Here is a 56681-nt window from a genome sequence, read left to right as displayed (position 1 = left end):
CGGGACAACCGCATCGTCCAACTGGACACCGACCCGGCCGCCGCCCTCCCCGGCGGAGACCTGGGCACCCTGCGCGGCGACGAGCCCCACCCGATGGGCATCGCCTGACATACCTCCGATGTCTGAGCGGCACGGGGGCTCAAAGGAAGATCCTTCCGCACGCACCCCACACCCGGGAATGAATCACCACAGGCCCCCGGTTATCGTCATGCTGACGAAATTTGCTGTGTAAGCGGTTGAATCACCACATGTGTCCGGCAGCAGGAGCCGGGCCGAGAAGAGGTGGCCTGTGAGCTCCCCAGCCATCCCGACACGTCTGACCGCCTCTGACCCCGGATGGACCGTCTCCGCCGACCTTGTGGTCGTCGGTTCGGGCGTCGCGGGGCTGAGCGTCGCTCTGCGCTACGCGGAGCTGGACCCGGCCGCCTCGGTCATGGTGGTCACCAAGGACGTCCTGGCGGCCGGTTCGACGCGCTGGGCGCAGGGCGGGATCGCCGCGGTGCTCGACCCGGGCGACTCGCCCGGGGAGCACCTGACGGACACGCTCACCGCCGGCGTCGGCCTGTGCGACGTGCCGGCCGTACGGGCCCTGGTGACCGAGGGGCCGGGCGCGCTGCGGCGGCTGATGGAACGCGGGGCAAGGTTCGACCGTGACGCGCGCGGTGAGTTGCAGCTCACCAGGGAGGGCGGCCACCGGCGCGACCGCATCGTGCACGCGGGCGGCGACGCGACGGGCGCGGAGGTGCAGCGGGCCCTGATCGAGGCCGTCGCCGCCACCCGGATCGACGTCATCGAGCACGCCCTCGTCCTGGACCTGCTCACCGACGCCGACGGTCATGCCTGCGGGCTCACCCTGCACGTGATGGGCGAGGGCGCGCGGGACGGCGTCGGCGCGGTACGCGCGAACGCGGTGGTTCTGGCCACCGGCGGCATGGGCCAGGTGTACGCGGCCACCACCAACCCGGCCGTCTCCACCGGGGACGGCGCGGCGCTCGCGCTGCGCGCCGGAGCCGTGGTCAGGGATCTGGAGTTCGTGCAGTTCCATCCCACCGTGCTGTGGCTGGGCGAGGACGCGACCGGCCAGCAGCCGCTGGTCTCCGAGGCGGTCAGGGGCGAGGGCGCGTTCCTGGTGGACAAGACCGGCGAAAGGTTCATGCGGGACGCCCATGAACTCGCCGACCTCGCGCCGCGCGACGTCGTCGCCAAGGCGATCATGCGGCGGATGCGCGAGACCGGCACCGACCACGTCCACCTGGACGGCAGGCACTTCGGCGCCGACAAGTGGCGCACCCGCTTCCCGACCATCCACGCGGTCTGCCTGGAGCACGGCATCGACCCGGTGACGCAGCTCGTCCCGGTCGTCCCGGCCGCCCACTACGCCAGCGGCGGGGTACGCGCCGACCTGTACGGGCGCACCAGCGTCCCCGGCCTGTACGCGTGCGGCGAGGTCGCCTGCACCGGCGTCCACGGCGCCAACCGGCTGGCCTCCAACTCGCTGCTGGAAGGGCTGGTCTTCGCCGACCGCATCGCGGGCGACGTCCACGCCCGGCGCCCCCGTCCCGGGCCTCCTGTGCCCCGTGCGGGCACCGTGACCGGCCTGGTGGACCCGAGGGCCCGAGCGCGGGTGCAGGGCCACATGAGCCGCGGGGCGAGCGTTCTGCGCAGCCGCGACAGCCTCGCCGAGGCGGCCCGCGCGCTGCGGGACGCCCGCTGGACCCCGGTGGCGGTCGAGCCGCGCACGGAGTCCTGGGAGGCGACGAACCTGCTGACGGTGGCCTCCGCGCTGGTGGCCGCCGCCGCGCTGCGCGAGGAGACCCGCGGCTCGCACTGGCGCGAGGACCATCCGGACCGCGACGACACCCGGTGGCTGGGACATCTGGACGCCACCCTGTCCGAAGAGGGGATCATCATGACCTACCGCGCCCGCACGACGCTCCCGCAGCACGTCGAGGCCGATCTCGCCGGCGCGGGCCTGGACCCGGCCGCCGTGGTCGCCCTGTACGACACCGCGCTGGCCGAAGACCTGTCCGAGGTGGGCGACGTGACCAGCCTGGCGACCATCGCGGCCGGTCAGCGGGCCGCCGCCGACGTGGTGGCCCGCGCCGACGGCGTGGTCAGCGGCCTGGCCGTGGCCGAGGGGCTGTTCGCGCACGCGTCCGGCGGGCGGCTGACCGCCGAACGGCACGTCAAGGACGGCGAGCGGGTGTCCAGGGGCGAGGTCCTGATGACCGTCACCGGCCCGGCCCGCGACCTGCTGACCGCCGAGCGGACCGCGCTCAACATCCTGACCCACCTGTCCGGCGTGGCCACCATGACCGCCCGCTGGGTCCGCGCGGTGGAGGGTACGGCCGCGCGCATCAGGGACAGCCGCAAGACCCTCCCCGGCCTCCGCGCGCTGGAGAAGTACGCCGTACGCTGCGGCGGTGGAGTCAATCATCGGATGTCCTTGTCGGCCGCGGCGTTGATCAAGGACAATCACGTGGTCGCCGCGGGTGGTGTCGCCGAGGCGTTCAGGGCGGTGCGCGAGGCGTACCCGGACCTGCCGATCGAGGTGGAGGTGGACCGCATCGACCAGATCGAACCGGTCCTCGCCGAAGGCGCCGAGGAGATCCTGCTCGACAACTTCAGCGTCGAGGACACCGCGGCGGCCGTGACATTGGTGAAAAATCGGGCACGGTTGGAGGCCAGTGGCGGATTGACCTTGGAATCGGCCCGCGATGTGGCGGAGACTGGCGTCGATTACCTTTCCGTGGGGGCTCTCACGCACTCGGCCCCCGCGCTCGACATCGCACTGGATCTGCGGGGGGCTTGATGCTGCTCACGATCGACGTCGGCAACACTCATACGGTGCTCGGGCTCTTCTCGGGGGAGGACCTGATCGAGCACTGGCGGATCGCCACCGATGCCCGCCGCACCGCCGACGAGATCGCCGTGGTCCTGCAAGGACTGCTGGGGCAGTCGCCGCTGCTCGCCAACGCCGACGTCAACGGCATCGCGATCTGCTCGACCGTCCCCTCGGTGCTGAACGAGATGCGCGAGATGTGCCGCCGCTACTACGGCGACGTCAACAACGTGGTCGTGGAGCCCGGAGTGCGGACCGGCGTGCCGGTCCGCATGGACAACCCCAAGGAGGTCGGCAGCGACCGCATCGTGAACGCGCTGGCCGCCATCCACCTGTACGGCGGGCCGTGCGTCATCGTCGACTTCGGCACCGCCACCTCCTTCGACGCGGTGTCCTCGCGCGGTGAGTACGTCGGCGCGGTGACCGCGCCGGGCATCGAGATCTCGGTAGACGCACTGGCCGCGGCCGGTGCGCAACTGCACAAGGTCGAGCTGGTCCGGCCGCGGGCGGTGATCGCCAAGAACACCGTCGAGGCCCTGCAGTCCGGCATCATCTATGGCTTCGCCGGCCAGGTGGACGGCATCGTCGAGCGGATGGCCGCCGAGCTGAGCGACGATCCCGACGAGGTCACGGTGGTGGCGACCGGCGGGCACGCGTCGCTGGTCTCGGGCGAGGCTCGGTCGGTGGACGTGCATGAGCCCTGGCTGACGCTGATCGGGCTGCGGCTCGTGTACGAGCGCAACACCCAGTAGCAACCGCGCAGAGCGACGAAACCGCGTCGCGGGTCTCGGTAACCTTTGACTGTGACCGATGACGTTACCCCGACCCCGGACCTGCCCGAGCAGATGCGCGTCCGCCGGGAGAAGCTCGACCGCCTGCGCGCCGAAGGCATCGAGCCCTACCCGGTCAACTTCCCGCGCACCGCGACCAACGCCGAGCTCAAGGCCAAACACGAGGGGCTGGGGGCCGACGTCGCGACCGGCGAGCGGGTGGCCGTCGCGGGCAGGGTCATGCTCAGCCGCGTCGGCGGCAAGCTGTGCTTCGCCACGCTGCGCGACGGCAGCGGCGACCTCCAGGTGATGATCTCGCTCGACAAGGTCGGCGAGGAGTCCCTGGCGGCGTGGAAGCGCGACGTCGACCTCGGCGACCATGTGGGCGTGGAGGGCGAGGTGATCACCTCGCGGCGCGGCGAGCTTTCCGTGCTGGCCGACCGCTGGCAGATCACCTCCAAGTGCCTGCGCCCGCTGCCGGAGAAGCACGTCGGGCTCACCGATCCCGAGGCGCGGGTCCGTCAGCGCTACGTCGACCTGATCGTCAACGACGACGCCCGCCGGATGGCGCGGCTGCGCAGCGACACCGTGCGCGCGGTACGCGACTTCTGGCACGACGAGGGCTATCTCGAAGTCGAGACGCCGATGCTCCAGCCCATCCACGGCGGCGCGACGGCCCGGCCGTTCAAGACGCACATCAACGCCTACGGCATGGACCTCTACCTGCGCATCGCGATCGAGCTGTACCTCAAGCGGCTGGTCGTCGGCGGCATCGAGAAGGTCTTCGAGATCAACCGCAACTTCCGCAACGAGGGCGCCGACTCCACGCACAACCCCGAGTTCAGCATGCTGGAGGCGTACGGCACCTATCTCGACTACAACGACATGGCCGACCTCACCCAGCGGATGTACCAGCGGGCGGTGGTGGCCGCGCTGGGCACGACCGTGGTCCGGCGCGACGACGCGGAGATCGACCTCGGCGGCGAGCGCTGGCCGCGGGTCACCCTCTACGGCGCGGTGAGCGAGGCGCTGGGCGAGGAGGTCGTCCCGGAGACGCCGCTGGAGCAGGTACGCAAGCTCGCCGACCGGCGGGAGATCCACTGGGACCCGAAGTGGGGCCAGGGCAAGCTGGTCCAGGAGATCTTCGAGGCGCTGGTCGAGCACACGCTCGTGCAGCCGACCTTCGTCATGGACTACCCGGTGGAGACCTCGCCGCTCACCCGCCAGCACCGCGAAAACCCGCTGCTCACCGAGAAGTGGGACCTCATCGGCTTCGGCACCGAGCTGGGCACCGCCTACTCCGAGCTGATCGACCCGGTGGAGCAGCGGGGCAGGCTCGTCGAGCAGTCGCTGCTCGCGGCCGGCGGCGACCCGGAGGCCATGCAACTTGACGAAGACTTCCTGACCTCACTGGAATATGCAATGCCGCCGACCGGTGGCGTGGGCGTCGGGATCGACCGGATGATCATGGCGTTCACCGGTCGCAACATCCGCGAGACGATCCTCTTCCCGCTGGTCAAGCCCACCTCGTAAGGCGCTTCAGAGGGCCGCGGCGCCCGCCCAGGTGGGGGGCGGGAAGAACCGCCGCAGCGCCTCGGCGAACAGACCCGGCGGCACCGACGCCGGGTTCAGCCTGCGTTGCAGGATCAGCCCCTCCAACTGGGTGATCACCAGCGCCGCGTCGTCCTCGGCGCACTGGGCCGTGCCCGGCCGCCGGCCGGGCATGAGCCCGGCTATCGCCGTCTGACCGGCGGCCCGGCGTTCGGCCAGACGCGCCATGAGTTCGGGTCGTGTCATTGCGTGACGGCGAAACTCCGATTCCAGGGCCCAGCGGCACGAGTCGTTGTCCGCGAGCGTGGCCAGATAGTCACCCAATGCGGCGAAGTCCGGATCGCCGGTACATTGCCGGATGATTTCCTCGATGTCGCGAAGATGACCTGCGGCATGAAGGTCGAACAACGTGAGGAAAAGTTCATCCTTTCCGGAGAAATGAGAGTAGAGCGCACCGATCGTGTAACCGGCCTGGGCGGCGATCTCGTCCACCGAGGCGCCGGCGTACCCGTGCTCTGCGAAGACCTGGGCGGCCGCGGCCAGTAGCAGCTCACGAGTGCGGGCCTTGGCCGCCGCCCGGGTCAACCGTAAAGGCGGTCCCATATCGTGAGTACTCCACATAGCGAGCGCTATGTCAATAGCGTGGGCTACTCATATGACGGTCGCCGCTTGACGACCTTTCTCAATCCCGTTTACCGTTCACGACGACGACGAGAGACAGACCACACTCACGCCGGGCATCGTCGAGTTCCGTGGTTGGCTGAAGGGGGCTCCGATGGCTTATCCAAGAGTGGATTTCCTTCACGACGATGACACTACGGAGGTGCATGGGATCGGACTCAGCGACGACGACCTGCTCCTGCTCGCCGAGCTGGCGAAAGGGGTCACGGTTGACCGCGTGGGCCGCCGGCTCGATGTGAGCGGCCGCACGGTGCGGCGCCGCCTGCGCGGCATCTGCGACCGCATCGGCGTGGCCACCGCCATCGAGGCGGTCGCCTGGGCGGCACGTCGTCAACTCATCTGATCTGGCGGCGCCGCCGGTCCCGCACTGACCGGACGTCACCGCCTGCTCTTCCCGGCCGGACCCCGCACAGTCGGCCGGAAACACCGCACACGGCCGAAAACGGCCGACCGGGCCCGTACCCGACGTCAGACCCGGCGCAGACCCTCACCCGCGCCTCCGCACGACACGGCACTCGGGCCGCCCTGTAAGACCCGCGGAGGAGCGCGTCAGTCGGCGATCCGCACGGCCCCGGCATACGGCCGGTTGCCGATGGGTGCGATGTGGATGACGTCACCCGTCTGGGGGGCGTGCACCATCATCCCGCCACCGATGTAGATGCCCACGTGATGCAGGTCGCTGTAGAAGAACACGAGGTCGCCCGGGCGTAGCTCCTCCCGGGGAATATGGGCGCCGGCCGTCCACTGGTCGCCGGTGTAGTGCGGCAGGCTGATCCCCACCTTCTGGTATGCCCACATCACCAGGCCGGAGCAGTCGAAGCCGTTGGGGCCCTCGGCGCCCCAGACGTACGGCTTGAGCTGCTGGGTGAGCGCGTACCGTGCGGCCTGCGCCGCCTTGCCGTCACCGGGGATGGGCACCTCGACCTTGACCCGGCTGCCCGCCGAGCTGCCGGAGCGCCGCATGGCCTCCTTGAACAGGTCGCTCTCGGCCTGCTTGACCAGCTTGCTGATCTTGTCGCGCTTGCCCTCGATCTCATCGACCAGCTCGGTGACCTCGGCCGTCCGGGCCTTGGCGCTCTCCCGGGCCCGCTCCGCGGTCTGCATGGCCTTGGTGACCTGGGCGACCTGCTCGCCCTGCTGCTGTTCGAGCGCGTAGGTGGTGGCGGCGCGGTCGAGGAAGGCGTCGGCGTCGCCGGTCGCGCCCAGGGCCATGGCGGGGCCCAGGCCGCCGCTCATGTACGCGTTCTGGGCCAGGAGCTGGGCCTTCTGGCGCTTGCCCGCGAGGTCGGACTCACTGGTCGCCAGCGTCTTCTTGGCCAGGTCCGCGGCCCGCTTGGCCTGCGCCAGCTTGACCCGCTCGCCGTTGTACCGCTCGGTCAGCGTGCCGATCTCCTCGTGCAGCTTCTCGACCTGAGCCGACAGCTCCTTCAGCGAGGGTTTGGGGTCGGCGGTCGCCGCCATCAGCGGCGTGCCGATGCTCAGCGCCAGGAACGCGGCCGTGACGACCGCGAGGCGGGCCAGGCCGGTACGCCTACCCGGGCTCCCCGTGCCCTCAGAAGCCGTTTCCGCGCGTTCTCGGGGCCCCCTGCGCCGTGGCCCGCCGCTGCCCGAACCGGAACGAACACTGCCACCCGCATGCTTTCCGCCACGGCTGCGCGTGCGCGTCACCGACCAGCTCCTCTCATCGACGCCTACCGGGTTAGCTGACGGGTTCGGGCCGGAGGAGCCCTACCGGGCCGCCGTACGGCCGGCTCGGATTCACCCCAGGGGCGTGGTGGGTCCCCGGTTCCCCGTAGGGGATTCGGCGGTCAGCGATGGCTGACATCGGCCTGGACATTAGTGCACATGTGGTTCGCGCTCAACCAGAACCACGAAGTCTGTAGAGCTTTCACAACCGAAGTATCACGAGGAGATCACGACTTCTGATGATCATATTTGCTGATTTGTCTGGGTCTGTGGGTGTTTGGGCAGGTCCGCGCGGCTTGTGTCGGGCGGCCGGGCCGTACGGCGGAACATGTCGAAGCATCATGAATCTCACCGTGACCGGCATGTCGCTCATCGTGTCTCGTTACGATCGGGGACTGAGTTACGGGGGAGCCGTAAAGGGAAGGGGGAAGCACGTACGCTGGACCTCCATGGAGCAGGTCACGGAGGGGCCCGGCGGGCCTGTCACGCGTGGCGAGGGGCACGAGAGGGCACGCGGTGAGGTCATCGTCCGGCGGGCGAGAACCGCTGACGTGCGCGCGATTCGCCGGCTGGTCGACATCTACTCAGGTGCGGGGCTGCGGCTGCTGAAGAAGGCCACGGTGACCCTGTACGAAGACGTACAGGAGTTCTGGGTGGCCGAACTGAACGGCAGAGTGGTGGGGTGCGGGGCCCTGCACGTGCTCTGGGAAGACCTGGCGGAGATCCGCACGGTGGCGGTCGATCCCGCGTTCAAGGGGTACGGCATCGGTCGCCGCCTGGTGTCCGCGCTCATCGCCACGGCCCGCGACCTCGGCCTTGAACGCGTCTTCTGTCTGACCTTTGAAGTGAACTTCTTCGCGAAACACGGATTCCGCCCCATCAACGGCACACCGGTGGCCCCCGAGGTCTACGCGGAGCTGCTGGACTCGTACGACGAGGGTGTGGCGGAGTTTCTCGATCTTGAACATGTCAAGCCCAACACACTGGGCAACACGCGAATGCTCCTGCACCTTGAGGCGGACCCCAGGGGCTGACCGTGGGGAAAGGTGACTGTTGATCCCTATATCGATACGTTGTGCAGCAGCCAATGCATGTGCGCCTGACGACGCCGCATGCGCAGTCGAAGCGAGGTGACGCGGTGAGCACGGGACAACCGCCGTATCCGCAGGACGACCCCGAGCGCAACAACGCGGCGCGATCGTCGGGGAACCCTGATTACGGCCACTACCAGCAGGGTCAGGGCGGGCCTTCCGACCCTGACGCGACCATGGTGAGCGGCTACCGGGCCGACCCCGGATCCAACCCGCAGCAGCCCCAGTACGGCCAGCAGTACGGCCAGGACTATGGCCAGCAGCCCGGATACGGGCAGCAGCAGTACGGCCAGCAGGGCTACGAACAACAGCAGCAGTACGGTCAGCAACAGGGCTACCCGCAGCAGCAGGGCTACGGCGGGCAACAGCAGTACGAGCAGCAGCAGTACGCTCAGCAGCAGCCGGACTACGGCCAGCAACAGGGCTATGGCCAGCAGCAGCAGTACGGCCGGCAGGGCTACGAGCAGCAGCAGTACAACCAGCAACAGGGCTACCCGCAGCAACAGGGTTACGGACAGCAGGCTCAGTACGGGCAGCAACAGGGTCACCCGCAGTCCGGTTACGACCAGGGTCACGCCCAGCAGTACGGTCAGCAGGCCTACGGCCAGCAGGGGTACGAGCAGCAGCAGTACGCTCAGCAGCAGGGCTACCCGCAGCAGCAGGCCTACGGCCAGCAGCCGTGGGGCGCGCCCGGCTACGGGGCGCCGACGGCCCCGCTGGCCGAGTGGTGGCAGCGGCTCGTGGCGAGGCTGATCGACGGCGCGATCTTCGGCGTCGTGAACTTCATCCTCAGCTTGATCCTGAGCGGCCTCCTGGTCACCTCCTACAACCCGACGACGGGAGAGTTCGGCGGCGGCTTCCTGCTGGCGGGCATCATGACCTCGGTCATCGGGGGGCTCCTCTACGTCGTCTACGAGGTCGTCATGACCCGCATGCGCGGTCAGACGGTCGGCAAGATGGCCATGGGCATCCGGGTGGTGCCCGTGTCCGGCGCCACCGGCTCCGGCGGCCTGGACTCGACGACCGCCCTCAAGCGGGCCGGCTCCCTGTGGGGGCCGTACGTTCTCTACGGCGTCCCCTTCCTGGGCTACCTGCTGGGCCTGGGCGTCCTGGTGAACGTCCTGTGGCAGTTCTGGGACAAGCCGCTGCAGCAGACCCTCAGCGACAAGTTCGCCATGACCATGGTCGTCAAGGCCAGGTAGGCATCAAGAGCGAGAAGTTCGGTGTCCGGGCCGGTCAGTGGCCGGCCGGGCCGCCCGTAGGGCCGGTGGATCCCCACCGGCCCTATTTCGTGTTCAGTGAAGTGTCCAGATGAAGACGGACTTGACCCGCAAAATTGGGGCAGAAACGGGACAGGCCATCATCGGCGCGGGCGTGCCCGCGCGTGCCGCCGTCGCGAACAAGCGGTCCCGGATTGGGGCCGCGGACAGGTGACCATATGCGTGCCGGCAGGGGATCGCACAAGTGAGCGGGGACAGAAGAGCGGACAACAGGACGGACATGACGGCCATGCCGTCAGAGGACGACTCCGCCCGTAGTGCTTCTGTCGCGCATGATCCGCATGATCCATCGGCGGTTCCCGCCGAATGGTGGGAGCGGATGGCCGCGCGCATCATCGACGCCGTCCCGTTCGTGGTGCTCTATTACATTCTCTTCGTGGTGTTCTCGGCCCTCTTCGGCCCGGCGGACGTCATCGCCGCGGCGGCCGTGGATGGGGCCCGGGCGCATACCTCGCTTCCCCGTCTGATCGCCTGGTTGATCTCCGGAGCCGCCTTTGCGGTCTATGACGTTGTGCTGCATTCCCGGTACGGCCGGACTCTCGGCAAGCACGTGTTGCGGATCAGGCTGATCCCGGCGGGCGGCGGTGTTCTGACAACGGCCGCGCTGGCGAAACGCGCGGCCATGCTCCCCGGCCCGATGGCGGCGATGGACATTGCCGTGCTCAATCTCCTGGCCGGGGTCTTCCTGTTCGTCGTGGGGCTGTTCATCCTGGTGGACAAGCCCTCCCAGCAGGGGCTGCACGACAAGGTCGCGGGCACGATGGTGGTCAGAAGGCCACGCTGACCGGGTTTGCGGCCGATCATAGTGATCATCTGCGCATGCCGCCTGATTTTTCACAGACGTTTTACAGACTCCATCGGGTAAGCGGGCTGGAGAGACAGCCATTAAGCTGTGGTAGGGAGGAGGGCCGGAGGTAGTCGCCCCTGTGGCCTACACCGGCGGACGGCCGCGCTAAGGTCGTGCTCAGGAGCCCCCTTGGAGGCCCGGTCCGGCCGGTAGCGTGGCAGACCGGCACGCCCGGGAGAAAAGCGGGCGTACCCAATCTGACCAGGACCCCGACGTGAGGACGAATGATGGATGTATTGTCCGCCTTGTTACCGCCGGTCGTCGTGGGCGCGGCGTTCATCTACGGCATCGTGAAGCTCGTGCGTTCCGAAGCGGCAGCAAGGCGTGCAAACCAGCACGATGAGGCCCGCGAGCCTAACTGATCCTCTCACGCCCGGCCTCGGTCGCAAACCTCTTACCGAGTCGAATTGTGTCCGCGATCGGACGGGTATATGTTTGGCATCGAATGAAACAATGCCCAGCGAAAGGAAAGCCCTAGATGGCCAAGCAGATCCAGGAGATTCTCATCGACGACCTCGACGGGGGGGAGGCCAATGAGACGGTCGCCTTCGCGATTGACGGCACGTCGTATGAGATTGACCTCAGCGACCTGAACGCCAAGAAGCTGAGGGACGCGCTGTCGCCTTTCGTGCAGAGTGCGCGCAGGGCGGCCGCGGTGACCGGCCGCCGCCGCGGAGGCCGGGGCAGCCAGCGCGCGATGACGCGTGAGAAGAGCTCGGAGATCCGGGCCTGGGCCAAGGCCCATGGTCTTCCGGTCAGCGAGCGCGGGCGGATCGCCTCTTCGGTGGTGGAGCAGTACGAAGCCGCCCACTAGAGGCGGTGCGGAGCTGCACTAGAGACGGCATGCCACGGCGACGTGCGTCGCCGTGCGCGGACGCGCCGGATCTCTGTCGGAGCGTGCGCTTATGACGGTCGCCTAAGGACCCCGGCGGCCGCCATAAGCGCATGATCATCGGAGTCGCCCGAAACAGTCGTTCGCTTGGGGCGTATCGGGAACACCTCACCCCCGGTCAGTAGTTTCATAGAGGGTGAACGCCCTGCTCTTGGGGAACCGTCTTCCCTGGGGCACCTCTTTCGGCAACAGGGCGAGGTTCGCCGAGCCAGGGCTACCATGCGGGATGACGAGCCCGGATCTCCCGGGCACGCCTGACCGCTCTGTGAGGAGCGACGAGATGTTCGAGAGGTTCACCGACCGCGCGAGGCGGGTTGTCGTGCTGGCCCAAGAAGAGGCCAGGATGCTCAACCATAACTACATCGGCACTGAGCACATCCTTCTTGGCCTGATCCACGAGGGTGAGGGCGTCGCGGCCAAGGCTCTGGAGAGCCTGGGCATCAGCCTTGAGGGCGTGCGCCAGCAGGTCGAGGAGATCATCGGCCAGGGCCAGTCGGCGCCGTCGGGGCACATTCCGTTCACCCCGCGCGCCAAGAAGGTCCTTGAGCTGTCGCTCCGTGAGGCTTTGCAACTGGGCCACAACTACATCGGCACCGAGCACATCCTGCTCGGGCTGATCCGCGAGGGCGAGGGTGTCGCCGCGCAGGTGCTGGTCAAGCTGGGCGCCGACCTCAACAGGGTGCGCCAGCAGGTGATCCAGTTGCTGCACGGCTACCAGGGCAAGGAGCCGGCCGCGGCCGGCGGCCCGCAGGAGGCCGCGCCCTCGACCTCGTTGGTGCTCGACCAGTTCGGCCGCAACCTGACCCAGGCCGCCCGCGAGGGCAAGCTCGACCCGGTCATCGGGCGCGAGAAGGAGATCGAGCGGGTCATGCAGGTGCTGTCCCGCCGCACCAAGAACAACCCGGTCCTGGTGGGCGAGCCCGGCGTGGGCAAGACCGCCGTGGTCGAGGGGCTGTCCCAGAAGATCGTCAAGGGCGAGGTGCCCGAGACGCTGAAGGACAAGCAGCTCTACACCCTCGACCTGGGCGCCCTGGTGGCCGGGTCACGTTACCGCGGTGACTTCGAGGAGCGCCTGAAGAAGGTGCTCAAGGAGATCCGCACCCGCGGTGACATCATCCTGTTCATCGACGAGCTGCACACCCTGGTCGGCGCGGGCGCCGCGGAGGGCGCGATCGACGCCGCCAGCATCCTCAAGCCGATGCTGGCCCGCGGCGAGCTGCAGACCATCGGTGCCACCACGCTCGACGAGTACCGCAAGCACCTGGAGAAGGACGCGGCGCTGGAGCGCCGGTTCCAGCCGATCCAGGTGGCCGAGCCCAGCCTCAGCCACACGATCGAGATCCTGAAGGGCCTGCGCGACCGCTACGAGGCGCACCACCGCGTGTCGATCACCGACAGCGCGCTCGTGGCCGCCGCCCAGCTCGCCGACCGGTACATCAGCGACCGGTTCCTGCCGGACAAGGCGATCGACCTGATCGACGAGGCGGGTTCGCGGATGCGCATCCGGCGGATGACCGCGCCGCCGGACCTGCGGGAGTACGACGAGAAGATCGCCAACGTGCGGCGCGACAAGGAGTCCGCGATCGACGCGCAGGACTTCGAGAAGGCCGCCGCGCTGCGCGACCAGGAAAAGCAGCTCCAGCTCAAGCGTGAGCGCCGGGAGAAGGAGTGGAAGGCCGGCGACATGGACGTCGTGGCCGAGGTCACCGAGGAGCTGATCGCCGAGGTTCTGGCGACGGCCACCGGCATCCCGGTGTTCAAGCTCACCGAGGAGGAGTCCCAGCGGCTGCTGCGGATGGAAGATGAGCTGCACAAGCGGATCATCGGCCAGGACGATGCGATCAAGGGCCTGTCGCGGTCGATCCGGCGTACCCGCGCCGGGTTGAAGGACCCGCGGCGTCCGGGTGGGTCGTTCATCTTCGCCGGTCCGTCCGGTGTGGGGAAGACCGAGTTGTCCAAGGCGCTGGCGGAGTTCCTGTTCGGCGACGAGGACGCGCTGATCATGCTGGACATGTCGGAGTTCATGGAGAAGCACACGGTCTCGCGGCTGTTCGGCTCTCCTCCCGGCTATGTCGGGTATGAGGAGGGTGGCCAGCTCACCGAGAAGGTGCGGCGCAAGCCGTTCTCGGTGGTGTTGTTCGATGAGATCGAGAAGGCGCATCCGGACATCTTCAACTCGTTGTTGCAGATTCTGGAGGACGGCCGGCTGACCGACGCGCAGGGCCGGGTGGTCGACTTTAAGAACACGGTGATCATCATGACCACCAACCTGGGCACGCGGGACATCTCCAAGGGCATCGGGGTCGGGTTCGCGCGTAACAACGACGCGGAGAGCAACTACGACCGGATGAAGTCGAAGGTGCAGGAGGAGCTGAAGCAGCACTTCCGGCCGGAGTTCCTGAACCGGGTGGATGACACGGTGGTGTTCCACCAGCTCACCCCGAAGGAGATCATCCAGATCGTCGACCTGATGCTCGACCAGGTCGCCGATCGCCTGAAGGACCGCGACATGGGTCTGGAGCTGACCCAGGAGGCCAAGCAGTTGCTGGCCGACCGGGGCTACGACCCGGTGATGGGCGCCCGGCCGCTGCGGCGGACCATCCAGCGCGAGCTGGAGGACACCCTGTCGGAGAAGATCCTGTACGGCGAGCTGCGCCCCGGCCAGATCGTCAAGATCGCCATCGAGGGCGAGGGCGAGAACGCCATGTTCACCTTCATCGGTGAGCAGGCGCCGGCGTCGCTGGTCCCCGACTCGGCTGCGTCGATCGTCGAGGCCGGACAGCGCTGAGCTGCCGGTGGATCGACCGATCGAGACCCCGCGTGGCGGATGCCACGCGGGGTCTCGCATTTGCAGGACATCTTTTGCCGGGCCCCCGGTATCTCGCCACCAGATGTAGTACTACACTGCGTAGAGCGAATACGGCCAAGTCTGCTCCCAGTGGCTCACAAGTGGCCACCCGTAGTGTGGCGTCGGCCCCCGGGGGTCACCCGTGCGACGTAGTCCGCAATGGGCTCCAGGGGTGACGCGAAACCCGCTTTCCGGGGGCATGCTCGGGCAGACCAGCCGAATTCGGCAGGGAAGGGGATTCCCGCCCGGCCCCACAACGGGCGGCGGGAAGCGCTTCACACACGTAGCACGCTGGAGGCACCGGATGCGCATGCGCCACGACGACGGCACGCTCGTTCACCTGGCTTACAACGCCGGTGTTCACCCCGCCGAAGACCTGGAAAACCTGATCGCGCACCTCACCCGCTACGCGATGCCCGTGCGCAAGCGGCTCGGAGTCGAGCGGATGGGCGTCGGCCTGTGGCTCGCTCCCAGCGTGGCCGACCATCTCATCGCCGACCGCATCGAGCTGGTCCGGCTGCGTCGTTCGCTGGAGGAGCGCGGCCTGGAGGTCGTCAGCCTCAACGGCACGGGCGGCCGCAACCAGGAGTCGCCCGGCCCCGACTGGGCCAAGCCCGAGCGCTATCGCTACACCATGGCCCTCGCCAAGATCCTCGCCTTCCTGCTGCCGGACGACGTGGAGTTCGGCAGCATCTCCACCATCCCGATCGGCTGGCGCCGCGACTGGCCGGCCGACCTGCACGCCATCGCCTCCCAGCGGCTCGAACGCCTCTCTCGCGAACTGCGCGGCCTGTACAGCGTGACCGGCAAGACCATCCGCGTCGGCTTCGAGCCGTGGCCGGGCTGCGTGCTGGAGACCACCGAGCAGGCCCTCGAACGCGTCGGCGGCATCGACTCCGAGCACCTCGGCGTCTGCCTGGACGCCTGCCACCTCGCCGACGGCCCGGAGGAGCCCGGTACGGCGCTGCGCGAGCTGGCCCGGGCGGGAGCCCCGGTGGTCAAGCTCAACCACGTCCACGACCACGCTGGGCAGGCGCGGGGCGAGCTGCCGACCACCCGTTCGGTGCTTGAGGACACACTGAAGGCGATGCTGTCGGGCACCGTGGCGGGGACCGCGCACGTCGAGGTCGAGACCCACGACCTCACGCTGCCGGTCCGGGCCAAGGGGCCGGGCGCGCTCGTCTCCGCCCTCGCCGAGGAGCTCGACTGGGCCCGCCGCAACCTCACCTCGCTGGGCCTCCAGCTCGCCGCCTGACCCGCCCACCCGGCGCCAGACCAAGGAACGAGACCCAAGGACTCAAGGGCGGCCCCCACGGTCGGCCGCCCTTGAGTGCTCCTGGCCCGCCTACAGGCCCGATCCTTGCCGATCAGGGGCCGTTACGGGACAGCCCGGCGAGTCAGGCCGGGCGGGCGCTCGACGAGTCGTCGATCCAGTCGATGCCGCCGAGCAGGCCCGCCCCGCAGCGCTGGTTCACCAGCCGGCCCTGGCTCAGCGTCGAGGTACGCGTGGCGCCGATGGGCTGCTTGGCGCCACTGCCGTCCACACAGCCCTCGCCGTGGGTGCGGGCCTCCTGCTCGATCTGGTCGCTGCCGGGGCCGTCGTCCCATGGGTCCGCCGAGGCGACGGCGGGCAGCGCGAACGCGCTCACGGCCGCGGCGCCGGTGACGAACCCGACGGCCAGGCGGCGCACGATGGTCCTGTACATGATCGCTCCTTGGTAGGGGGGAACCTGCCTGTCCGATCATGCGCGTTGTGTGATCGAATCACTACTTGCCGTTACGAGATGGTGTTGTTACCGAGCCTCCTGCTCTCTGTGAGACGGGACGTTCAGCCGAGGTAGCCGGTCAGGGCGTCGATGACCGCCTGGGGCCGTTCCTCGGGGATGTAGTGGCCGCAGTCGGCCACCTCGATGACCTGGACGTCGGTGCCCTTGGCGGGCATCGTGTCGCCACTGGCGGACCCTGCGCGAGAGCGGAGTGATCCACCAGCGCCGGGCCGGCCGCAAGCTCTACCTCACCCTCCGCCGCGCCGACCTGGAGGCCCGCTTCCCCGGCCTGCTCGACATCGTCCTCAGGTAGCCTGGCCGCCGCCGCTGCCCAGCCGGGCGGTGACCTCGATCTCGATGCGCATCCGGGGGTCGGCCAGGCGGCAGGAGATCATCGTGGCGGCCGGTCGGATGTCGCCGAAGTGCCGGCGCAGGGTGGGCCGGCACTGCTCGAAGTCGGCGGGATCGGGCAGCATGTACGTCACCCGGACCGTGTCGGCGAGCGTGCCGCCCGCCTCGCGCAACGCCTCCTCGATGTTGCGCAGGCACTGCCGCGTCTGTTCCACCACGTCCTCGGAGATCGTCATCGAGCGGTAGTCGAAGCCCGTCGTACCGGACACATAGACCCATCCGTCGACCACGACCGCGCGCGAGTAGCCGATCCGTTCCTCGAACTCCGAGCCACTGCTGATCGATGAGCGTGCTGTCGTCATGGCACCGCATCCTCACAGCACGAGCGGCGATATGTCCAAGATGAAGAGTTGACAGCACTGATATCCCTGGCGATATGGATCCATCTCGCCCGGAGTTGGAGCTGCGCCACCTGCACGCGTTCGCGGTCCTCGCGGAGGAGCTGCACTTCGGGCGGGCCGCCGAACGGCTGGGCATGGCCCAGCCCCCGCTGTCCCGTGCCATCCGGGAGCTGGAGCGGCAACTGGGCGTGACGCTGATGGAACGTACGACGCGCCGGGTCACCCTGACGCCTGCCGGTGAAACGCTGCTACGCGACGCCCGGACGGCGCTCAACACGGTCACGGCCGCCGCCCGGCGAGCCCGCCATGCCGGGCAGGGCGACCCCAGGCTGCGGCTGGCGATGAAGGCCGACTACGACGGCGGGCTGCTGCCGCAGATCCTCGCCGCCTACCGGCGCGAGGCCGCCGCCCTGCCGGTCGAGCTGGTGCTCGGCGGGCGCGATCAGCAGGAGCCGGCGCTGCGCGACGGCAGTGCGGACATCGCGCTGCTGTCCCGGCCGTTCGACGACCGCGGCCTCGACGTGGAGCCGTTCGTGACCGAGCCGCGCCGGCTCGCCATCGCGGCGACCGACCCACTGGCGGCGCGTACCGGCCTGCGCCTGGCCGACCTCGCGGGCCGTATCCTCCCCGATGGCACCCCCGCCGACCAGGGCGATCTCCGCCGGCTTGCCGTGGTTCCCGCTGTGGCCTCCGCGTGGCCCCTGCCGCAAAACCTGGCGCAGATCTTCAGCCTGATCGAACTGGGCACCATCGTCTGGTTCCCTCCGGAGTCGATCGCCCGGCGGCATCCCCGCCCGGCCGTCGCCTACCGGCCGGTCATCGACCTCGCTCCGCTGGAGCTGGTGCTGGCCTGGCCCGCGGAGTCCCGTTCCCCGGCCGTGGCCGCCTTCGTCCGCACCGCCACCGCCATCGCCATCGCCGCCACGGCCCATCCGGCCCCCGCCTGATCACATGGAACTCGACGGCGTACCCGTCCAGCCCGCCGCCCTCCAGGCCCTGGGCCTGGTCAACTACGGTCACTTCACCTCGATGCGGGTCGAGCCCGGCCGCCTGATCCGCGGCCTCACGCCGCACCTCGACCGGCTCGTACGCGACTGCGGTACCGTCTTCTCGGCCGACCTCGACCGCGAGAAGGTCCGCGACTTCGTACGCCACGCGCTGCGCGAGGCGTCCGGCCCGCTCGTGGTGCGGGTGAGCGTGTTCGACCCGGCCCTCGACCTGGGTCGCCCGGGTGCCGAGGCCCATCCTCACGTCCTGGTCACGACCCGCCCGGCCGTCGCCCTGCCGCCGTCCCCGATGCGCGTGCGTACCGCCCGCTACCAGCGCGATCTGCCCCAGGTGAAGCACCTCGGCCTGTTCGGCGCCCTGCACGAACGCCGCCGCGCGCAACTCGCCGGCTTCGACGACGCGCTGTTCGTGAGCGATGCGCCGTCCGTCACCGAGGGCCCGACCTGGAACATCGGCTTCTTCGACGGCGAACGCGTCATCTGGCCGGACGGCGGCGCCATCCTGCCCGGCATCACCATGTGCCTGCTCCAGCAGGCCCACGACGCGACCATCACCGCCCCGGTCGGCCCCCGCGACCTCCCCGCCATGCGGGCCGCCTTCGCGACGAACACCGCGATCGGCGTACGGCCCATCACGGCCATCGACGGCCATTCCTTCCCGGCCGACCACCCGATCATCGGCCTGCTCCGCGACCGCTACGAAGCGATCCCGCAGGAGCAGGTGTAGTCCCTGCGGGACGGGGTGGTCTCAGCGCGGATCGTAGTGGGGCCTCTCGAAGGGCCAATGCGTGGACAGCCAGGCTGTCACGCCTTCGTACAAGGGCACGTCCAGCTCGGCTCGATCGGCCCTGATCCAGGAACTCACATCGGCGTCGTGGTCGTCGCTGTCAGAGGGATAGATGTAGACACATCCGATCACCTCGCCGCTCGCCGGTTCGAGAACGGTGTAGGTGAATCCGCGGCGCTCGGTGAAGTGGTCCGCGTGGCGCCGCAGGTCGGCGAGGTTGGCCTCCAGGGTAATGCCGTCCACAGGAGGCCATCTTCCGTCCGGGAAGCCCGGGGTCGCGCGGATATGCTCGATGCTGCTGGTCCAGGCGGCGTGGTCGGCGGCGTTGTGCTCAGCGCCGAGGGGTTCCAAACGGAACCGCGGGGTGACCAGGAACCGGGGGACGGCGAAGTCACCGGGGACGAAAGCATGATCGCTCATACGCCGAGGCTATGCGGCCCGGCTGCCGCATGGCGACCGGTCGGCGCGGTGGCTCACGGAGTGTCATCCGCCGATCGATTGTCACAGAGCCGGTAGAGCGTGGGCAGGTGGCTGGTCAGCACGCGGGCGTACGCGGCCAGCCGGTAGGGCAGCTCATCGCCCTGCTTCCACGCGGCATTGGCCTGGTCCTCCAGTTGGCGCACCTTGTCCGCCACGCCCTCGCTCTGGTCGTCGGCCAGCTCCTCCATGCGCTTCTGCAACTCGTCCGCGTGGACCTTGGCCTCGACGGTGTTGTCCACGCCCACCGCCACCTCCCTGATCGCGGCGATCACCGCGGTCGGCGCGTCCACCTCCGCGAGGTGCCGGATGAGCAGGCCGGTGTCCGGCAGTACCGGCGCCCGGTGCTCCAGCCACTGCGGCCCCCACAACCGCCGTCGCCGCGCCTCCGGCCACCCACCGGCCACCACGGTCACCCTGCCGTCGGGCAGCGAGCGCACCCGCAGCCCGACCCGCTCGGCGTACTCCCGCCCGCCCACCGGCAACAGCCCGGGACCGAGGTCGTGCCCGCTCAGGAACGGCTCGTCCAGCAGGACGGCCAGCTCGGCGTACTTCTGCACGTGCTCAGGGACGGCCGGCAGCAGGGCCAGCTCGTCATCCTCCATGTTCGCGGCCGGATCGGCCGCCCGTACGCGGACCACCGTCACCGACAGCCCGGTGAGCGCCGCCGCCACCGCGCACACGGACACATCCGCCCACCAGGCACTGAACGCGTACGCCGCGTCCTCCAGCCGGTCTTCGCACTCCTCGGCCAGCAGCGTCCGGTGGTTGATCATCGACCCCACCGGATCGATGCTCACCTCGGGCGACGTACGCTTCCCCATATCGGGATGCCGGACCTCCTCGGCGTCGTACAGCTCCTGCCTGTTCCGCGCGGCGGCGGTGAAGTCGGCCAGCACCTTGTCGGTGACCTCCTCCATGGTGTGCAGAATCCGCAGGATCATGTCCCGCTCCAGCACCTCCCCGGGTGTGGCGGTGATCAGCGGTTCGCCATCGATCTTCATGCGTGGGGGGCTCCCTCGGCTGGGGTTCGAGCGTTCGTCTGTGTACCGCGATTCACGTATGGATGCGCAGTGCGTTCGCATGACTACGCTCAGGTTACCGGCCCACCCCGCCCCCGCCACCGAAATCCATCTGTTGGGTCTCCCCGAGGGACCGACTCTTCAGACGCCGTACTTCCTGGCCTGGCGCGAGGAGATCGCTTCCGGCCTTCAGGCGGCTCCCATCCGGGCCAGGATGCCGAGTTGGACGGTCAGCGCGGCCACCGGTTCGTAGGGGCCCTGCCGGGCGAAATCGTGCAAGACCCCCGCCGCCTTCTGCTCCGAGGTCGGCGGGACCCGCTTGGTGGCCCACCACCAGCCGTCGCGCACGACGAGGTGCCAGCCGGGGAAGGTGGTCTCCATCGCGGCGAGGTGAACGCGTTCGCCCGGGGTCAGGCCCATTGGGCGCGCGGCAGCGCGCCTCCCGCCGGAGGCGGGGTTTGGCGCGTAGCGCGGCCTTTCCGGTAGAGGCGGCGGGGCGTAGGGGCCGAAAACCACGGGTGCGGGGGATCTCAGCAGGTAAAACGTCTGCTTCGGGAGGTTTTGGTTGGGCCGGAACCGTTGACACCCGATACATGCCCTTCCTAGGGTGGCTTCCCAATGAATGCAACCCCGCTTCCACTCAGTGGGAATGAGTCGCGTACCAGCTACCTCGCCAGGCTGCTGGACGTGATGGACGTGGCCGTCACCCACGAACGCGTCCCGCTGCAACTCGGTGAGATCGCCACCGCCGCCGGTGTGCCGATGTCCACCGCGTCCCGCCTGTTGTCCCTGCTGGTCGAGCGGGGCATGCTGATCCAGCTCGGCAAGAGCGGCTACGCCCCCGGCCCCCGCCTGCTGCACATGGCGGTGCGTACGCTCGACCAGGTCCACGGTACAGACCGGCTGAAGGACGCCGTCGAGACGCTGTCGGAGGCGACCGGCGAGAGTGTCAGCGCGGGGGTGCTGGTCGGCGACCAGATCGTACTGGTGTCCAGGATGGAACCGGACCACTCGCTGCGCGCCGTGGCCAGGATCGGCGACATCATCACCCCGCACACCTCGGCCATGGGCAAGGCGGTGCTGTCCCGGCTGCCCGCCGAGCGGCGGCTCGCGCTGGTGGCGGCGGCGGTGGGCGACGGCGACGCGGAGGGTACGCTCGCCGCCCTGCACGCCGAGCTGGCCGCCGCCACGGCCGACGGCTATGCGATCGACGAGGAGAGCTACGCCGTGGGGTTGCGCTGCCGCGCCACCGCGCTGCTCGACCGGGCCGGGCACGCCGTCGGCGCGATCTCGATCGCCGGCCCCGCCGCCCGTTTCACCAGGGAGAACGCCACGGCCTGCGTGCCGACGCTGCTCGCCGAGGCGGCGCGGCTGTCCCTGGACACCCCTTGAGCACCATGACCCGCCACCACCACATGAACAGGAGAACCCACCCGTGATCAGCTCGCGTGCGCTCTACCAGCGAGCCACCAGGCACGTCCCCGGCGGAGTGCACTCCAACACCCGCTTCCAGGCGCCGCACCCCACCTACTTCGCCCGCGCCGAGGGTGCCCACCTGTGGGACGTGGAGGGCAACCGCTACCTGGACTGCACCATGGGCAACGGTTCGGTGCTGCTCGGCCACGCGCACCCGCAGGTGGACGACGCCGTGTGCGCCGCCGTGCGCAGCGGCCTGACCACCGGCGTGGAGACCGAGGCCGCGGTGGTCGCGGCCGAGCTGATGGCGCGGATCATCCCCGACTTCGGCAAGGTCAGGTTCGCCAACACCGGCACCGAGGCGCTGATGCACGCGCTCGCCATCGCCCGGCACCGGACCGGCCGGGAGAAGGTCGCCAAGGCGGAGGGTTCCTACCACGGGTGGTTTGATCCGCTTTGGGTCTCGACCTGGGCGACCGCCGAGCAGGTCGGACCGGCCGAACGACCGGCGGCCCCGCCCAGTTCGGCCGGATTGTCGAAGGTCGCGGCCGACACCGTCGTGCTGCCCTACAACGACCTGGACGCCACCGAACGCCTGCTCCGCGAGCACGCCGCCGAACTGGCCGCGGTCGTGGTCGAGCCGGTACTGATCGACATCGGCTTCATCCCGGCCACCGCCGAGTACCTGGCCATGCTCCGCGCGCTCACCACCGAGCTGGGCATCGTGCTGATCTTCGACGAGCTGCTGACCGGGTTCCGGCTCGCGCCCGGCGGGGCCCGTCAGGTGTACGGGATCGTGCCGGACCTCACCACGTACGGCAAGGCGCTCGCCAACGGCTACCCGATCGCCGCCGTGGAGGGCGCAGCCGAGCTGATGGCCGCCACCGACCCCAGCGCGGGCGGCCCGGTCGGCTGGGTCGGCACCTACAACGGGCACGGCACCGCCGTCGCCGCCACCGCTGCCGCGCTGCCGCTGCTGGCCGACGGCACCGCCCAGGGCTACCTGGACAAGCTGGGCGAGCGGCTGCGCGAGGGCTTCGGCGAGCTGGCCGGGCGGCACGGCATCCCGGTCGTGCTCGCGGGGGCCGGCGGCCACTTCCAGCCGTACTTCCTGCCCGCCCCGGCCACCGGCTACCGGACCGCGATGGCAAGCGACGCCCGCCGGTACGCGATCCTGCACAAGACCGCGCGCGAGCACGGCGTACTGCTGCCCGCCAAGCCGCTGCTGCACGCGGCCCTGTCCACCGCGCACACCGAGGACGACGTGGACCTGCTGCTCGGCGCGGCCGCCGAGGCGTTCGCCACGATGGAGCGTGAAACATGATGAGCACGGCCCCGGACGCGGAACTCCGCGAGATCCGCAAGGTCTACGACAACGGGGCGCGCGGCGTCGAACAGGTCGATTTCACCGTGGCCAAGGGCGAGTTCTTCGCCCTGCTGGGCCCGTCCGGCTGCGGCAAGAGCACCACGCTGCGCATCCTGGCCGGGCTTGAGGAGCCGACGTCCGGCGAGGTCTACATCCGGGGCGAGGCGATGCGCGGTCGGCCGTCCCACCGGCGGCCGACCAACATGGTGTTCCAGAAGCTGGCGCTGTTCCCGCACCTCACCGTGGCCGACAACATCGCGTTCGGGCCGCGGCTGCGGCGGCGTCCGGCCAAGGAGGTGTCGGCCAGGGTCGCCGAGATGATCGAGCTGGTCGGCCTCTCCGGGTACGGCGACCGCCACCCCGCCCAGTTGTCCGGCGGCCAGCAGCAGCGGGTGGCCATCGCCCGGGCGCTGGCCAACGAGCCCGCCGTACTGCTGCTCGACGAACCGCTCGGCGCGCTGGACCTGAAGCTGCGGGTGCAGATGCAACAGGCGCTCAAGCGCATCCAGCACGACTCCGGCACGACCTTCGTCTACGTCACCCACGACCAGGTCGAGGCGCTGACCATGGCCGACCGGATGGCGGTCATGAACGAGGGCCGAATCGAGCAGCTCGGCCCGCCCGCCGCGCTGTACCGGCGGCCGGAGACGGTGTTCACCGCGACGTTCCTGGGCGACACGAACCTGTTCCGCGGCACGCCGCGCGGCGGCGTCCTGGAGGCCGAGGGGATCATCATCAAGATCCCGCAGCCGGGAACGGCCGTGTCGGTGCGGCCCGAGCACGTCGCGGTCGGCGGCACGCTCGGGGACAGGTACGGCAACCGCTACCAGGGCCGCCTGGAGGACGTGATCTTCCAGGGCGCGAGCACCCGGTACCACGTCCGACTGCCGTCCGGCGTGCTGCTGATCGCCGAGCAGCGCGAAGAGGCGGACCTGGGCATTTCCATCGGCGACGACATCGAGGCCGGGTGGAACGTCACCTCGGCCGTCGTCCTCGACCACTGAACAAAAGGCTATGGAGGCAGTGATGCCGGAACGTTCCATTTCACGTCGGCGGCTGCTCACCGGCGCGGCCGGCGCCGCGGGACTCGCGCTCGCCACCGCGGCGTGCGGCGGTGTGCGGCCGGAACCGTCCACCGGATCGACCGGGGCGGGCGGCAAGGTCAAGGTGACGATGTTCGCCTTCCTCGGCGGCGACCTGGGCAAGATGCCCAAGGAATTCGCCAAGGAGTACGAGCAGGCGCACCCCAACGTCCAGGTCGAGATCTACGAGCAGTCCAACTCGGTCGGCTACACCCGGATGCTGGCCCAGCAGAAGGCGTCGCCGGACCAGCCGCTGGTCAACTTCGGCTTCTTCAACGCGCAGACCTCGGTGCAGGGCATCGACGACAAGATGTGGGCCAAGCTGGACTACTCCGCGATGTCCAACTCCGCCGACATCGACCCGCGGTTCCAGCGCGAGGACGGGCACGGCATCGGCATCGGCGTCGACCAGTTCGGCCTGGTCTACAACAAGGACAAGATCAGCAAGGCGCCCACCTCCTGGGCGGCCCTGTGGGACCACGCCTACCAGGGCAAAGTGTCGTTCTTCGGGTTCCCGTGGTACGCGGTCTACATGGCCGCCAAGCTCAACGGGGGCGGGCTTGACAACATGGAACCCGGCTGGGACCTGTGGGAACGGGAGGCCAAGCAGATCCGGCTGCTGGTGGAGTCCAACCCGCAGTACCTCAACGTGCTGAGCAACGGCACCGCCCCGATGACCGCGTACTTCGCGGGCACCGGGCAGCAGTGGATCAACTCGGGGGCCCCGCTGACGTACGTCGTGCCGTCGGAGGGCGCGATTCCGCTGCCGATCTACATGCAGGCCGTGCAGGGCTCGACGCCGCAGCAGCTCGAAGTCGTACACGACATGATCAACGAGATGATCTCCCCCAAGTGGTGCGCCCGCTGGGCCGAGGTCAGCGTCGAGGCCCCGGCCAACGTCAAGGCGCCGCTGCCGGCCAAGCTCAAGGACCTGCCGGCGTTCCAGAAGTCCACCACGGACGCCTTCCAGGACATCGACTACGCGATCGTGGGGCGCAACAACGCCCAGTGGCAGAAGCGCTGGGAAACCGACATCGCTTCGCGTATCTGAGCCTCGCGTATCTGACCCCCGCACCTGACCCCCGCACCTGAACCCCGCACCTGAACCCCGCACCTGAACCCCGCATCTAGGGAGAATCCGCCGATGCTACGCCGGCACCGCTCGGCATACCTCCTCGCCGCCCCCAGCCTGGTCGTGCTGGCCGCCGTATTCGTCGGGGCGATGCTGACCCTGCTCGAGTACAGCTTCCACGAGTACGTCCCCGGCGGCGCGGACATCCCCGGCACGATCGCGACCTGGGCGGAGTTCCTGACCAGCGGCTACCACTGGGGTGTGGTGACCGAGACGGTCCGGCTCGGGCTGCTCAGCACGGTCGTGGCCGCGCTGGTCGGCTACCCCACGGCTCTCGCGCTGCACCGCATCCGCCGTCCCGGATGGCGCTATGCCGGACTTTTCGTGATCTTCGCGCCGCTGCTGACCAGCGTGGTCGCCCGCACCTACGGCTGGGAGCTGGTGCTCGGCGACAGCGGCCTGCTGAACGGCGTGCTGGGCGGGTTCGGGCTCGGCCCGGTGGAACTGCTCTACCAGCGCAGTTCGGTCGTGATCGCGCTGGTCCACATCCTGCTGCCGTTCATGGTCTTCCCGATCCTGAGTTCGCTCGGCCAGCTCGATCCGGCGCTGGACGAGGCGGCGGGCGACCTCGGCGCGGGGTCGCTGCGGCGGTTCGTCAAGGTGACGCTGCCGCTGACCGCGCCGGGGCTGCTCGCCGGGGCGCAACTGGTGTTCGCGCTGTCGATCAGCTCGTTCGCCACGCCCAGCCTGCTCGGCGGCGGCCGGGTCAACGTACTGGCCACCGACATCTACGACAACGTCAACAACGTGGACTGGCCGCTGGCCGCGGTGTCGTCGTACGCCCTGCTGATCCTCGCGGTGGTCGCGCTGGCGATCTTCGGCTGGCTGCAACGCCGCACCGCGCGGGCCGAGCAGGGCGGCGTGACCGCGGCGGGCGCGGCCCCGCGCGGGGTGCGCGGCTGGGGCGTGTGGCTCGCGCTGGTCTACGCGTTCGTCCTGCTGCCGCTGGCGATCATCGTGGTGAACTCGTTCTCCTCGGTGTCGTTCGGCACCTGGCCGCCGCCGGGCTTTTCCACCAAGTGGTACGCGAACCTGTTCGAGCAGGACGGCCTGGGCGAGGCCGCGCTGCTCAGCCTCCAGGTCGCGCTGATCGCGACGGTCATCACGGTCGCCATCGGCACCGCGGTGGCCACGGCGCTGGTCCGGTACCGGATGCCGGGCCGGTCCGTGATCCAGTCGCTGGTGCTGTCGCCGACCGTCGTCCCCAAGGTCGCGTTCGGCTTCGCGGGGTTCATCTTCCTGCACCGGCTCGGCCTGTTCGGCGGTACGGCGGGCCTGGTCGCCACGCACGTCGTGATCATGCTGCCGTTCGTGGTGATCGTGCTCACCGCCGCGCTGATGCGGGCCGACGCCACCCTGGAGGCCGCCGCCAAGGACCTCGGCGCCGCGCCGTTCCGGGCGTTCCGGCTGGCCACGCTGCCGCAGGTCCGGCCCGCGCTGATCGCGGCGGCGCTGTTCGCCTTCGTGGTCAGCTTCGACGAGGTGGACATGACGGTGTTCCTGCTCGCGCCGGACCAGAGCACGCTCCCCGTCTGGATGTTCGTTTACATGCAGAAGTACCAGGACCCGACGCTCGCAGCCCTCTCGACGCTGCTCATCGGGGCCGCGCTGATCATCGCCGGGTTCGTGGCGCTGTTGCTGCTCCGCTCCGGCATTCTCGCAACCAAGAAGGGAAACAACGAATGACCACCGCACACACCGTGGAGCAGGTACCCGTCACGACGCTCGCCAACGGCCACCGCCTGGAACTCACCGTGCACACCCTGCGCGGCGCATCAGAGGGGCCGCGCATGGTGATGTTCGGCGGCGTCCACGGCGACGAGCCGATGGGCGCGGAGACCGTACGCCGGCTGGTCGCCGCCATCGACCCGGCCGCGCTGCGCGGCACGGTCGTCCTGGTACCGGTCGCCAACCCGTACGCCCACGCGGCGCTCACCCGCAACACGCCGCTGGACGGCATGAACCTCAACCGGACCTTCCCCGGCGACCGGGGCGGCAGCGTGACCGAGCAGCTCGCCGCGGTGCTGTGCGAGATCCTGACCGGGGCCGACTACTTCATCGACTACCACTCGGGCGGCAACCTCGCCAGCGTGGACTACGCCTACATCCACGACGAGGGCGCGGAGATGTCCAAGGCGTACGGGTGCCGGGTGCTGTACGCGGGCACGCCGTACCCGGGTTCGGCGACCGGCTGGGCGCTCACCCACGGCATCGCCTGCATGGTCAGCGAGCTGGGCGGCGGCGGGCAGCGCATCGACGAGTACCTGGCCAGGGGCCTGGACGGCACGCTCAACGTGCTGCGCACGCTGAGCATGCTGCCCGGCGAGCCGGTCGCGCCGCCCGCCGACCAGGTCGTGGTCGGCACCCTCAGCACGCTGCGGCCCACCATGGGCGGCACCATGCTGTGCGAGTACGGCGTGGACCGGATCGGCGAGCGCGTCGCCAAGGGCACCGTGCTCGCCCGGATCGTCCACCCGGCGACCTCCGAGGAGCTGGAAGTCCTCACCGCGCCGTACGAGCCGAGCATCCTGGTGCTCGGCCGCGAGTCGATGACCAACGTGGCCCCGGGCGACTACGGCCTGATGGTCGCCGACGGCTCGACCGCCACACCCGCCGTTTGATCAGGGGGTATAGGGCGGCGGGGCCGCCGGCGGGTATGACACCGGCATGGTCATCGGATTCATCGGCAGCGGGCGCATCGGCGCCACGCTCGCGCGCCTTTCCGTGAACGCCGGTCACTCGGTGGTGCTGAGCAACTCACGCGGCCCCGAGACACTGTCCGCCCTGGTGGCGGGGATGGGACCACACGCCACGGCGGCGACCTCGGCCGAGGCCGCCGCCCGGGGCGACATCATCGTGGTCTCCATCCCCTTCGGCCACTACCGCGACGTACCCGCGGAGCCGACGGCGGGCAAGGTCGTCATCGACGTCGGCAACTACTACCCGAAGCGCGACGGGACGTACGCGCAGCTCGACGGCACCACCACGAGCAGCGAACTCGTCGCCGCCCACCTCCCGGACGCCCGGGTGGTCAAGGCGTTCAACGTCATCCACTTCCAGGACCTCGCCGACGAGGGCCTGCCCGCAGACCATCCGGAGCGCCGCGCGCTGCCCATCGCGGGCGACGACGCCGACGCCAAGAAGACGGTGACCGAGCTCATCGACTCCTTCGGCTTCGACGTGGTGGACACCGGCCCGCTCGCCGAGGGCCGCCGCTTCCAGCCCGGTACGCCCGCCTACCTCACCCGGTTCACCGCCGCCCAGCTCCGCGAGGCCCTGTCCTAGAGTTTGCAAACACAGTTTGCAAACGTGCTTTGCAACTGTATGGTGCTCGCATGCCCGATCGCCCGGAGCCGCAGCAGATCACCGACGTCGCGGCGCTGAAGCTGCTCGCCCACCCCATGCGGCAGCGGATCGAACGCCTGCTCAGAGACGGGCCCGCCAACTCCACGACGCTGGCTCGCGCACTGGGCCAGAGCACCGGGGTCACCAGCTACCACCTGCGGCAGATGGCCGAGCACGGGTTCATCGAGGAGGTGCCCGAGCTGGCCAAAGGCCGGGAACGCTGGTGGCGGCACGTCCCGGCCGACCGGCGCGTCCCGCCGTACAGCGAACAGAGCCCGGAGATGCGCGCGGCGGTCGAGGAGATGAGCCGTCTCGACCTCGCCGACGACCTGGAGCAGTTCGCCCGCTTTCAGGTGGCCCGTGCCGAGCTGGGGGAATGGGCCGACGCGCTGGCCTGGTCCCGCTCGACGATGCGGCTCACGGTGGCGGAGCTGGCGGAGTTCCTTGAGGAGTACGTGAAGCTGCTCTACCGGTACAAACGGCCCGAGGAGGACACACCGCCGGAGGCCCGGACCGTCGTCGCCCGGCTGCTGGCCTTCCCCGCGACCGACGACGATCAGTGATCGGGCCGCCGAGCTGGCACTCGGCGGCCCGATGCGCAGGAATCACGCACCACCACGCCCGAGGGCGTGTCTCGACGTGTGCGCAACCCCACCAGGAAAGGAGAGCAGTTCATGCTGCTCCCATGCAAACCGGCTGTTGTGGTCGCCTTACTCGCGTCCCTGCTGACCGCGCCGCCCGCGCCGCCCGCCGATGCCGCCACAACGGAGGTCTCCTTCACCGGAGGCGGCGGTGTCACATTACACGGCACCATCGTGGCCCCGGCTCAGACGCGGGGTCGCGCCCCCGGCATCGTCATGGTCCACGGCGCGGGGCCGGTCACCCGCGCGGAGTACCGGGACGAGGCCGAGGCGTACGCCAGGCGCGGCATCGCCACCCTCATCTACGACAAGCGCACCACCGGGTACTCCACCGTGAACCGCGACTACGACACGCTGGCCGAAGACGCCCTCGCCGCGGTACGCGCCCTGCGGGCCCGCCCCGAGGTGAACCCCGAGCGGGTCGGGATCTGGGGCCTGTCCGAGGGCGCGTGGGTGGCCCCGCTCGCGGCCGCCCGCTCACCCGAGGTGGCCTTCCTCGTCGTGGCGGGCGCGATCGGCACGACCCCGGCCAGGCAGCAGTCCTGGGCGTACGGTCAACGGCTGGACCACGCCGGGGTCCAGGGGTCCCTCGTCACCACCATGCGGCACCGGCTCATCCGGTTCGCCCAGGCCGCGGGCCTGTTCGCCGAGGCGGCGCACGATCCCGTGGCGAGCTGGGAACGGGTCCGCCAGCCGGTGCTCGCGGTGTGGGGGGCTTTGGACCGGGAGGCGATGCCCGCCGAGAGTTCGCGGATCATCCGGCAGGCCCTGGAACGCGGGGGCAACGACCAGCACACGATCCGCTTCATTCCGGGCGTACGGCACAATCTCAACGGCACCCACGACGACGGCTTCGACCGCCCGGACCTGGTCCCGGCCGGGTACGCGGAGGTTGAGGCCGCCTGGATCAAGAGCCTGCCCGTACGGGACAAGCCGGGCACTCCACCGCAGCAGGCCGCGAGCAGCGGCTCGCCGAGCGAACCCACCGCCTGGTACGAGGGCCCGGGGCTACAGGTCGCCGCTTTTCTGATCTTCCTGGCCGCCCTGCTCGGGCACCTCGCCATGGCCGTCGTCCGCCGGCTGCGCGGTCATCGCGGCGCGGTCCCGGGGGCCCACCCGGCCCGCTGGTTCCTGATCGGCCTGCTGACCACGGTGTTCGGCTTCCTCGCCTACCTCGGCGTCCAGATCGTCACCGGCGCGTACCTCATCGGCCCGGTCGTACTCGGCCGCCCGCTCCCCTGGCTGGCACTCCAGCTCACCGCCGTCGCCACCGTGGCCGCCGCCGTACGCACGGCCCTCGCCACCTGGCCCGCCCGCCGTACCGAACGAGCCCGGCGAGCGCTCACGCTGACCGCCGCGGCTGCCTTCGTGCCCTGGGCGCTGTACTGGGGCCTGCTCATACCCTGAGTGAGCCGAGGAGAGCGGGGGGTGATCACCGGGTACGCCGTCGCCGGACGACAGACCGTCGATGGGAAGGGCACCCCGAGTTGACCGGTACCGGTACCCACATCACCCCCGCCGGCGGGTCCGGCCCCGCGTACGCAAGTTCCTGCTGGTGCTGCACGTCCGCGTCAGCGTCGGCTGGTTCGGCGGCGGCTACGCCATGCTCGTGCTCGGCGTGGCCGCCCTGACCAGCGCCGGTTCCCCGCTGCGCCCGGCCGCGTACCAGCGGAGGTATCCGGGGGCGGTGACCCGTACGCCCAGCATGTCGACTGGAGGTCGCCGACCACTACACCACGTTCGCGGCCCACTGCGCCGGCGAGGTGACCATCGACCGGATACTCATCGACGGCCAGGCGGTCATCGAGGGCAGCCTCGCCGTCGCCGAGGCGTTCTGCTAGGCGGGGTCGTGCGACTTTCGTCGGGGGTCTCCCTGGAAAAGGGAGATCCTTTGGCGGTCCTGTCCCGGGGAGCACTTCTCTAGCGTCGGGCAGCGGGAAAGGAGAAGTGCTCACCTTGAACGCGCTACGTCGAAACTGGAAGCCGATCCTGCTGCTCATGCTGGTATCACCGCTACTGGCGGAGGTCTTCAGCGGTTCCATGCCGGCTTCCGACTACTTCCAGCCGGGGATCTTCCTGCCCTTCACCATTTTCGTGTACGGCCTGCCGATCCTGGTGCTGCGCGAACTGGCGGCCCACAGAAGGGTGGGGCTGCTCGGGCTGTGGGGTCTGGGCATCATTTACGGCCTGTTCAACGAGGGCCTGATCTCCGAAACCCTCTACCATCCACTCGATCCGGCGAACCCGGCCTACGATTCCTACGGGCTGGTGGCCGGGCTGCGCATCCCTTGGACGCTTTTCATCCTGCCCTGGCACGGGGTCTTCTCCCTGGTCACGCCGGTGGTCCTGATCGATCTCCTGTTCCCGGGCCAGGCGGGAAGGCCATGGCTGCCGAAGAAGGCGACCTGGGCGCTGGCAATCGTCACCGGCGGCCTTGCCGTGGCCCGTTTCGTCCTCTGGGGCGAGAACCGAACCGTCCAGGAAAGCGGCGTGTTCGCACTCCAGGCCGCGATCGTGCTCGGTATCGGAGTACTGGCGTACCTGCTGGCCGACCGGCTCCCACGCCCGTCCTACATCACCTCGGACCGACGCCCTGCTTTGTGGAAGCCCTTCGCCGCCGGAGCGGCCCTTTACGCGGCCTGGTTCGTCGGGACCGAACTGCTCGTGTCCATCGTCCGGCCCCCCTGGCCGATCGCTGCCCTCTACACAGTGGCCGCGGTGACGGTGGGCCTGTGGCTGATCTCCCGCCGCCACGAGATCCGCCCGACGACCGCGGCGGCCTTCGTCCTCGGCATCGGCACGGCCCAGGCCGCGGTGACCGTGCTACTGAATGGTCTCCTGGTGGCCGACACCTTCAGAGCCGTCTCCGGCGCCATCTTCATCGCCGTCTACCTCATCGCCTTGAGCAAAGTGGGTGCGCAACGTCGAACCGCCGATCACCTTGAGTAGCCCCTCCCAAGGAGCCGCCGTGATGCCACCGCAAGAAGACGGCCACTTCGCCGAGATCATCACCCCGGGCGGCAGCCACGTCGTGATGTACGGCATCACCGCCGCCCACGCGGCCGACGTCGCCGCCCGCCACGCCCCGGAGGAATCGTCACGAACGTACCCGGCTCGTGATCGGCAAGGGCGCGGCGCATCGGAAGCGAGTCCCACAGCCATTCGGGAGCGTTGACACCACCCGGCTTCACGGCCTTGGTACACGGCGCGCATAGACGATCATTGTTGTAACGGTTCAGCAGCGTAACTTGCACGCCGGACACAACCGCTCACCTCGGGCCATCGATCCCCTTCCCGCGCGCCTCATTCCCACCAACGGTCCCGCCGCACGCTAGCGCACTCACCGTTATCATTATATGACCATCTGTAATGACAGCTTCCCAGGCAGGTCGCGCAGCCGCGTGCCGGGCATGTCACATCGGGCGCGCCTTTGTCCATCTTGTGGCCGAGGCCGGAAACGATCTGGCCATCGCCTACGGAAGGGGCTGGAAGCAAAGTGCGCAAACGCTCGTTGATCATGGTCGCGGTGACCTCGGCGGCCCTGGTCGTATCGTCCGTCGATGCCCAGGCCATCGCAGGTGAACGCGGGTCCGTCGCCGTCCGGAGCGGGCCGTCCGTCGCCGCCGTGGCCCCCGAGCACCAGAGCGCGACCCCGGCGAAGAACGCCCTGAGGGACATCGTCATGAGGGACTCCGTTCGCTGCCCGAAGCCCAGGTCGAAGTCCGTCAACTTGTCGTGGGGCATCGGCGAGAACCACAAGTCCACGACGGTGTACTTCAACAACCACTGCTCGGTACGGGTGGGGGTAAAGCTGTTCTTCAGGACCAAGCGCCGATTCCAGGGGCCGAAGCGCTGGACCAGGTGCCTCACCACCAACGGCGGAACCCAGGGCAGGAAGAAGTACCACCACGCGATGCGGACCCGCCTGCTGGCCGTGATGCCAGGCTGCTAGAACCCGGCCCCCCGCTCACAGAGCACTTCGTCCTGGCCCGGTGTCCATGGCACCTTGGACCGCACACCCCCATCCCCTCCCAGGAGGGCGGTGGGGGATGGGCGGGCGGCAGGAAAGGATCGCTTCAGGTGGTGCTGGAACGGCGAGGTACCACGGCTCATGCGAAATGCCGGACACCGGGCCGCCACTGAGGACGGCGGGCGGCGAGAGGATTCGTCAACCGTTAAGGCTGTGCGGGGGTGATGTCGGTGTGTGGGAAGTCCTCGCCTTTGAAGAGCAGTGGCTGGTCAAGGTCCTTGGCGAGGGCGTAGGCGAAGCAGTCACCCATGTTGAGTCCGGCCTTGGCGGCGTTGCCCTTGCCGTAGGTCTGGTAGGCCCGCCGCGCGATCCCGGCCTGATTTGGGTGTTACGGGCTCAATGACGAGGCCCATCTCGTTGATGAGCGTGTCGAAGGCGTTGCGCATGGCCTCGCCGCGGTTGTCTGCCACGATTGCCGCTTCGACATAGTTGACAGCCGAGATACGGCACGCGGTTGCGGCGATGGCGTCGGCGAATTGGGCAGCCTCGGGCTCACCGTTGATGACGGCGATGATGGGCGCTGGAATCGACGATCACGCGGGAAGGCCGGTGTCCGAGTCGTACAGGTCTTCAACGGAGAGCCGGTCCTGACCCAGGTGGGTTCGCATGTCGGCGGCAATGCTCAGGATGCGTTCGGCCCTGCCGGCGGTGCCGGTGCGGCGCTCCAGCGCTTCCAGACGGCGTTCGAGCACTTGAGCGGCGTGCTGAGTCTCCTCGGCCAACCGGATTACCCGGCGCGCGAGGTCATGAATGGGTTCGTGTTCGAGGTCCACGCCCACCGTCGCTCGACTCCTTCGGTCGCGTCACCTGAGTTGCCCTTCTAGCGTAGCCGGTAGCCGAACCGGACTCGTTGCAACGAGTGACATCCGTCCGCGTCACAACGTTCTGTCGAACCGGGCCACGGGTTCTTCTTAGACATAGTGCCGACGGCGGCATGTCAGGCTTCCCAGATCTCGGGCCGGAGCCTGCCGCGGGCAGCGATTCGGAACCCTTGTTCCCGAGCCCACGCGCGTACATGCGAGACGGTCGGCTGCTGGTCCGCTTGACCATACGACCTCTGTCGACGTCCTTGGCGGGAAAGGGTGCGGGAGAGCAGACGGTACCTAGGAAGGGGAGAGGGAGTGGGCGACGGCGGGAGAGGACTAGGCGGCGAGGAGGCGGGTTCAGCCGGTGCTGGAACGGCGAAGTACCACGGCTCATGCGAGATGCCGGACCGGGGCGTAACTGAGAACGGTGGGCGGCGAGAGGGGGCCTGCCGTACGCCCGGGCGAAGCCCGGGCCTGGAAAAACAGGCCGAGCGCCAGCGAGGTCCATTTCCCGCCGAAGGCGGGGTTCTTAGGCTCGCGGTAGCGAGTTCCACCCGCCGAAGGCGGGGCCCCTGGCGCGGTAGCGCGTCTACTCCGCCGGAGGCGGTCCTTGCCCGCCCGCCGGAGGCGGGGGCGCGAGCGGAGCGAGCGCAATTCAGCACGGCAGGCGGAGGGCGATGGCGGCGATGTCGTCTTTGCCGGTGGTGGGGAGGCCCGTGACGAGTTCTTCGCAGAAGGCGTCCAGCGGTTCCGTGGCCAGGGCGGTGGCGTGGTCGCATAGGCGGGCGAGGCCCACGTCGAGGTGTTCGCCCGGCCGTTCGATCAGGCCGTCGGTGTAGAGCAGCAGCGTGTCCCCGGGTTCGAGCTGCGTGAAGGCGCTGGGCCGTTGTTCGTCCAGGCCGATGCCGAGCAGCGCGCTGTGCGCCTCCTCCAGGTAGCGGCCGGTGCCGGCGGCCGTGATCAGGAGCGGCGGCGGGTGGCCGGCGGCGGAGTAGTTGAGCCGCCAGCCGTCGGGGATCTGTTCGACGCGGGCCAGTACGCAGCTCGCCGTGCCGACCGTGTGCAGGCTCTCCATGGTGGTGTCCAGGCGGCGCAGGATGTCGCCCGGCGGTTCCTTGCGGTCCACCACCAGGCCGCGCAGCATGTTGCGAAGCTGGCTCATGGTGACGGCGGCGGGGAGGTCGTGCCCGGCGACGTCGCCGATGGTGAGGACGAGGGCCCCATCGGGGAGTACGAACGAGTCGTACCAGTCCCCGCCGACCTCGGCCGCGGCCGGGCTGGCCCGGTATCGGGCGGCGATCTCCAGGCCCGCCACCTGGGGCGGGTCGGCGAGCAGGCTGCGTTGCAGGGCGAGCGCCATGCGCTGGGTGCGCTGGAAGCGGATGACGTTGCTGAGCGGGCCGTGCGCGTGGTCGAGGATCTGGGTGATGAGTTTGGCGTCGCTCATCTCCAGCGCGGGGCGGGGGGTGCAGACCCCGACGGCCACCACGGCGGCCACGACGCCGTCCACCACCAGGGGCAGCATGACGACGTCGTGCATGCCGGTCGAGGCGACCCATTTCTCGGTGGCGGTGCGGAGGATGCCGGAGGGGATGCCGGGCGGGTTGGGTACGCGTACCGGCGATGCCTCGCGTACGGTACGCGCGAACGGCCCGTTGGGGCCGAATACCTCGTGTCCGCCTTTGGGCGGTATCGGCAGCCCGTCCCGTACCGCGGCGGCGACCCGTTCCGCGACGATGGGCGCGTTGTCGGGACGTTCGACCGAGTCGAGCAGCAGGTAGAAGGAGCAGGTGTCGGCGAGTTCGGGGACGATGACGCGGCCCAGGCCGGTCACCACGTCCTCCAGTCCGGACACGCCGCCCGCCACCGCGCCCGCGCGTTCGAGGAGTTCTCTGCGCCGGTTCTCCTGCCAGCGTTCCTCGACGTTGGAGACGGTACCGACCCATTCGACCACTTTGCCGTTCTCGCGTACCGGTACCGACCGGGCGTGGAAGTGCTCGTAGTCGCCCGCCGGGGTGCGCATCCGGAAGGTGGCCTCCCACAGCGGGTGTACTTCGGCGAGCGCCCGCAGCCAGGAGGCGACGGCGGCGGGCTCGTCCTCGGGGTGCATCACCGGCGACCAGTTGCCGCGTTTGAGGATCTCCGCGGACCTGCCGATCACCCGTTCCCAGCCGGGGCTCATGTCGACCACCCGGCCGTCGGCGGTGGCCACCCAGACGACCTCGACGCCGACGTTGACCAGGCTGCGGTAGCGGCGCAGCACGCGCAGCCGTTCCTCGGACAGTTCGTGGATGCGCCGCTTGGCGACGACCTGCGCGGTGGTCTCCATGCCCACGGTCAGCACGCCGCGCTCCCCGTCGTGCAGGGCGATGGGTGAGAGGCTGAAGGTGAAGTACCGTTCCCTGATGTCAAGGTCGGGGTGGTCGGCCGGTACGGGCAGGTCGCTGGCGAGGGCCGGTTCGCCGGTCGCGAGCACCTTGTCGAACAGGTGGATCGCGCCGAGATTGGGCAGGTCGTGGAACACCTCGGACATCGGCGCCCCGATCTTCCGGTCGCCGAAGTACTCGCGGTAGGCCGCGTTGGTGTAGACGAGCCGGTGCGTGGGCCCGGCCGTCACGAGTACGCCCACCGGCGCGGGATCGAAGACTTCGAGCCCCAGCCCCAGCCCGCGAACTCTCCCCATCAAGCTTCCCCTCTCGCGCATGTCCGGGACGTCCCCCAACACCCGAAAACACGCTTGCTCCCCAGGTCGGCATACTATGCGGGAAATAGTCAGACATATCCCACCGCTGGGTAAAGCACCGAGAGGGTCTCCCGGGCGAGTTGCAACTCTTCCCGGGGCTCGATCACCAATACCGCCGTTTCCGCGTCCGGCGCGCTGACGACGCGGTCGATCCCAGGATCGCCGATCGCCGGGCGCCCGATTCCGAGCAGGCCGAGGCGGTCGCACACCGCCTCGCGTACCTCCGGCTGGTCCCAGCCGATCTCGCCGGTGAAGACCAGGGCGTCCAGCCGGGAGAGGCTGGTGGCCTCCGCGGCGATCTCCCTGCTCACCCGGTGCGCGAAGACCGTGAGGGCCAGTTCGGAGGTCGGGTCGCCGGCCTTGACGAGGTCGCGGGTGTCCCCCGACCTGCCGTCGGACAGTCCGAGCAGGCCCGAACGGTGTTCCAGGCCCTCGCGCAGCTCGCTGACCGAAAGGCGGTTGCCGGTGAGCAGCCACAGCAGCATGCCGGGGTCGATGCTGCCGGACCGTTTGCTCATCGGCACGCCCTCAAGCGGGGTGAAGCCCATCGAGGTGTCCACGCTGCGGCCGTCGCGGACCGCGCACACCGAGCACCCGCCGCCGAGGTGGGTGAGCACCATTTGCAACTCCGGCACCGGCCGGTCCAGAAGGCCGGCGGCCCGGCGCAGTGCCCAGGCATAGGACAGGCCGTGGAACCCGTACCGGCGCAGGCCGTACCGGCGGCGCCACTCCTCGGGCAGCGGGTACGTCGCCGCGTACTCCGGCAGCCCGGCGTGGAAGGCGGTGTCCGGGCACAGCACGTGCGGCACGTCGGGCAGGCACCGCCGTACCGCCTCCACCAGCGCCAGCGCGGGCGGGATGTGCAGCGGCGCGAGGTCTTCGCGGGCGGCGACCTGGGCGACGATCTCGTCGTCCACCACCATTGGGGCCGGTACGGCGACGCCCCCGTGTACCAGCCGGTGCCCGACGGCCGCGACGTCGAGATCTCCCACCTCGCCGAGGAAGTCCGCCACGGTCTCCTGCGCCGCATCCGGGTCAAGACTCTGCTCGGTGTGCCGCCCGGCCAGGACCTGCTCGCCGCGGACCAGATTGAGCCGCAGGCTGGAGGACCCCGCGTTGACCGTGAGCACGACCGGATCGGAGCTTGCCATGGTTGGTCGCGTGCCCGAGACCAACCACCCCAAACAGCCCACCCGAACGACACGGACGGGTTTGAAAGCCTGACTGGAGGAACTGTCCGGTAATGGACGTACTCGAATCCGTGGACGCGTACTGGCGGGCCGCCAACTACCTGTCGGTGGGACAGATCTACCTGCTGGACAACCCGTTGCTGACCAGGCCACTGCGCGCCGAGGACGTCAAACCCCGGCTGCTCGGCCACTGGGGCACCACCCCGGGCCTGAACTTCTGCTTCGCGCACCTCAACCGCGTCATCAGGGAGCGCGACGAGAACATGATCTACATCGTCGGCCCGGGCCACGGCGGGCCGGCGGCGGTGGCGCACGCCTGGCTGGAAGGGACCTATACCGATAAATATCCTGACGTCACCCAGGACGAGCCGGGCATGCGCGCGCTGTTCCGGCAGTTCTCCTTCCCCGGCGGCATCCCCAGCCACGTCGCGCCGGAGGTGCCCGGTTCCATCCACGAGGGTGGTGAGCTGGGGTATTCGCTGGCACACGCCTACGGCGCGGCGTTCGACAACCCGGAGCTGGTGGTGGCGTGCGTGATCGGCGACGGGGAGGCCGAGACCGGTCCGCTGGCCGCGAGCTGGCACGCGAACAAGTTCCTCACCCCCGGCCGGGACGGCGTGGTGCTGCCCATCCTGCATTTGAACGGGTACAAGATCGCCAACCCCACGATCCTCGCCCGCATCCCCGAACAGGAGCTGGCCGCCCTCCTGGAAGGCTACGGCTATCACCCGCACCTGGTCGCGGGCGCGGAGCCACTGGCCGTCCACCGGCGGATGGCCGAAGTACTGGACACCGTGTTCGACCGGCTCAGGGACGATCCCACCGGCCGCCCGCCGATGATCGTGCTGCGCACGCCGAAGGGCTGGACCGGCCCACACGAGGTGGACGGCCTGCCGGTGGAGGGCACCTGGCGGGCCCACCAGGTGCCGCTGACCGAGGTGCGCACCCGCCCGGAGAAGCTGGCCGCGCTCGCCGCCTGGATGCACTCCTACCGCCCGCGCGAACTGTTCGAGGGCGACGGACGCCCGGCCGAGATCGTGCGCGCCGCCGTACCGGAGCAGCGGCGCAGGATGAGCGCGAACCCGCACGCCAACGGCGGCGAACTGCTCCGCCCGCTGCGCCTGCCCGACTACCGCGACTACGCGGTAGAGGTCGAGAGCCCCGCCGCCCGCACGAGTTCGCCCACGGGGGTGCTCGGCGGTTTCCTGCGCGACGTGCTCGAACGCAACCCGACGGCGTTCCGGCTGATGGGCCCGGACGAGACCGCCTCCAACCGGCTGTCGGCGGTGTACCAGACCACCGCCAAGACGTGGAACGCCGCCACCCTGCCCACCGACGAGCACCTCGCCCCCGACGGTCGGGTCATGGAGGTGCTGAGCGAGCACCTGTGCCAGGGCTGGCTGGAGGGCTACCTGCTGACCGGCCGGCACGGCCTGTTCAACTGCTACGAGGCGTTCATCCACATCGTCGACTCGATGTTCAACCAGCACGCCAAGTGGCTGGAGAGCGCACGCAGGATCCCCTGGCGACGGCCCATCTCCTCACTGAACTACCTGCTGTCCTCCCACGTCTGGCGGCAGGACCACAACGGCTTCAGCCACCAGGACCCCGGCTTCCTGGACGTGGTGATGAACAAGAAGGCCGAGGTCGTGCGGGTGTACCTGCCGCCGGACGCCAACACGCTGCTGTCGGTGGCCGACCACTGCCTGCGCTCGCGCGACTATGTCAACGTCGTCGTGGCGGGCAAGCACCAGGCGCACGACCTGATGCCGATGGACGACGCCGTCGCGCACTGCGCCCGCGGGCTCGGCATCCTGCCGTGGGCCTCCACGGACGCGGGTGAGCACCCTGACGTGGTACTGGCCTGCGCGGGCGACACCCCGACCATGGAGACGCTGGCCGCGGCGGCGCTGATCCGCGAGCACCTGCCGCGGCTCAAGGTCCGCGTGGTGAACGTGGTGGACCTGATGCGGCTGCTGCCGCCGTCCATGCATCCGCACGGGATGGCGGACGCGGAGTTCGACACGCTGTTCACCGCCGACCGGCCGATCATCTTCAACTTCCACGGATACCCGTGGTCGATCCATCGCCTCATCTACCGCAGGACCGGGCACGCCAACTTCCATGTGCGCGGGTACCGCGAGGAGGGCACCACGACCACCCCGTTCGACATGGCCATGTTGAACGGGATCGACCGCTACCACCTCGTCATGGACGTGATCGACCGGGTGCCCGGCATCGGGGCCACCGCCGGTCACCTGCGCCAGCGGATGGTGGACGCCCGGCTGCGGGCCCGTGCGCACACCCGCGAGCACGGCGAGGACCCGCCCGAGATCAGTAGTTGGACCTGGCCCGCAAGAAATGGCGAAAAGGAGCAGTGATGAAGGCCGTCACCTGGCACGGTAAGCGCGACGTCCGCGTCGAGGAGGTCACCGATCCGGCCGTCAAGGAGCCCACAGACGCGGTGATCAAGGTCACCTCGACCGGCATCTGCGGCTCGGACCTGCATCTTTACGAGGTGCTCGGGCCGTTCATGGGCGAGGGCGACATCCTCGGCCACGAGGCGATGGGCATCGTGGAGGAGGTCGGCGCGGATGTCCGCCACATCAGTCCGGGCGACCGGGTGGTGGTGCCGTTCAACATCTCCTGCGGCCACTGTTACATGTGCGACCGCAAGCTGTACGCCCAATGCGAGACAACCCAGAACCGGGAGTACAACATGGGCGCGGCCCTGTTCGGCTACACCAAGCTGTACGGCGAGGTGCCGGGCGGGCAGGCGGAGTACCTGCGGGTGCCGCAGGCGCAGTTCGGCCCGATCAAGGTCCCGCAGGGGCCGCCGGACGAGCGGTTCGTCTACCTGTCGGACGTACTGCCCACCGCCTGGCAGGCCGTGGAGTTCGCCGACGTACCCGAGGGCGGCGAGGTGACCGTGCTCGGCCTCGGCCCGATCGGCCAGATGTGCTGCCGGGTGGCCCGGCACCGCGGGCTGCGGGTGATCGGCGTGGACGGCGTGCCGGAACGGCTGGCGATGGCCCAGCGGCACGGCGTCGAGATCGTGGACGCCTCGGCGGTGGACGACGTCCCCGACGCGGTCAGGGACCTCACCGCGGGCCGGGGCACCGTGAGCGTGATCGACGCGGTCGGCATGGAGGCGCACGGCTCGCCGATGGCGCACCTCGCGCACACGCTGACCGCCCTGCTGCCCGGCCGGGTGGCCGCGCCGATGATGACCACCGCGGGCGTGGACCGGCTGGCCGCGCTGAACCAGGCCATCGACATCGTGCGGCGCGGCGGCACGATCTCGGTGAGCGGCGTGTACGGCGGCATGGCCGACCCGATGCCGATGCTGCGCATGTTCGACAAGGGCGTCACCCTGCGGATGGGCCAGGCCCACGTACGGCGCTGGATCGACGACCTGCTGCCGCTGGTGCTGGACGACTCCGACCCGCTCGGCACCGAGGACCTGGCCACCCACATCCTGCCGCTGGGCCACGCCCCGCACGGCTACAAGATCTTCCAGAAGAAGCGGGACCGGGCGATCAAGGTGCTGCTGACGCCTTAGCCGCCTCCGGCCGCGGGGACAGCGGCGGCGTGTCCATGCCGCGCGGGTCGCGCAGCCCGGCCGCGAAGTCGCGCAGCGCGTCCAGTGCGGTGTGCCGGGGCCGCCAGCCGAGTTCGTCGCGGGCCCGGCCGGCGTCCATCAGCGGCAGCCGCAGGACCAGGTCCACCAGGCCCGGCGAGGCCGGCACCAGGTGCAGCCGCCAGGCCGCGGCCACCACGCCGGTCAGCAGCGGGCCGGGCACCTTGACCAGCCGCGCGCCGAGCAGCGCGGCCAGCGTGGCGGGTTCGATGACGGGGTCGGCGGCGATGTTGAACGGCCCGGACACGTCCTTGGTGACCGCCAGCCGGTACGCCTCGCCGATGTCGTCGCCGTGTACCGCCTGGAAGACCAGCCCGGGGGTGTCCGGTACGAACGGCACCAGTTCCGGCCGGGCCAGCCGGGTGAGCCGGTTCGGCAGGAACGGCCCGGCGAACAGCCGGCGCTGCTCGACCGCCGACTCCCGTTTGAAGATGAACGAGGGCCGCATCCGCACCACGCGGATGTCCGGATGCTCCCGTTCATAGGCGTCCAGCACCCGTTCCAGGTACGCCTTCTCCCTTGCGTAGGCGGCGCGCGGCCACCCGTGGGTGGGCCAGTCCTCGCCCACCCTGCGGTCCTTCGGGCCCGGCGAGTACGTGCCCACCGAGGAGGCGTGGACCAGCACCGGCACCCCGGCGTCGGCCACCGCGCGGAACACCCGGATGCCGCCCAGCACGTTGTTGCGCCAGGTGACCACCGCGTCGCGGGTGGGCTGGAACAGCCATGCGAGGTTCACCACCGCGCCCGCGCCGGCGAAGTGCGGACGCAGGTCGTCCTTGCCGATGTCGGCCTGCTGCCATTCGACCTTGGCGGGCCGCCACTCCGGCTCGCGCCTGGCCAGCCCGAGCACCGAGCTCACCGAAGGGTCGGCGGCCAGCGCGGCGACCACGCTGGTCCCCACGTTCCCGGTCGCCCCGACAACCACTACACGCATCGTTCCTCCCTCATCCCACCGTCTCGGTGACCGGCTCGGCGGCGAACCACGCGATGGTGCGGCGCAGTCCCTCCTCCACCGGCACGACCGGCCGCCAGCCGAGCTTCTCCTCGGCCAGCGACGTGTCCGGCCGCCGTACCTTCGGGTCGTCCACCGGGCGCTCGATGAAGCGGATCGGCGAACGTGACCCGGTCATGTCCTTGATCAGTCCGGCCAGGGCGAGCATGGTCAGCTCCTCCGGGTTGCCGATGTTGACCGGCCCGGCGAATCCGCTGTCGGCCAGCGCCAGGATGCCCGCCACCGTGTCGTCCACGTAGCAGACGGACCTGGTCTGGCTGCCGTCGCCGGTGACCGTGATCGGCTCGCCGCGCAGGGCCTGGCCGACGAAGGTGGGGATGGCCCGGCCATCGGCGGGGCGCATCCGTGGGCCGTAGGTGTTGAAGATGCGCACGATGCCGGTGTCCACGCCGTGCGCGTTGCGGTAGGCGGTGGTCAGCGCCTCGGCGAAGCGTTTGGCCTCGTCGTAGACGCTGCGCGGGCCGACCGGGTTGACGTTGCCCCAGTACGTCTCCCGCTGCGGGTGTTCCAGCGGGTCGCCGTAGACCTCGCTGGTGGAGGCCAGCACGAACCGCGCGCCCTTCTCCTTGGCCAGGCCGAGCGCGTGCAGGGTGCCGAGGCTGCCGACCTTCAGCGTCTCGATCGGGTGGCGCAGGTAGTCGGCGGGCGAGGCGGCCGACGCGAAGTGGAGTACCAGATCCACGTCACCGGGGACGTGGACGAATCCGGTCAGGTCGCAGTCCAGCAGCCGGAACCCGGGAGCGCCGAACAGGTGCTCCACGTTGGCCGGGTCGCCGGTGAGGAAGTTGTCCATGCAGATCACCTGGGCGCCCCTGGCCAGCATGCGCTCGCACAGGTAGGAGCCGAGGAATCCGGCTCCGCCGGTCACCACGACGGTGCCCGTCGTCGGTGTCGTCACGTCTTCACCCCATCCGTCGATCGCGGGCGGCGAGCGGGCTCGCCGTCCAAGGTCGCGCACACGGCGTCGAGCACCTGGCGCACCCCGATGTCCAGCAGCCCCGGGTCGGGGCCGTTCGCGTGCGGGTCGCCGGTACGGCCGGCCCACAGGGCCACGTGCCGTTCGCGGCCCGGCGGCGGCCCCCACAGCGCGGGCGAGACCGGGCCGCAGATCACCACGGACGGCGTCTCCATGGCCACGGCCAGGTGCGCGACGCCGGTGTCGCCGCTGATCACCATCCGGGCGCGGGCCACCAGTACGGCCAGCTCTCCCAGCCCGGTACGGCCGGCCAGCACGCGGTCCCCCGGCAGTCCGGCGAGGTCGGCGATCTGCCTGGCCAGCACGCGTTCGGCGACGCTGCCGGTGATCAGCACCCGGTGCCCGGCCGCGCTCAGCTCGGCGGCCAGCTCCGCGTACCGGGCGGCCGGCCAGCACCGGGCCGCCGAGGACGCGCCGGGATGCACGATCACCGTCGCGTCCCGCCGCTCGGCGCGCAGGTCCAAGGTGAGGTCGTCGGGGTCGGCGGCGATGCCGTACCAGTGCAGCATCGCGCACCACCGGTGTACCTCGTGCAGGTCGGCCCGCCAGTCGGGGCCCTCGACCCCGGGCAGTCCGGGGTGGGCGTGGGTGAGCAGCGTGCCCGGGCGGATGCGGCGCAGCGCGGTGGTGCTCTGCGGGCCGCTGCCGTGCAGGTTGACCGCGATGTCGGCGCCGTCCAGCGAAACCGGACCGGTGCCGCTGGTGTGGACGAGTTCGTCCACCGCGCCGATCAGCGGCAGCAGAGGCCGCAGCGAGGACGGCGCGGCCAGCGTGATGCGGTGCCGTGGGTGCGCGCGGCGCAGCGCCCGCAGCGCGGGCACCGCGGTGAGCAGGTCGCCGAGGCCGAGCCCGCGCAGGGCGACCAGCGCGGGCCGGCTCATGGCCGTGTCCATGGCCGTGTTCATGGCCATGACGTCTCCGTGGCGGGGCAGACCACCAGTTCGCGCACCTCGCAGCCGGCCGGCTGGCCGAGCGCGAAGACGATGGTGGCGGCGACGTCCTCGGGCTGGTTGAGCCCGGCGTCCGGGCCGGGCCGGTACTGTTCGTCGCGGCCGTCGAAGAACGGCGTGCGCATGCCGCCGGGGATCAGCAGGGTGACCCCGACCTGCCCGGCCAGCTCCGCCGCCAGCGCGCGGGTGAACCCCACCACGCCGAACTTCGCCGCGCAGTACGCGCTCGCGTCGCTGAGCGCGCGCAGCCCCAGCGTGGAGGCCACGGTGACGACCCGCCCGCGGCTTTCGGCCAGGTACGGCAGCGCGGCCCGCACCACAGAGGCGGTGCCCAGCAGGTTGACCTGGATCACCCGCTCCCAGGCGGCGGCGGGCACGGCGTCGAGCCGCCCGCAGGCGTCCACCCCGGCCGCGGTCACCACGGCGGACAGCCCGTCCGCCCGGCCGGCCAGCTCACGTACGGCACTCTCGGCCTGCTCCCGGTCGCACAGGTCGGCGATCACATGGTCGTAGTCGCCGACGGGAGCGTTGACGTCGATGATCAGCGGGCGGCCCCCGGCCTTGGCCACGGCCTCCGCGGTCGCCTGGCCCAGCCCGGACGCGCCACCGGTGATCAGGATGTTGCCCAGCACGATAGGTCCCCTCTCGGTTGTCATGTCCTCATGCGATGGCCCGCGCCGCGGTGATCAGGCCGGTGGTGGAGTGGCCCGGGAGGGTGGGCAGGATGACGACCTCGCCGCCGATCCGCCGCATCACCTCGGTCTCGGGCAGGTCGGCGGCGGCGTAGTCGCCGCCCTTCACCCACACGTGCGGCCGCAGCCGGTCGATCAGCGCCGACGGGTCGTCCTCGTCGAAGACGACGACGGCGTCCACGCAGCCGAGCGCGTTGAGCACGGCGACCCGGTCTGCCTCGCGGACCACCGGGCGGCCGGGGCCCTTGAGCCGTCGTACCGAACGGTCGGAATTGACGCACACGATCAGCGCGTCGCCGAGCGCCCTGGCCCGGCGCAGCAGGCTGACGTGTCCGGCGTGCAGCAGGTCGAAGCAGCCGCCGGTGGCGATCAGCCGCCCGCCGGACGCGCGTACCGCCTCGGCCGCCTCGCGCGGGGTGCGCGGATGGTCCGGCGCGGCCTTGACCCGGATCGCCGCCGCGCCGCCCGCCGCCACGAACCGGCCCGCCTCGCGCACTGCGACGGCGACGGCCTCCTCGGGGGTGGCCCCGTCGCGCAGCGCGAGCGCCGCCGCCACCGCGAACCGGTCGCCCGCGCCGCAGGAGTCGCGGCCCGCGGCCACCTCGGGCGCGGGCACCCGTACGTGTTCGCCCGTGCCGCGGGCGACCGTCGCGCCGTCGTCGCCGAGCGTCACCGCCACGGCTTCGGCGTGGCAGGAACGGGCCAGCCGTACCGCGGCCTCGCCGGGAGTCTCGGCGGCGTCGCAGAGCAGGCGGGCCTCGGCGGCGTTCGGGGTGACCAGCGCGCAGCCGTACGGCGGGGCGCCGCCGTTCGGGTGCGGGTCCCACACGACCGGGATCTCCAGGCCGTGCAGCAGCGGGCGGGCCAGGTCGGCGACCCCGCGCCCGTAGTCGGAGACCAGGACCACGGCCGCGTCGCGCAGCACGTCGTGGGGGATCCGGCCGGGCCCGGCCCGGCCGTCGCCGTCGTCCACCCGCACCAGGGTCTGGCCCTTGGCGCGGACGCGGGTCTTGCTCGCCGTACGTCCGCGCAGCGGGAGCGCGGCCAGCCGCACCCGGCCCGCCAGCAGCTTGCGCAGGACGTCGCCCGCCGGGTCGTCGCCGATGGCGGTGACCAGCGTGACGTCGGCCCCGTCGGCGGCGGCGAGCAGCGCGGCCAGCCCCGCCCCGCCGGGACGCTGGTGGCGGCCGGACTCCACCACCACGGGAACCGGGGCGTCGGGCGCGATGCGATCGGCGTCCCCGTCGATGTCGATGTCCAGCAGCACGTCACCGATCACCACGATGGGCCCGCGGGTCACTGCGGCACCTCCTCGATCACGTCGCAGAGCATGTGGATGAGCGCCAGGTGGAGTTCCTGGACGGTGCAGGAGTCGGCGGCGGGCACCGGCAGGGCGTCGTCGCAGAGGTCGGCCAGCGGGTTCGGCGCGGGGCCGGTGAGCGCCCAGGTGAGCAGGCCGCACTCGCGCCCGGCCGCGGCGGCGGCCAGCACGTTGGCGCTGGTCCCGCTGGTGGACAGGCAGATCAGTACGTCGCCGGGGCGGCCGTGCCCGTGTACCTGGCGGGCGAACACCGACTCGGGCCCGAAGTCGTTGCCGATCGCGGTGACCGTCGAGGTGTCGGCGTGCAGCGCGATGGCCGCGTAGGGGCGGCGGTCGGCGCGGAAGCGGCCGACCAGTTCGGCGGTCAGGTGCTGGGCCTCGGCGGCCGAACCGCCGTTGCCGCAGGCCAGCAGCCGTCCGCCGCCGGTCAGCACGGCGGCCAGCTTCTGGCCCCAGGCGTGGATCTTCACCGTCTCGCCGTCCAGCTCGCGGATGGCGTCGCTCAGTTTGGCCAGGTGATGGTGCATCGGTCACCCTCCTGCCACGGCCATCCGCTGCCGCCGGGCGGCGATGGCGTTGAGGTAGACGGTCTCGGTCGCGGCGGCCACGGTGGGCCAGCCGTAGCGGGCCTGGGCCCGGCGTTCGCCCGCCTTCTCCAGGCCGGCCCGCAGATCGGGGTGGCAGAGCAGTTCGCGCAGCGCGGCGGCGAGCGCGCGGGGGCGGCGCGGCGGGATCAGCAGGCCGCAGCCCGCGACGCTGTCCAGGTGGCCGCCGACCGCGGAGGCGATCACCGGCACTCCGCAGGCCATCGCCTCCAGCGGGACCATGCCGAACGGTTCGTACCACGGCACGGTCACCAGCACGTCGGCCGAGCGCAGCAGCGCGGGCACGTCGGCGCGGGCCACGCTGCCGATCAGCCGGATCCGGTCGGCCACGCCCCGGCGGGCCGCGAGCCCGGCCAGCCGTACGGCCTCCGCGTCGCGTACGTCGCCACCGGCGATCACCAACTCGGCCTCCGGCACCTGGCACAGCGCCTCGATGATCGTCTCGACGCCCTTGCGGGGGACCAGGCGGCCGATGCTCAGCACCCGGGGCCGGTCGCCGTCCCGGGCGGCCATCGGGCCGTCGGGCCGGAACAGTTCCAGGTCCACCCCGCACGGCACGACCCGCACGCGGGACAGCGGCACGCCCATCGCGCGCAGTTCCTCGGCCTCGTCGTGGCAGGTCGCCACGATGGCGTCGGCCCGTACGCCGATCTCGGTCTCGATGCCGACGCGCCGCGCCGGGCTGGTGTCCGCATCGCCCTGCCAGCGTCGTTTCACCGTGCCGAGCGCGTGATAGGTGTGCACGACGGGCACCGGCACCTCGCGGGCGGCGGCGAGCGCGGCCAGGCCGCTCATCCAGAAGTGCGTGTGCGCCACGTCCGGCGGGTCGGCCGCCCAGCGCGCGGCCAGGTGCCGGGCGAAGGCCGGCATGTGCGGCAGCAGTTCGTCCTTGGGCAGCGGCATCGCCGGCCCGGCCGGTACGTGCTCGACGGTCACCCCCGGGGCCATCGGCACGGCCTGCGGCCCGTCCGGGGACGTGCGGCGGGTGTGGACGGTGACCTCGTGCCCGCGCGCGGCGAGGGCCGTGGCGAGCGCGGCGACGTGTACGTTCTGACCGCCCGCGTCCACGCCGCCGACGGCCGCCAGCGGGTCGGCGTGCTCGGAAACCAGGTCGATTCTCACAGGATCGCCTCCTCCAGTGCGGCCGGGCGGTGTGCCGTCAGCCGGTGTACCGCGGTCACTACGTCGTCGGCGGTCACGGACGAAAGACAGGGATGGCCGGGGATCGGGCAGACCCTCGCCCGGCTGGCGCGGCAGGGCGCGCGCTGGTCGCCGAGCAGTTCCACCGGGACGCCGTAGGGGGCCCAGCGGGCGGCCGGGACGACCGGCGCGAACAGGCTGACCACCGGCGTGCCGACGGCGGCGGCCAGGTGCGCGGGGCCGGTGTTGGGGGCGACCAGCACGGCGGCCCCGGCGAGCACGGCGGCCAGTTCGGCGAGCGTCGTGGCACCGCCCAGGTCGCGGGCGTGGGTACCGGCCACGTGGGCGGTGAGCGCGCGTTCTGCGGGGGTGCCGGTGACCACGACGCGGTGGCCGGCGCGGGTCAGCGCGGTCACCGCCCGCGCGCACAGGTCCGGCGGCCACCCCCGGGCGGGCGCGGTCACGCCGGGGTGGACGACCACGTAGCCCGGCGGGCCGGTCAGGCGGCCGACGGCGGGCAGCGGGCGGCGTACGGCGAGCCGTCCGTCGTCGCCGGGCGGCAGCGGGAAACCGGCGGCCCTGACGAGGGTGAGCATGCGCACCGGCTCGGGGACGTCGGCGTCCTCGTCCACGGCGTGGCGGTGGTCCAGGAGGGAGCCGGGGTAGTCGTTGCTGATCGCGGCGATCCTGGGCACTCCGGCCAGGCGGAGCAGCAGCGCCAGGGGGAGCGCGGACTGGTGGAAGGACGTCAGGATCACGGCGGCGGTGGGGGCGGCCCGGCGTACGGCGGTGAGCAGTTCGTCCACATGGTCGTGGGTGACGGGCGGCGGCTCGGGATCGATCCACGGGACGCGCCAGGTGATGATCTCCGACACGCCGGGCAGCAGGCGGGCCGCCGCACTGCCGTACGGGCCGGCCAGCAGCACGACCTCGGCGCGGGCCGCGACGGCCCTGATGGCGGGACCCGCCAGCAGTACGTCACCGGCGTTGTCGGTCCGCGCCACCAGGACCTTCTCCCGGCGGACCTCCTCGCGCAGGGCGGTCATGCGGCCTCGCCCGTCCGCCGCGCGCCTCGTCTGGCACGCAGTTCACCTCGCAGCCGCCACGCACAGGCCACCGGTGGAATGAGCACGCTGGTGATCGACATCCACCGGATCTCCTCCGTCGTGCGCGGCCCCGGCGCGAGGCGGGCCCAGGCGAACTCGGCGGTCAGGCCGAGCCAGGTCAGCGCGGCGAGCGCGGCGACCCTCCTGGTACGCCGCCCGTGCGACCTCCCGGCGAGGATCGCCCCGTAGAGCGAGACCGCGAGCAGTCCGGCGGCGGTGGTCAGCGCGTGTTCGCGCAGCCGTCCCGGCGCGCCGATCGCGGACCGCCAGGCGGGTCCGTGGACCTGGCGCATCAGGGCGTCGTCGGCGTTGCCGCGCTGGCGCAGCACGCTGGCCCACGGGCCGTCGTCGCGTACCGGGTGGCGGGTGACGCGGCGGCCCTTGACCAGCCGGTATCCGGCGGCGGCGACGCGCAGCGCCAGGTCGGCGTCCTCCCGGTAGGCCCGGGGGAAGCGCTCGTCGAACCCGCCCACGCGTTGCAGGGCTTCGCGCCGGTAGGCGATGTCGGCGGTGATCCAGTCGGCGGCGGCCAGGCCGGCGGTGTTGCGTTCGGCGTCGGTGGGCCTGCGGTGGGCGGGCAGCGGTACGTGCAGCCTTGCCTGGCTGGCGGCCACGCTCTTGTCGGTGCCGGCCTCGGCTTCGGTCAGGTCGGCGCGGAGGGCGTCCCACCAGCCCGGTTGCGGGATCACGTCGTCGTCCAGGAAGGCGACCCAGGGGGTGCGGGCGGCCCGCCAGCCGGCGTTCCGCGCGGCGGCCGGGCCCTTGCCTCCGGTGCGCAGGACTTCGGCTCCGGGCGCTTTGAGCAGCTTCGCGGCGCCGGGGCGGTCGTCGACGACGATGATCCGCGCGTCCGGCGGGGCCGGGGCGAGCGCGGCGAGCACGTCGGCCAGGCACGGGCGGCCGATGGTCGGGATGACGACGGTGATCACGAGGCGAACACCCCGCTTCTGCGCACCACGTACGGGCCGAGCACCAGTACGTCCACCGGGGCCGAGCCGAAGCACTCCAGCGCGTCGCGCGGATCGTCCACCATCGGGCGGCCCGCCGTGTTGAGGCTGGTGTTGACCAGGACCGGCAGGCCCGTCCTGGCCTCGAACTCGGCCAGCAGCCCGGCCAGCAGCGGCTGCGCCGCCCGGTCCACGGTCTGCGCGCGGGCGGTGCCGTCCACGTGGACCACGGCCGGGATGCGGTCGCGCCACTCCGGCCGTACGTCGTGGACGAACAGCATGTACGGGCTTTCGGCCGGGCCGCGGGCAAAGATTTCGGATGCCCGTTCGGCGAGGACCATGGGGGCGATGGGCCGGAACTGCTCGCGGCCCTTGACGTCGTTCAGCCGTTCGGTGTTGCGGGCGTGGCCGGGGTGGGCGAGCAACGAGCGGTGGCCGAGGGCGCGCGGGCCGTACTCGGCGCGGCCCTGGAACCACGCCACGATCCGGTCTTCCGCGAGGTCGGCGGCGATGGCGGCGGGCAGGTCGGGCGGGCGTTCGTAGGGGACGCGGGCGGCGTCGAGCCAGGCGGCGAGTTCGGCGTCGGTCCAGCCCCGGCCGAGGGCGGCACCCGGCATCGGGGCGGCCGGCTCGCCGTACATGCTCGCCAGGTGCAGCGCGCCGCCGAGCGCGGTGCCCGCGTCGCCCGCCGCGGGCTGCACCCAGATCCCCTCGAAGGGCCCTTCGGCCAGCAGGCGGGTGTTGGCGACGCAGTTGAGCGCGACCCCGCCGGCCATGGTCAGGTGTCGCTCGCCGGTGCGTTCGTGCAGCCAGCGGGCCAGGTCGAGGAGCATTTCCTCCAGGCGGGCCTGGACGCTCGCGGCGAGGTCGGCGTGGCCCTCGGACCACGGTTCGCCCCTGGCCAGCGGCTTGGCGAAGACCGACCAGTCGATCGTGTCCACGCGGAAGCCGCCGTCGCCGGTGGCCATGATGAGTTCGCGGAGTTCGGGCAGGTGGCGTGGGGTGCCGTAGGAGGCCATCGCCATGACCTTGTACTCGTCGCTGGACCGGAGGAAGCCGAGGTGCTCGGTGACCTCCTCGTACATCAGGCCGAGGGAGTGCGGCAGGTCCTGGGTGGCGAGCACGGTGAGTTCGCCGTCACGGTAGTGGCCGGCGAGGTGGGAGACGGCCTCGCCGCGTCCGTCGCAGACGAGTACGGCCGAGTCGCGGTACGGCGCGGCCAGCCCGGCGGACGCGGCGTGCGCGATGTGGTGCGGGACGTAGCGGACCTGGGCGGAGTCCAGGCCGGGCAGCGCCGTGGCCAGGAACGCGGGCGCGCGGCGGGCGAAGGTGGTGCGCAGCGGCTCCCAGCGTGCGTCCTGCCCCTGCTGGCCCGCCCTGACCAGGTCGGGGTCGTAGGAGTACGCGACGCCGTCCAGATCCTCAGGGCGCAGGCCGGCGTGGGCCAGGCACCAGGCGGCGGCCTGTTCGGGGAGTTCCCAGGCGGAGAACGGGACCGGGCGCTTGCCGTGCTTGCGCCTGCTGAACCGCTCCTCCTCGGCGGCGGCGACGACCTTCCCGTCGATCACCAGCGCGGCGGCCGGATCATGGAATATGGCGTTGATTCCGAGAAACCGCATCTCATCTCCCCCGGGCGGTGGATTTGGTTCGGTCGGGCCATTGCTGACACTCGGGCTCTGACACCGCTACCGAGCGAAGCGCTTCTCAAACCTCGCGTTCTGTAGAAGTCCATGTGGGAGGCGCTCTGTACTGGCAACCGTCACTCTCCGTGGTTGTTACCCCGAGCTGGGGGCGGGTAGTGCGGAATTGTGGCGACAAATGTTGATTTGCCGGACTATCACCGTTCGCTTGCCGTACTGTTCGACCGCGACGGGACCCTCGTGCGGGACGTCCCGTACAACGCGGACCCCGCGCTCGTCACCGTCATGCCGGGGGCGCGCGCGGCCGTGGACCGGCTGCGACGGGCCGGCGTGCCGGTCGGCGTGGTCACCAACCAGTCGGGGGTGGCCAGGGGGCTCATCGCCCCCGGCGCGCTGCGGCGGGTCAACGAACGGGTCGAGGAACTGCTCGGCCCGTTCGACGTGTGGGCGGTGTGCCCGCACGCCGAGGACGACGGCTGCGACTGCCGCAAGCCGCGCCCCGGCCTGGTGCTGCGCGCCGCCGCCGCGCTCGGCGTACGGCCGGGCGACTGCGCGGTGATCGGCGACATCGGCAGAGACATGGCGGCGGCGCGGGCCGCCGGGGCCAGGGGCATCCTCGTGCCCACCCCCGTCACCCTGCCCGCCGAGGTCGCGGACGCGCCGGAGGTCGCCGCCACGATCGGCGAAGCCGTGGAGAGGGCGCTGGGATGAGAGTTCTGTTGTGGCACGTCCACGGGTCGTGGACGACGTCGTTCGTCCAGGGCGGGCACGAGTACGTGGTGCCGCTCACCCCGGACCGGGGTCCGGACGGCAGGGGCAGGGCACGGACCTACCCCTGGCCGGACAACGTACGCGAGGTCCCGTGGGACCGGCTGCGCGAGGAGCCGGTGGACGCGCTGGTGCTCCAGCGCCCGCATGAGATCGAGCTGGCCGAGCGGTGGCTGGGGCGGCGGGTCCCGGCCGCGTACGTCGAGCACAACACCCCTGCCGGGGACGTGCCCCGGACCCGGCACCCGCTCGCGGACCGCGACGACATCCCGATCGTCCACGTCACCCACTTCAACCGGCTCATGTGGGACTCGGGGCGGGCCTTGACGCTGGTCATCGAGCACGGAGTGGTCGATCCGGGGCACCTTTACACCGGTGAGCTGGCGCGGGCGGGGGTGGTGGTCAACGAGCCGGTACGACGGACGCGGGTGGCGGGGACGGACCTGCTGCCGGAGTTCGCTCAGGCGGTCCCGCTGGACGTGTTCGGGATGAAGGTGACTGGCCTGGCCTTTGAAGGGCCGTACGCGACCTTCGAGGACCTGCCGCAGCGGGAGATGCACGCGGAACTGGCCAGACGGCGGGTCTACCTGCACCCCTACCGGTGGACCTCGCTCGGCCTGTCGCTGATCGAGGCGATGACGCTCGGCATGCCGGTCGTCGCCCTGGCCACCACCGAGGCCGTCGAGGCGGTGCCGCCCGAGGCCGGCGTGATCTCCACCCGGACGGACACGCTCACCGGGGCTCTGCGGGCCTTCGCCGCCGACCCCGCCTACGCCAGGCAGGCCGGCAAGGCGGCCCGCGCCGCCGCCCTGGCCCGCTACGGGCTCGGCCGCTTCCTGGCCGACTGGGACCGGACGCTGGCGGGAATTGTCGGAGGCGTTTGACATCGTGTGCTCATGAGCGGAGCACTTGAGGGTAAGGTCGCGCTGGTCACCGGCGGCACGCGGGGCACCGGCCGGGGGATCGCGGCCGAGCTGGGCGCGGCGGGCGCGACGGTCTACGTCACCGGCCGCAGCACCCGCGCGGGCCGTTCGGAGGTCGACCGGCCGGAGACCATCGAGGAGACCGCCGAGCGGGTGACCGCGGCGGGCGGCGTCGGCATCCCGGTCCGGGTCGATCATCTGCGCACCGACGAGGTGGCCGCGCTGGCCGAGCGCATCGACCGCGAGCAGGGCCGGCTCGACATCCTGGTCAACGACATCTTCGGCGGCGACCACCTCACCGAGTGGGACACCCCGGTGTGGGAGCACTCCCTCGAAAACGGCCTGCACCTGCTGCACCTGGCGATCGACACGCACGTCATCACCAGCCACCACATGCTGCCGCTGCTGATCAGGCGGCCGGGCGGGCTGGTCGTGGAGGTCACCGACGGCACCACCGACTACAACGCGGTCAACTACCGGCTCAACACCTTCTACGACCTGTCCAAGTGGTCCGTCATCAGGCTCGCGTTCTCCCAGGCCCACGAGCTGGCCCCGCACGGCGGCACGGCCGTGGCGCTGTCCCCCGGCTGGCTGCGGTCAGAGGCCATGCTCGACCACTACGGCGTGACCGAGGCCAACTGGCGCGACGCCACGGCGAAGGTCCCGCACTTCGTCATCTCCGAGACCCCGGCGTTCACCGGGCGCGCGGTGGTGGCGCTGGCGTCCGACCCCGAGCGCGCCCGGTGGAACGGCCGGTCGCTGTCCAGCGGCGGGCTGGCCCAGGTCTACGGGTTCACCGACGTCGATGGCAGCCGGCCCGACGCCTGGCGCTATCTGGTCGAGGTACAAGACCCTGACCGGCCCGCCGACGCCACCGGCTACCGCTGACCTGGTTTCCGCGCTGCCCGAGGGGTAGGCGCGACGGTTGGGAGATCCAGAGCTTCGAGAAGGAGGGGCTGATGTCCGATCGAATCGAGCCCCAGACCGACCTGCTGTGGCAGGAGTTCCACCGCATCGTCAACATGACCTCGGAGGAGCTTCGCGCCTGGCTGCTGACCGACGCGTCCGGCGAAGACGCCTTCGACGCCGATCCCGATCTGGGCGTCGCGGGGCTGGGCCGGGGCGTGCTGCACATCCTCGGCAAACGGAAGGTCGATCTCACCGGCGACGACATCGAGGTGATGCGCCGCACGATCGACTACGTGGAAGACCGGCTGGCCGACGCGCCGCGCGACGCCGTCGCCGACGACGAGTGGCGGCACGAGCTGATGTCCGTGGGGCACGACCCGCTGCGTTCGACGGCGGCCGGCTGATGGAGTCTTCTTAGGGGGTGCCGATGCGCGCCGCGTACATCGAACGGCCCGGTCCGGCGACCGAGATCAGGTACGGCGAGCTGCCCGACCCCGAGTGCCGGCCGGGCGAGGTCGCGGTCCGGGTGGCGGCGGTGGCGGTGAACCACGTCGACACCTTCGTCCGGTCCGGCGCGTACGCCACGCCCGTCCCGATGCCGCTGGTCCTCGGCCGTGACCTGGTGGGCAGGCCGGTCGGCACTGATCGGTGGGTCTGGTGCAACAGCCTGGGGCACGACGGCCGCCAAGGCGCGTCCGCCGAGCTGGCGTGCGTACCGGCCGACCGGCTCTACCCGCTGCCCGACGGCGTCGATCCCGTCGCGGCGGCGGCCGTCCTGCACCCCGCCGCCACCGCCTACACCGGCCTGATCCACCACGCCCGGCTGCGGCCGGGGGAGACGCTGTTCGTGGAGGGCGGCAACGGCGCGGTCGGCTCGTGCCTGATCCGGCTGGCCACCGGGCTGGGCGCCCGCGTGATCGCCTCCGCCCGCGGCCCGGCCAAGGCCGAGACCTGCCGATCTTACGGCGCGCACACCGTGATCGACACCACCACCGCCGACCTCCGGGAAGCGCTGGAAGACCTCGCCTCCGGCGGCATCGACGTCTACTGCGACACCACCGGCCGCACGCCCCCGGCCGCGGCCGTCCCCACCCTCGCCACCAGGGGCCGCGTCCTGGTCCTCGCCGGATTGGCCACCGGCCACCCGGCCCCGCTCGACGCGGGCGCCCTGTACGTCCACGACCGCTCGATCATCGGCTTCGTGATCAGCCTCGCCACGGCCGAAGAGCTCGCCGAGGCCGCCGAATGGATCAACGCCGAGCTATCCGGCGGGCGCCTCCGCCTGGACACCAAGGAAATGGACCTGTCCCGCGCCGCCGAGGCCCACGAAACCCTGGAATCCGGCTCCCACAAGGGCCGCCGCCTCATCCTCCGAGTCACCCAGGGTTGATTTGCCGAGGAACAGCGTTCGTCCTACAGTGTGACCACTTCGACGAGACGCTCTCCAGAAGTACGCCGCAGGGCGAGAGCGTCCCACCTCACTGAGGTGCCGGAGGGGCGGCAGCCGTCTTTGCCGACCCTTCCTCTCGGAGGCATCACCCATGAACATCGGTATCGGCCTGCCCATCGGCGACCCGCCCGTCCTGCTGGACTGGGCCCGGCGCGCCGACGCCGGCCCCTTCAGCACGCTCGGCCTGCTCGACCGGCTCGTCTTCCACAACCCCGAACCCCTGGTCGCCCTTGCCGTCCTGGCGGGCGCCACCTCCCGCGTCCGGGTCCAGACCGAGGTGCTTTTGGCCCCGCTGCGCGAGCCCGCCCTGCTCGCCAAGCAGGCCGCCACCTTGGACCAGATGACCGGCGGCCGGCTGACCCTCGGCCTGGGCGTCGGCGGCCGACACGACGACCACCAGGTCGCAGGCGTCGACATGCACACCCGGGGACGCCGCCTGGACGAGCAGATGGCGGTGATGCGCCGCATCTGGTCCGGCAAGCCGTACGGCCAGGACGCCGGCCCGATCGGCCCCGCACCCGCCCGCCCCGGCGGCCCTCCGGTACTCTTCGG

55 protein-coding genes and 1 riboswitch (1 of these 56 running past the window's edge) are annotated in these 56681 nt (G+C 70.8%); of the genes, 34 read left to right on the top strand and 21 right to left on the bottom strand.

The window, feature by feature from the left end; genetic code table 11:
* The 4 genes from panD to lysX form a co-directional block, all read left to right on the top strand.
* Positions 1 to 108: the 3' end of an aspartate 1-decarboxylase gene (panD, locus tag C1I98_RS00280; RefSeq protein ID WP_111165010.1), read on the top strand. 327 nt of this gene lie to the left of the window's left edge; 108 of the gene's 435 nt are visible here — the last part of the coding sequence; its start codon lies beyond the left edge, outside the window; its stop codon occupies positions 106 to 108.
* Between the two features lie 181 nt (positions 109 to 289).
* Entirely contained in the window at positions 290 to 2812 is a 2523-nt protein-coding gene (locus tag C1I98_RS00275) for an L-aspartate oxidase (protein ID WP_111165009.1), read from the top strand.
* Positions 2812 to 3594 carry a type III pantothenate kinase gene (locus C1I98_RS00270; protein WP_111165008.1) on the top strand — a complete coding sequence of 261 codons (783 nt, stop codon included), beginning with the start codon at positions 2812 to 2814 and terminating at the stop codon, positions 3592 to 3594. The genes C1I98_RS00275 and C1I98_RS00270 overlap by 1 nt, the downstream gene beginning before the upstream one ends.
* Positions 3595 to 3645: 51 nt before the next feature.
* Positions 3646 to 5145, top strand: coding sequence for a bifunctional lysylphosphatidylglycerol synthetase/lysine--tRNA ligase LysX (gene lysX, locus C1I98_RS00265; protein WP_111165007.1), 1500 nt, complete (start codon positions 3646 to 3648; stop codon positions 5143 to 5145).
* Between the two features lie 6 nt (positions 5146 to 5151).
* Here the strand turns inward: lysX and C1I98_RS00260 are convergent, their stop codons facing one another.
* On the bottom strand, positions 5152 to 5748 hold the full coding sequence (locus C1I98_RS00260) for a TetR/AcrR family transcriptional regulator (RefSeq protein ID WP_158557800.1): 597 nt from the start codon (positions 5746 to 5748) through the stop codon (positions 5152 to 5154).
* Positions 5749 to 5986: 238 nt separating this feature from the next.
* Between C1I98_RS00260 and C1I98_RS00255 the strand changes: the two genes are divergently transcribed.
* Positions 5987 to 6187, top strand: coding sequence for a helix-turn-helix domain-containing protein (locus C1I98_RS00255; protein ID WP_158557798.1), 201 nt, complete (start codon positions 5987 to 5989; stop codon positions 6185 to 6187).
* Between the two features lie 206 nt (positions 6188 to 6393).
* On the opposite strand, the gene C1I98_RS00250 is transcribed toward C1I98_RS00255, so the two are convergent.
* Positions 6394 to 7512, bottom strand: coding sequence for a C40 family peptidase (locus C1I98_RS00250; RefSeq protein WP_199536622.1), 1119 nt, complete (start codon positions 7510 to 7512; stop codon positions 6394 to 6396).
* 5 nt (positions 7513 to 7517) lie between these two features.
* Positions 7518 to 7661, bottom strand: a riboswitch (cyclic di-AMP (ydaO/yuaA leader).
* A 393-nt stretch (positions 7662 to 8054) separates the two neighbouring features.
* On the opposite strand from C1I98_RS00250, the gene C1I98_RS00245 reads away from it, so the two are divergent.
* The 7 genes from C1I98_RS00245 (at position 8055) to C1I98_RS00220 (ending at position 15743) form a co-directional block, all read left to right on the top strand.
* Entirely contained in the window at positions 8055 to 8564 is a 510-nt protein-coding gene (locus C1I98_RS00245; protein WP_267898001.1) for an amino-acid N-acetyltransferase, read from the top strand.
* A gap of 104 nt (positions 8565 to 8668) precedes the next feature.
* Positions 8669 to 9823: an RDD family protein gene (locus C1I98_RS00240; RefSeq protein ID WP_146607211.1), complete on the top strand. Its 1155-nt coding sequence runs from the start codon at positions 8669 to 8671 to the stop codon at positions 9821 to 9823.
* Between the two features lie 298 nt (positions 9824 to 10121).
* Positions 10122 to 10685 (top strand): RDD family protein, encoded by a 564-nt coding sequence (locus C1I98_RS00235; RefSeq protein ID WP_111165001.1) that lies wholly within the window; start codon positions 10122 to 10124, stop codon positions 10683 to 10685.
* A gap of 287 nt (positions 10686 to 10972) precedes the next feature.
* Complete coding sequence (locus C1I98_RS41050; protein WP_158557795.1) at positions 10973 to 11110, top strand: hypothetical protein; 138 nt, start codon at positions 10973 to 10975, stop codon at positions 11108 to 11110.
* 116 nt (positions 11111 to 11226) lie between these two features.
* A complete protein-coding gene (locus C1I98_RS00230) occupies positions 11227 to 11562 on the top strand; it encodes a histone-like nucleoid-structuring protein Lsr2 (protein WP_111165000.1) in 336 nt (111 codons plus the stop codon).
* Between the two features lie 358 nt (positions 11563 to 11920).
* On the top strand, positions 11921 to 14428 hold the full coding sequence (locus tag C1I98_RS00225; RefSeq protein ID WP_111165014.1) for an ATP-dependent Clp protease ATP-binding subunit: 2508 nt from the start codon (positions 11921 to 11923) through the stop codon (positions 14426 to 14428).
* Positions 14429 to 14792: 364 nt separating this feature from the next.
* Positions 14793 to 15743, top strand: coding sequence for a sugar phosphate isomerase/epimerase family protein (locus C1I98_RS00220; RefSeq protein ID WP_111164999.1), 951 nt, complete (start codon positions 14793 to 14795; stop codon positions 15741 to 15743).
* 142 nt (positions 15744 to 15885) lie between these two features.
* Here the strand turns inward: C1I98_RS00220 and C1I98_RS00215 are convergent, their stop codons facing one another.
* The 3 genes from C1I98_RS00215 to C1I98_RS00200 form a co-directional block, all read right to left on the bottom strand.
* A complete protein-coding gene (locus tag C1I98_RS00215; RefSeq protein WP_111164998.1) occupies positions 15886 to 16194 on the bottom strand; it encodes a hypothetical protein in 309 nt (102 codons plus the stop codon).
* A gap of 122 nt (positions 16195 to 16316) precedes the next feature.
* Positions 16317 to 16430 (bottom strand): alpha/beta fold hydrolase, encoded by a 114-nt coding sequence (locus C1I98_RS44870; RefSeq protein WP_199536621.1) that lies wholly within the window; start codon positions 16428 to 16430, stop codon positions 16317 to 16319.
* Positions 16431 to 16559: 129 nt separating this feature from the next.
* Positions 16560 to 16967 (bottom strand): RidA family protein, encoded by a 408-nt coding sequence (locus C1I98_RS00200; protein ID WP_111164997.1) that lies wholly within the window; start codon positions 16965 to 16967, stop codon positions 16560 to 16562.
* Between the two features lie 74 nt (positions 16968 to 17041).
* Here C1I98_RS00200 and C1I98_RS42520 point away from each other — a divergent pair, with 74 nt between their 5' ends.
* Positions 17042 to 17953 carry a LysR family transcriptional regulator gene (locus tag C1I98_RS42520; protein WP_111164996.1) on the top strand — a complete coding sequence of 304 codons (912 nt, stop codon included), beginning with the start codon at positions 17042 to 17044 and terminating at the stop codon, positions 17951 to 17953.
* A gap of 4 nt (positions 17954 to 17957) precedes the next feature.
* Positions 17958 to 18740, top strand: a complete 783-nt coding sequence (locus tag C1I98_RS00190; protein WP_111164995.1) for an aminotransferase class IV family protein — start codon at positions 17958 to 17960, stop codon at positions 18738 to 18740.
* Between the two features lie 21 nt (positions 18741 to 18761).
* Here the strand turns inward: C1I98_RS00190 and C1I98_RS00185 are convergent, their stop codons facing one another.
* The 3 genes from C1I98_RS00185 to C1I98_RS00175 all read right to left on the bottom strand — a co-directional run bounded on the left by C1I98_RS00185 (position 18762) and on the right by C1I98_RS00175 (position 20719).
* The gene (locus C1I98_RS00185; RefSeq protein WP_111164994.1) at positions 18762 to 19220 is read right to left on the bottom strand and encodes a GNAT family N-acetyltransferase; all 459 of its coding nucleotides are present in this window, start codon (positions 19218 to 19220) and stop codon (positions 18762 to 18764) included.
* Between the two features lie 53 nt (positions 19221 to 19273).
* Positions 19274 to 20281: a hypothetical protein gene (locus C1I98_RS00180; protein ID WP_111164993.1), complete on the bottom strand. Its 1008-nt coding sequence runs from the start codon at positions 20279 to 20281 to the stop codon at positions 19274 to 19276.
* 207 nt (positions 20282 to 20488) lie between these two features.
* The gene (locus C1I98_RS00175) at positions 20489 to 20719 is read right to left on the bottom strand and encodes a hypothetical protein (RefSeq protein WP_111164992.1); all 231 of its coding nucleotides are present in this window, start codon (positions 20717 to 20719) and stop codon (positions 20489 to 20491) included.
* Between the two features lie 198 nt (positions 20720 to 20917).
* Between C1I98_RS00175 and C1I98_RS00170 the strand changes: the two genes are divergently transcribed.
* The 12 genes from C1I98_RS00170 to C1I98_RS00120 all read left to right on the top strand — a co-directional run bounded on the left by C1I98_RS00170 (position 20918) and on the right by C1I98_RS00120 (position 33233).
* A complete protein-coding gene (locus tag C1I98_RS00170; protein WP_111164991.1) occupies positions 20918 to 21691 on the top strand; it encodes an IclR family transcriptional regulator in 774 nt (257 codons plus the stop codon).
* A 43-nt stretch (positions 21692 to 21734) separates the two neighbouring features.
* Entirely contained in the window at positions 21735 to 23039 is a 1305-nt protein-coding gene (locus C1I98_RS00165; RefSeq protein ID WP_111164990.1) for an aspartate aminotransferase family protein, read from the top strand.
* Positions 23036 to 24085: an ABC transporter ATP-binding protein gene (locus C1I98_RS00160; protein ID WP_111164989.1), complete on the top strand. Its 1050-nt coding sequence runs from the start codon at positions 23036 to 23038 to the stop codon at positions 24083 to 24085. Before C1I98_RS00165 ends, C1I98_RS00160 begins: the two co-directional genes overlap by 4 nt.
* 22 nt (positions 24086 to 24107) lie before the next feature.
* Positions 24108 to 25214, top strand: coding sequence for an ABC transporter substrate-binding protein (locus C1I98_RS00155; protein WP_146607210.1), 1107 nt, complete (start codon positions 24108 to 24110; stop codon positions 25212 to 25214).
* Between the two features lie 93 nt (positions 25215 to 25307).
* Positions 25308 to 26981 (top strand): ABC transporter permease subunit, encoded by a 1674-nt coding sequence (locus C1I98_RS00150; RefSeq protein WP_111164987.1) that lies wholly within the window; start codon positions 25308 to 25310, stop codon positions 26979 to 26981.
* Positions 26978 to 27916 (top strand): succinylglutamate desuccinylase/aspartoacylase family protein, encoded by a 939-nt coding sequence (locus tag C1I98_RS00145; RefSeq protein ID WP_111164986.1) that lies wholly within the window; start codon positions 26978 to 26980, stop codon positions 27914 to 27916. Before C1I98_RS00150 ends, C1I98_RS00145 begins: the two co-directional genes overlap by 4 nt.
* 46 nt (positions 27917 to 27962) lie before the next feature.
* The gene (locus tag C1I98_RS00140; protein ID WP_111164985.1) at positions 27963 to 28580 is read left to right on the top strand and encodes an NADPH-dependent F420 reductase; all 618 of its coding nucleotides are present in this window, start codon (positions 27963 to 27965) and stop codon (positions 28578 to 28580) included.
* Between the two features lie 50 nt (positions 28581 to 28630).
* A complete protein-coding gene (locus C1I98_RS00135) occupies positions 28631 to 29203 on the top strand; it encodes an ArsR/SmtB family transcription factor (RefSeq protein ID WP_111164984.1) in 573 nt (190 codons plus the stop codon).
* Positions 29204 to 29314: 111 nt separating this feature from the next.
* Entirely contained in the window at positions 29315 to 30688 is a 1374-nt protein-coding gene (locus C1I98_RS00130) for an alpha/beta hydrolase family protein (protein WP_111164983.1), read from the top strand.
* A gap of 540 nt (positions 30689 to 31228) precedes the next feature.
* Positions 31229 to 32230, top strand: coding sequence for an AF_0692 family protein (locus C1I98_RS00125; protein ID WP_111164982.1), 1002 nt, complete (start codon positions 31229 to 31231; stop codon positions 32228 to 32230).
* 22 nt (positions 32231 to 32252) lie between these two features.
* Entirely contained in the window at positions 32253 to 32456 is a 204-nt protein-coding gene (locus C1I98_RS40225) for a hypothetical protein (protein WP_146607209.1), read from the top strand.
* Positions 32457 to 32777: 321 nt separating this feature from the next.
* Complete coding sequence (locus tag C1I98_RS00120) at positions 32778 to 33233, top strand: hypothetical protein (protein ID WP_111164981.1); 456 nt, start codon at positions 32778 to 32780, stop codon at positions 33231 to 33233.
* 611 nt (positions 33234 to 33844) lie between these two features.
* On the opposite strand, the gene C1I98_RS00110 is transcribed toward C1I98_RS00120, so the two are convergent.
* The 3 genes from C1I98_RS00110 to C1I98_RS00095 all read right to left on the bottom strand — a co-directional run bounded on the left by C1I98_RS00110 (position 33845) and on the right by C1I98_RS00095 (position 38011).
* Complete coding sequence (locus tag C1I98_RS00110) at positions 33845 to 34090, bottom strand: hypothetical protein (protein WP_146607208.1); 246 nt, start codon at positions 34088 to 34090, stop codon at positions 33845 to 33847.
* A 682-nt stretch (positions 34091 to 34772) separates the two neighbouring features.
* Positions 34773 to 36800, bottom strand: a complete 2028-nt coding sequence (locus C1I98_RS00100) for a SpoIIE family protein phosphatase (protein WP_111164978.1) — start codon at positions 36798 to 36800, stop codon at positions 34773 to 34775.
* A gap of 89 nt (positions 36801 to 36889) precedes the next feature.
* On the bottom strand, positions 36890 to 38011 hold the full coding sequence (locus tag C1I98_RS00095; protein ID WP_111164977.1) for an acetate/propionate family kinase: 1122 nt from the start codon (positions 38009 to 38011) through the stop codon (positions 36890 to 36892).
* A gap of 92 nt (positions 38012 to 38103) precedes the next feature.
* Here C1I98_RS00095 and C1I98_RS00090 point away from each other — a divergent pair, with 92 nt between their 5' ends.
* Both C1I98_RS00090 and C1I98_RS00085 read left to right on the top strand, forming a co-directional pair.
* The gene (locus tag C1I98_RS00090) at positions 38104 to 40431 is read left to right on the top strand and encodes a phosphoketolase family protein (protein WP_111164976.1); all 2328 of its coding nucleotides are present in this window, start codon (positions 38104 to 38106) and stop codon (positions 40429 to 40431) included.
* A complete protein-coding gene (locus C1I98_RS00085; RefSeq protein ID WP_111164975.1) occupies positions 40431 to 41612 on the top strand; it encodes a zinc-dependent alcohol dehydrogenase in 1182 nt (393 codons plus the stop codon). The genes C1I98_RS00090 and C1I98_RS00085 overlap by 1 nt, the downstream gene beginning before the upstream one ends.
* On the opposite strand, the gene C1I98_RS00080 is transcribed toward C1I98_RS00085, so the two are convergent.
* From C1I98_RS00080 to C1I98_RS00035, 10 genes are read right to left on the bottom strand one after another with little or no spacing between them, the layout of a single operon-like run.
* Positions 41590 to 42624, bottom strand: a complete 1035-nt coding sequence (locus tag C1I98_RS00080) for an NAD-dependent epimerase/dehydratase family protein (RefSeq protein ID WP_111164974.1) — start codon at positions 42622 to 42624, stop codon at positions 41590 to 41592. The genes C1I98_RS00085 and C1I98_RS00080 overlap by 23 nt on opposite strands.
* Before the next feature lie 10 nt (positions 42625 to 42634).
* Positions 42635 to 43600, bottom strand: coding sequence for a UDP-glucuronic acid decarboxylase family protein (locus C1I98_RS00075; RefSeq protein WP_111164973.1), 966 nt, complete (start codon positions 43598 to 43600; stop codon positions 42635 to 42637).
* The gene (locus C1I98_RS00070; protein WP_233506880.1) at positions 43597 to 44589 is read right to left on the bottom strand and encodes a glycosyltransferase family 9 protein; all 993 of its coding nucleotides are present in this window, start codon (positions 44587 to 44589) and stop codon (positions 43597 to 43599) included. The genes C1I98_RS00075 and C1I98_RS00070 overlap by 4 nt, the downstream gene beginning before the upstream one ends.
* Positions 44580 to 45284, bottom strand: coding sequence for an SDR family oxidoreductase (locus tag C1I98_RS00065; RefSeq protein ID WP_111164972.1), 705 nt, complete (start codon positions 45282 to 45284; stop codon positions 44580 to 44582). Before C1I98_RS00065 ends, C1I98_RS00070 begins: the two co-directional genes overlap by 10 nt.
* Positions 45285 to 45288: 4 nt before the next feature.
* Positions 45289 to 46620 (bottom strand): D-glycero-beta-D-manno-heptose 1-phosphate adenylyltransferase, encoded by a 1332-nt coding sequence (gene rfaE2, locus C1I98_RS00060; protein WP_111164971.1) that lies wholly within the window; start codon positions 46618 to 46620, stop codon positions 45289 to 45291.
* A complete protein-coding gene (locus C1I98_RS00055; protein ID WP_111164970.1) occupies positions 46617 to 47168 on the bottom strand; it encodes a D-sedoheptulose-7-phosphate isomerase in 552 nt (183 codons plus the stop codon). Before C1I98_RS00055 ends, rfaE2 begins: the two co-directional genes overlap by 4 nt.
* Before the next feature lie 3 nt (positions 47169 to 47171).
* Complete coding sequence (locus C1I98_RS00050) at positions 47172 to 48368, bottom strand: glycosyltransferase (RefSeq protein WP_111164969.1); 1197 nt, start codon at positions 48366 to 48368, stop codon at positions 47172 to 47174.
* Entirely contained in the window at positions 48365 to 49432 is a 1068-nt protein-coding gene (locus C1I98_RS00045) for a glycosyltransferase family 9 protein (protein WP_111164968.1), read from the bottom strand. Before C1I98_RS00045 ends, C1I98_RS00050 begins: the two co-directional genes overlap by 4 nt.
* The gene (locus C1I98_RS00040; RefSeq protein WP_111164967.1) at positions 49429 to 50421 is read right to left on the bottom strand and encodes a glycosyltransferase family 2 protein; all 993 of its coding nucleotides are present in this window, start codon (positions 50419 to 50421) and stop codon (positions 49429 to 49431) included. Before C1I98_RS00040 ends, C1I98_RS00045 begins: the two co-directional genes overlap by 4 nt.
* On the bottom strand, positions 50418 to 52058 hold the full coding sequence (locus C1I98_RS00035) for a carbamoyltransferase family protein (protein WP_111164966.1): 1641 nt from the start codon (positions 52056 to 52058) through the stop codon (positions 50418 to 50420). The genes C1I98_RS00040 and C1I98_RS00035 overlap by 4 nt, the downstream gene beginning before the upstream one ends.
* Before the next feature lie 207 nt (positions 52059 to 52265).
* Here C1I98_RS00035 and C1I98_RS00030 point away from each other — a divergent pair, with 207 nt between their 5' ends.
* From C1I98_RS00030 to C1I98_RS00005, 6 genes are all read left to right on the top strand, one after another.
* On the top strand, positions 52266 to 52790 hold the full coding sequence (locus C1I98_RS00030) for a D-glycero-alpha-D-manno-heptose-1,7-bisphosphate 7-phosphatase (protein WP_111164965.1): 525 nt from the start codon (positions 52266 to 52268) through the stop codon (positions 52788 to 52790).
* Positions 52787 to 53731: a glycosyltransferase gene (locus tag C1I98_RS00025; RefSeq protein WP_111164964.1), complete on the top strand. Its 945-nt coding sequence runs from the start codon at positions 52787 to 52789 to the stop codon at positions 53729 to 53731. The genes C1I98_RS00030 and C1I98_RS00025 overlap by 4 nt, the downstream gene beginning before the upstream one ends.
* A 12-nt stretch (positions 53732 to 53743) precedes the next feature.
* The gene (locus C1I98_RS00020) at positions 53744 to 54658 is read left to right on the top strand and encodes an SDR family oxidoreductase (RefSeq protein WP_111164963.1); all 915 of its coding nucleotides are present in this window, start codon (positions 53744 to 53746) and stop codon (positions 54656 to 54658) included.
* A 71-nt stretch (positions 54659 to 54729) separates the two neighbouring features.
* On the top strand, positions 54730 to 55083 hold the full coding sequence (locus C1I98_RS00015; RefSeq protein WP_111164962.1) for a DUF3140 domain-containing protein: 354 nt from the start codon (positions 54730 to 54732) through the stop codon (positions 55081 to 55083).
* Positions 55084 to 55106: 23 nt separating this feature from the next.
* Positions 55107 to 56069 (top strand): zinc-binding dehydrogenase, encoded by a 963-nt coding sequence (locus C1I98_RS00010; RefSeq protein WP_111164961.1) that lies wholly within the window; start codon positions 55107 to 55109, stop codon positions 56067 to 56069.
* A 151-nt stretch (positions 56070 to 56220) separates the two neighbouring features.
* A partial coding sequence (locus tag C1I98_RS00005; RefSeq protein WP_146607207.1) for an LLM class flavin-dependent oxidoreductase occupies positions 56221 to 56681 on the top strand: 461 nt, incomplete at its 3' end.

Source organism: Spongiactinospora gelatinilytica (assembly GCF_003236385.1).
GTDB classification, from domain to species: Bacteria; Actinomycetota; Actinomycetes; order Streptosporangiales; family Streptosporangiaceae; genus Spongiactinospora; species Spongiactinospora gelatinilytica.
This window is presented reverse-complemented; position numbering and strand designations above follow the sequence as displayed.

Excerpts from the sequence above, each read along its gene's own strand:
- C1I98_RS00185 (WP_111164994.1), bottom strand. The coding sequence starts at position 19,220 with ATGAGCGATCATGCTTTCGTCCCCGGTGACTTCGCCGTCCCCCGGTTC.
- C1I98_RS00140 (WP_111164985.1), top strand. The coding sequence starts at position 27,963 with ATGGTCATCGGATTCATCGGCAGCGGGCGCATCGGCGCCACGCTCGCG.
- C1I98_RS00130 (WP_111164983.1), top strand. The coding sequence starts at position 29,315 with ATGCTGCTCCCATGCAAACCGGCTGTTGTGGTCGCCTTACTCGCGTCC.
- C1I98_RS40225 (WP_146607209.1), top strand. The coding sequence starts at position 32,253 with ATGCCACCGCAAGAAGACGGCCACTTCGCCGAGATCATCACCCCGGGC.
- C1I98_RS00150 (WP_111164987.1), top strand. The coding sequence starts at position 25,308 with ATGCTACGCCGGCACCGCTCGGCATACCTCCTCGCCGCCCCCAGCCTG.
- C1I98_RS00100 (WP_111164978.1), bottom strand. The coding sequence starts at position 36,800 with ATGGGGAGAGTTCGCGGGCTGGGGCTGGGGCTCGAAGTCTTCGATCCC.
- C1I98_RS00200 (WP_111164997.1), bottom strand. The coding sequence starts at position 16,967 with ATGACGACAGCACGCTCATCGATCAGCAGTGGCTCGGAGTTCGAGGAA.
- C1I98_RS00035 (WP_111164966.1), bottom strand. The coding sequence starts at position 52,058 with ATGCGGTTTCTCGGAATCAACGCCATATTCCATGATCCGGCCGCCGCG.
- C1I98_RS00145 (WP_111164986.1), top strand. The coding sequence starts at position 26,978 with ATGACCACCGCACACACCGTGGAGCAGGTACCCGTCACGACGCTCGCC.
- C1I98_RS00020 (WP_111164963.1), top strand. The coding sequence starts at position 53,744 with ATGAGCGGAGCACTTGAGGGTAAGGTCGCGCTGGTCACCGGCGGCACG.
- C1I98_RS00085 (WP_111164975.1), top strand. The coding sequence starts at position 40,431 with ATGAAGGCCGTCACCTGGCACGGTAAGCGCGACGTCCGCGTCGAGGAG.
- C1I98_RS00225 (WP_111165014.1), top strand. The coding sequence starts at position 11,921 with ATGTTCGAGAGGTTCACCGACCGCGCGAGGCGGGTTGTCGTGCTGGCC.
- C1I98_RS00080 (WP_111164974.1), bottom strand. The coding sequence starts at position 42,624 with ATGCGTGTAGTGGTTGTCGGGGCGACCGGGAACGTGGGGACCAGCGTG.
- C1I98_RS00065 (WP_111164972.1), bottom strand. The coding sequence starts at position 45,284 with ATGACAACCGAGAGGGGACCTATCGTGCTGGGCAACATCCTGATCACC.
- C1I98_RS00160 (WP_111164989.1), top strand. The coding sequence starts at position 23,036 with ATGATGAGCACGGCCCCGGACGCGGAACTCCGCGAGATCCGCAAGGTC.
- C1I98_RS00190 (WP_111164995.1), top strand. The coding sequence starts at position 17,958 with ATGGAACTCGACGGCGTACCCGTCCAGCCCGCCGCCCTCCAGGCCCTG.
- C1I98_RS00180 (WP_111164993.1), bottom strand. The coding sequence starts at position 20,281 with ATGAAGATCGATGGCGAACCGCTGATCACCGCCACACCCGGGGAGGTG.
- C1I98_RS00270 (WP_111165008.1), top strand. The coding sequence starts at position 2,812 with ATGCTGCTCACGATCGACGTCGGCAACACTCATACGGTGCTCGGGCTC.
- C1I98_RS00235 (WP_111165001.1), top strand. The coding sequence starts at position 10,122 with ATGACGGCCATGCCGTCAGAGGACGACTCCGCCCGTAGTGCTTCTGTC.
- C1I98_RS00220 (WP_111164999.1), top strand. The coding sequence starts at position 14,793 with ATGCGCATGCGCCACGACGACGGCACGCTCGTTCACCTGGCTTACAAC.
- C1I98_RS00010 (WP_111164961.1), top strand. The coding sequence starts at position 55,107 with ATGCGCGCCGCGTACATCGAACGGCCCGGTCCGGCGACCGAGATCAGG.
- C1I98_RS00230 (WP_111165000.1), top strand. The coding sequence starts at position 11,227 with ATGGCCAAGCAGATCCAGGAGATTCTCATCGACGACCTCGACGGGGGG.
- C1I98_RS00055 (WP_111164970.1), bottom strand. The coding sequence starts at position 47,168 with ATGCACCATCACCTGGCCAAACTGAGCGACGCCATCCGCGAGCTGGAC.
- C1I98_RS42520 (WP_111164996.1), top strand. The coding sequence starts at position 17,042 with ATGGATCCATCTCGCCCGGAGTTGGAGCTGCGCCACCTGCACGCGTTC.
- C1I98_RS00095 (WP_111164977.1), bottom strand. The coding sequence starts at position 38,011 with ATGGCAAGCTCCGATCCGGTCGTGCTCACGGTCAACGCGGGGTCCTCC.
- C1I98_RS41050 (WP_158557795.1), top strand. The coding sequence starts at position 10,973 with ATGATGGATGTATTGTCCGCCTTGTTACCGCCGGTCGTCGTGGGCGCG.
- C1I98_RS00070 (WP_233506880.1), bottom strand. The coding sequence starts at position 44,589 with ATGGCCATGAACACGGCCATGGACACGGCCATGAGCCGGCCCGCGCTG.
- C1I98_RS00045 (WP_111164968.1), bottom strand. The coding sequence starts at position 49,432 with ATGACCGCCCTGCGCGAGGAGGTCCGCCGGGAGAAGGTCCTGGTGGCG.
- C1I98_RS00015 (WP_111164962.1), top strand. The coding sequence starts at position 54,730 with ATGTCCGATCGAATCGAGCCCCAGACCGACCTGCTGTGGCAGGAGTTC.
- C1I98_RS00135 (WP_111164984.1), top strand. The coding sequence starts at position 28,631 with ATGCCCGATCGCCCGGAGCCGCAGCAGATCACCGACGTCGCGGCGCTG.
- C1I98_RS00215 (WP_111164998.1), bottom strand. The coding sequence starts at position 16,194 with ATGTACAGGACCATCGTGCGCCGCCTGGCCGTCGGGTTCGTCACCGGC.
- C1I98_RS00090 (WP_111164976.1), top strand. The coding sequence starts at position 38,104 with ATGGACGTACTCGAATCCGTGGACGCGTACTGGCGGGCCGCCAACTAC.
- C1I98_RS00170 (WP_111164991.1), top strand. The coding sequence starts at position 20,918 with ATGAATGCAACCCCGCTTCCACTCAGTGGGAATGAGTCGCGTACCAGC.
- C1I98_RS00025 (WP_111164964.1), top strand. The coding sequence starts at position 52,787 with ATGAGAGTTCTGTTGTGGCACGTCCACGGGTCGTGGACGACGTCGTTC.
- C1I98_RS00155 (WP_146607210.1), top strand. The coding sequence starts at position 24,108 with ATGCCGGAACGTTCCATTTCACGTCGGCGGCTGCTCACCGGCGCGGCC.
- C1I98_RS00175 (WP_111164992.1), bottom strand. The coding sequence starts at position 20,719 with ATGGGCCTGACCCCGGGCGAACGCGTTCACCTCGCCGCGATGGAGACC.
- C1I98_RS44870 (WP_199536621.1), bottom strand. The coding sequence starts at position 16,430 with ATGCCCGCCAAGGGCACCGACGTCCAGGTCATCGAGGTGGCCGACTGC.